This window comes from uncultured Campylobacter sp. (assembly GCF_905372745.1).
Lineage (GTDB): Bacteria > Campylobacterota > Campylobacteria > Campylobacterales > Campylobacteraceae > Campylobacter_A.
The window spans coordinates 1-57171 of record NZ_CAJPQR010000007.1; the positions used below are offsets into that span (position 1 = coordinate 1).

Sequence of the window (57171 nt, forward strand, 5' to 3'; positions counted from 1 at the left end):
AGGGCATTTATGGTGTCACGGGGGAGACTTGAACTCCCGACCTCCGGCTTATGAGACCAGCGCTCTAACCAGCTGAGCTACCGTGACGTTAAAGTTCGCAATTATATTCAACGTTTGCTTATATATTGATAAAATATTTTCATTTTTGCGCAGTAGGGCACCCAAAAGTCAAATTTTAAAATTTAAATTTGCGATTTTCGGTCACAAATTTGTCAAATTTAAATCAACAGAAATCCAAATTTGAGGCAAAAACGTCAAAAACAAAAATTTGCATTTTCAAGGTGCGGGTTTTGCCGCTCAAATTTGGAGAGTTCAAATTTGCCAAAATAGGTCAAATTTGAAACGGCAAAAGCCGAATTTACTTGATAAAATAATCTCCGTCAAAGCTAACCAGCGAGTACTTGCGCTCGCTGCCGATACTTCTAACTAGCTCGTCCACGTCCAAAAACTCAAGGCTGTCCGCACCGATAAATTTACATACTTCCTCCGGCGTTTTGTTTGCGCTTATTAGCTCCTCGAAGCTTGGAGTATCGATACCGTAGCGCTCCGGGTATTTTAGCTCGGGGCAGGCGACTTTGAAATGTATCTCTCTCGCGCCCGCGTGACGTAGTAGCTCAACGATCTTTTTAGAAGTCGTGCCGCGTACGATGCTATCGTCCACGACGACTACGCTTTTGCCCTTGAGCAGGCTTGCCATCGGGTTTAGCTTGAGTTTAACTTTGAGATTGCGCATCTCTTGCGTCGGCTCGATAAAAGTGCGTCCGACGTAGTGGTTGCGCACGATAGCTAGCTCAAACGGTATCCCGCTAGCGTTTGCGTAGCCTAGCGCCGCCGGTACGCCGCTATCAGGTACCGGCACGACGAAGTCCGCGTCGATCTTGCTTTTTTTAGCTAGCGTTTCGCCCATTTTTTTGCGTACTTCGTAGACGCTTTTGCCCTCGATTACGCTATCTGGGCGCGCGAAATAGATATACTCAAACGCGCAAACCCTAGGCTTGGCTTCAAAAAGGCGCACGCTCTCAAACTCGCTTTTGCCCTGCTCAAAAACCAGCATCTCGCCGGGTTCCACGTCGCGGATAAAGGTCGCGCCCACCAAATCAAACGCGCACGTCTCGCTAGCTACGATGTAGCCGCCGTCTTTTAGGCGCCCCAGCGAGAGCGGTCTCACGCCCCAACGGTCGCGGATGGCGAAAATTTTGTGGCGCGACTGGATGAGTAGGCAGTAGGCGCCTTTGATCTGTTTTAGCGCCGCTATGATGCGGTCTTGTAGATGTTCGCTGCGACTTCTAGCGATGAGATGCACGATGTTTTCGGTATCCATATTGCTCTGAAATATCGCGCCTTCGGCGATTAGCGCGTTGCGGACTTCGTCTTTGTTTACGAGGTTGCCGTTGTGCACGATAGAGACTTGGCCTAGCGAGTAGTTCGCGGCGATGGGCTGGGCATCGGCGGCGGAGTTTTTGCCTGCGGTGGCATAGCGGTTGTGGCCGATCGCCATATCGCCTTTTAAACTCTCGAGGTTCGTCTTGTCAAAGACTTCGGTAACTAGCCCGCGGCCTTTGACGGTTTCTATACGGCCGTTTTCGCATGCGCTGATGCCGCTTGCTTCCTGGCCTCGGTGTTGCATGGCAAATAGCGCATAATATGCCGTTTTTGCCGCATCTTTAGAATTAATCACTCCAACTATCGCACACATTTTTTTCCTTTTTTAGGGGTGTTATTTTTTGTCTTATACTTCGTTAAAATTTAAATTTCAAGCTCGGCAGACTTTATGTCTAGCTTACGCTTAAAATTTAAATTTCGCCTCGCCTAAGTCAAAAATATCGCCGCCGATTTTCTGTAATTTTCAAGAAAATATTAAAATTTAACATAAAAAATAAGGCGAAATATCGCGAGATGAATTTGAAAGTTGCGCAGAAAATTTGGGCGAGGCTAGACGTGCGGTCTGCCGCAAGCCCGAATTTTCAAGCTCTTTCAAAGGCGCTCGCGAGATAAGCCGTTATCGTTACAGCCCAAGGCAGTCATCTATCCCGTACAGCCCGCTCTCTCGCCCCGCCACCCAAATAGCCGCCTTTATCGCGCCTTTGGCAAAGGTCGCGCGGCTAGTTGCGGTGTGATTTAGCTCGATAAACTCGCCGTCGTTGTAAAATCCGACCGTATGCCTGCCCACGACGTCGCCGCCTCGCACCGCTAGGATAGCGATCTCGTCCTTGCTGCGAGCTCCGACTAGCCCGTCTCTACCGGTCACCAAAACGTCTTTTAGATTTAAACCTCTAGCCGCCGCTACGCGCTCGCCCAAAGTTAGCGCCGTGCCGCTTGGAGCGTCTTTTTTGTGTTTGTGGTGCTGCTCGACGATCTCGGCGTCAAATTCGCGCAAAGCCTTTGACGCAAGCGCCGCCAATCGGTTTAAAACCGCGACGCCAAGGCTCATGTTGGTGGCGTAAAGTATCGGCATCGCCGCGCTTGCTAGCTTTAGCAGGTTCGCGCCGTCCTCGCCAAGACCCGTCGTGCCGATGACTAGCGGTTTTGGATCGGTGCGGGCGTAGTTTAGTAGGTTTATCGCGCCATCTTTGATCGTAAAGTCGATAACGACGTCGCAGTTTGCGAAAAGCTCGTCAAATTTATCCGTGAGGATGACGCCCTGTGGCAATGCAAAGTCAAGCGGCTCTATCGTATAAGCCGCGCTAAGCTTTGCGCCAGGCTCGTTTTTTAGGCACTCTATGATCATGCGTCCCATTTTGCCGCTTGCGCCGTGGATTCCTATTTTTACCAAAATTTATCCTTTAAAATTTGGCCTAAATTTAGCATAAATTTCATAAAAAATAAATTTAGCACGGCTGCCGTCTTCGCCGCGCGCGGGCAAAAATATTAAAAATCGCGCTATATAATCGGCTTTTTAAATTTAAAGGACGACGATGAGGAAAATTTTATTTTTATTTCTAGCCGTTTTTGCGGCGAGCGTTTTGGCTAAACAAGCACCGATAGCGCAGGCGGCTAAAACGCAGCAGACGGATGCAAATTTGAGCGCGTCAAATTTGACGGCAAAAGATAAAACCGCGCAAAAGCTAAATTTGACCCAAGACCCCGCCATTATTAGCGGCGAGCTAGCAAACGGCCTAAAATACTACGTCAAAGAGAACAAGCAGCCCGCGAATTCGGCCTATTTTTACCTAGTCGTAAACATCGGCTCGACCGACGAGCGCGAAAACGAGCTGGGACTTGCGCACTTTACCGAGCACATGGCCTTTAACGGCAGCCGCGAGTTTAGCAAAAACGAGCTGGTCAAAAAGCTAGAGAGTCTCGGAGTGGCATTTGGCGCGGATCTAAACGCGCAGACTAGCTACGATCAGACGAGCTATCTGCTAGAAATCCACGTAAACGAGCAAAATTTAAAGGACGTTTTCCGCGTCTTTCGCGACTGGATCGACGGCGTGAGCTTTGACGCGGCCGAGCTGGATAAAGAGCGGGGCATCATCGTCGAGGAGGAGCGCGCCAGAAACACGCCCGCGTATAGATTTTACATCAAAAATCGCGTGCCCGAGCTCTACGGCGATAGCATCTACGCCAAAAGGTCGCCCATCGGCGATATGAATATCGTAAAAAACGTCGACGTAGCGACTATAAAGGGCTTTTACGGCAGGACGTATCAGCCTAGATTTATGAAATTTATCGCAGTCGGCGACTTTGATAAAAAGCGCATCGAAGAGATGATAAAGCAAAGCTTTAGCTCGGCTAAAAACACGAACGACTACGTGAGCTCGGGTAAAACTATCCCTATAAAAAGCGGCTTTAGCGTAAACAACTACGACTCGGCCGAGATCGGGCTAAACTCGCTAAATTTGATCTTCACGCAAAAGTACAAATTTGACGGCGAGATCCAAAGGCTTAGACAAAATTTGCTCGCAAACTACATCTCAGACCTGGTCGCGATGATATACGAGCAGCGAAATTTAGCCCTGCGCGGGCGATTTTACTCGCCGATCATCGAGGATCAAAACGTGCTTTACGCCTTTGAGATAAACGCCGTCGAGGATGATTTTAGCGGCGCGCTTAGCGATCTGGCGGGCGTTTTAAAGGGTGTGGAGAAATTTGGCTTTAGCGAGGCGGACTTTGAAAGCGTGAAAAAAGATTTTATAAACTCGGCTAAAAATGCCTATCTGCAAGCGGGCAACAAGCGCTCGAGCGCGGTCGCGGCAAATATCGAGGAGACGACTAGGATCGGCGGCGTGTTGCTTGGCGAAAAAGACCTGCGCGACGTTACTTTGGCGCTGCTTGAGAGCATTAGCCTTGAGGAGGTAAACGCCGAATTTAGGCGCATACTCGGTATCGACGCAAAAATCTTAAACGTAATTAGCGCCAAAGGAGCAAAGCTAAACGAGGCTAAATTTGATCAAATTTGGGCGGAGGCAAAGCCGTACGACACGCTAGCCTCAAATCAGGCAAAGAGCGAGCTTTTCGACTACGGCGCGTTAAAGCCTAAAAATTTCGTCTCAAAAAAGCATAACGAAAAGCTTGATTTTTACCTTTACGAGCTGCCAAACGGCGCGCGCGTGGCATTTAAGGAGGTAAAAACCAAAAAAGACGTCGTCTGGCTAAGCGCGGTTAGTCGCGGCGGCACGTCGAATTTGGCCAAGCCAAAGCAGGGCGCGCTAGCCGTAGAGGTCTCAAACGAGAGCGGGGCGGGGGAGTTTAGCAACTACGACCTGGCTAAAATCCTAAGCGGCAAGCAGCTAAGCTATAGCAAATTTATCGATCAGCTTTCGCAAGGATATAGCGCAAGCTCGGCTAGCGCGGACTTCGAGTGGCTTTTGCGCGCGCTGTTTTTGGAGTTTAGCGAGCCTAGATTTGACGAAAACGCGCTAAAAAAGACGAAAATCAACGAGCTTGAAAAGCTGGAAAAAACCAAAAATCTGCCCGAGCGCAAATTTCGCGACGAATTTGCGAGGTTTTTCTACGAAAACAACCCGCGAACGAACCCGCTCGAGGCCGCGGATATAAACGAACTGCAGATGAACGACGTAAAAAAGATAGTGAAGGAGAAATTTACCAACGCGGCGTCGTATGATTTTATTGTGGTCGGCGATCTAAATTTGACTGCGGCCGAGCCGTTTTTGCAAAAATATCTGGCAAATTTACCCGCACGCGCGCAGCGTGAAAACTTTGTCGATGACGGCGTGAGGACGATTTCTGGCGAGCGGGAGTTTAAGCGAAGCTACCAAACCACGCAGCGAAGCGACGCCGCGATGATAATAAAAAACGAAAACGTGAAGTATTCGCGCCCGGAGTTACTGCGCGTAAATGCCCTATCTGCGGTGCTTTCGATGATGCTGCGTGAGGACGTGCGCGAGGACCGCGGGCAGGTTTACGGCCTGGGCGTGCATATGAATCTCGCAAAATACCCGTACGAAAGCTTCACCGCGCATTTTGGCTTTACGGCGGCGCCTGATAACGTAAATGCCGTGCTGGGCGAGATAAAATCAAATGTCGCCGAGCTAAAAGGCGGCGCGGACGTCAAACGCTATCTGCAAAATTTCAAAAAATCAGCCCTCGTAAAAATGCGCCAATCCTACATTCAGGGCGAGTTTTGGACGCGCGCGCTCATGCGCGAGCTGGTTTTTGGCGATGAGGTTTTGAGCCTGGACGAGTACGAAAAGACGGTAAATGCGCTCACCGAGCAGGACGTGAAAGACGCGGCGAAGCTCTATCTGGACGAGAAAAACGTCGTGATAAGCGTAAATAACCCCGCCGTGGCGAAGTAAATTAAGCCTCGGCGGTAAATTTGATTTGCTGCCCAGGCGACGAGCGCAAATTTGGCTTTAGATTCGGCTGGGAGCTGTTAAATTTAAAATTTGACGGGCAAATTTACAGACGGTCTCGTCAAATTTCGTCCGCTTAAATTTTAAATTTGTGCCGCTGCGAGCTCAAATTTCATTCGGCCGAATTTATATTTTGGCTTCGTCTTCACGCCGAGATTATTTTACCTCAAATTTGAGCTTGGGCTAGATTTACTTCGGTTGCCATCTACGTAAATCACCTATATTTGCTTTCAACTATATTTTTTATTTCATCAGAAGTTAGTTTCTTGTATGGCTTTATTACATATTCGGTTGCGTTGTTTTCAAATACTACCTTATCTTTTTTGTCGGAAAACAAGATGTCTTGCATTGCATCCGCTTTTTCATACTCGTTTGCCCAAGCCATAAAAGTCCTTACGTCGCTAAAGGTAGAATTTTTCTCCGAGCAGTATTTTTGTAACACATTTCTTGTTAAATTTTCATATTTCAAATAATGTGTTCCATTATTGTGTATTGCATATGCAAACAAAATACTAAGCACATATCTATCGTAGCACTCCCCATATGCATCCTTTAGTTGCTCCTTAGTCGGGGGATTTGGTAGGTCGTATTTTATAAAGACGTCAAGCATTGGTTTGTAGTCTTCGTAGTCATCTAGGATAGCCCAGCCGCTTAGCTGTAACGGCCTATTTTTCTCTTCGTCTTTTATGCCCTGTAGTCCGCTTCCCATTTTAAATTCTTTAGGTTTATACCCCTTGCTTAGCATTAGTTCTGCCATTTGTGGTAGGTTTTTTGAAACTACGTATTTAAACGGCTCAACTTTATCTTTCGTGCATCTCTCGACGCAGGTCGGATTATTTATGTCGGTATCGGGATATTTTGGATCGACTTTATAGTTTATTGTTATGTTGTTGTCGTCTATCGTGAGCGTTGATATCCATTCGTAGCTATCTTTTGAGTCGAGTATAAAATAAGCCACATACTCCACCTCTTCAAATTTAACCCCTTTTTCTAGTAGTATTTTGGCGGTATCAACGGAGTTTAACATAATGGCATAAGCCATAGGAGACAAGCCGAATCTATCTTTAGCCCTTATATCGGCTCCTAAATTTATCAAAGCCTTAGAGGTATTTACGTCGTTTCTAAAAGAGCTGTACATCAGCGGAGTTCTTTTGTCTCTCATGCCAACGTCTACGCTTAGGTTGTTATCTTTTATAAATTTAACTACGAAATCGGTATCTTTTCTATCAAGAGCGGCTCTTAAAGGTACTAGCGTAGCGTTTTTCTCCTCATCGCAAACGATATCTGCGCACCTAAAACCAAAGTCGTCTATCTCCTCTTGCGTTACGTATTTAGCTAGCTCGGAGTTTGGATCTATTTTAGTATCGGGAGTGACGGTGAAACCAGTCGGCATAGAGCTCGAACCAAATTTACCAAATTTAACTCCTAAAAAAGAAAGATAAAATAGGATAGCGGTAAAGGCGGCGAGGGTGAATAGAAATTTAAAAAAGCTTTGCAAATTCGATCCTTTTGCTTATGATTAAATTTACGAAATCTTAGCTAAAGGGCGGTTAAATTTGAGTGAATTTGGGGGTGGTAAATTTGAAAAATGCGGTGAAATTTAAATCAAGGCAAATTTGACTAAATTTAAAAGGACGAAACAAAACTCGGTAAATTTGGGAAAATTTGAAGTAAAAAGAGGAAATTTAGCCGAAAAGCTCGGCTAAATTTGATAAATCTTAGTGTAAGCTCTCGATATAGCTAAGCGCGCTAAGTGCCGCTACAGCACCGTCTCCTGCGGCTACGATGACTTGTTTTGGCGCGTCTTTTCTGATGTCGCCCGCGGCAAATAGCCCATGCACGTTAGTTTGCATTTTTAGATCGACGCTAACCTGGCCGCCTGCCTCCATATCGCACAAAAACTCGCCGTTTTCTTGGCGAAGGACGTCGTTGTTTACGTTAAGTCCGACGAATACGAAAACGCCCGGCACTTTTAGATCGCGCTCGCCATCTTTCGTGTTTATGATTAGACCTGCGAGGCCTGCTTTGTCGCCGTAGGCCTGCTTGATCGTGGCGCTCGTGATAAACTCGATTTTGGCGTTAGCGCGAGCCTTTTCTAGCGTGACGGGCGCTGCACGAAACTCGTCTCTGCGGTGGATGATGTAGACGCGCGAGCAGATGTTGGCTAGATATAGGGCCTCCTCGATCGCCGTGTCGCCGCCGCCTAGAACCGCGACTTCTTTGTTTTTATAGAAAAATCCGTCGCAGGTCGCGCAGGTGCTCACGCCTCTGCCGAAAAACTCGTCCTCGCCCGCAAAGCCCGCGCGGCGCGGAGTAGAGCCGGTGGCTACGATGACTGCTTTGGCCTGCTCTTCTTTGCCGCCTTCAAGCTTGACCGTGAAGCTGCCGTCTGAATTTTTTATCACGCGCTCAACGCCCGCCATCTCGTGCTTTAGGCCAAAATGCGTGCACTGCGCGACCCACGTACTCATGAAGTCGATGCCGCTCTCGCCCGGCGCTTTTTGGCCCGGATAGTTTTCTATCTCGGAGCTGCTCGTAATCTGGCCGCCGGGCATTCCTTTTTCAAACATTACGACGTTTTTTAGCCCGCCGCGAGTGGCGTAAAGTCCCGCGCTAAGTCCGGCGGGACCGCCTCCGATGATTGCTAAATCTAACATATTTTTTCCTTTAAATTTTATTTATTTTCGAATCTTGTTTATAAACGCCGCCCTTTTGCGCCTTTAGCTCCACGCTTGCGGGCAAAGCCGTGATATTTAGGACGTGCATCAGCTTTAAAATCGTATTTATATCCGAAGCGACGAAATTTATATTTCCCTCGCTGGGCGCGCGTTTTTGGAGTAAATCCACGGCGACGATTTTTAAATCCTTGCTTGAAGTTTTTAAAATTTCCTTCCAATCTGATTGGTTGGAGCTAAAAACCACGAGTAAAAATTTATCGTCTTGCGGTGCGAAAATTTGAGCCTGCTCATAAAAAATCAGCTCGTTAAAATTTACGAATTTATACTGCGAAAATCTGTAATTATTGTAAGCAAATACGCCTGCTACCAGCGCTGCACCGATAAAGGACGCAAAAACGGAGGTAAGAGGAAGCAGGCTTCCTCCTCGTCTAAAAACCATTAAAGAAGCGAATTTATCTTATCGGATAGGACTTGCTTTGATTGCGCGCCTACTAGCTGATCGACTAGCTCTCCGTTTTTGAAAAACAAAATCGTAGGGATCGAGCGGATGCCGAATTCTACGGCTAGGTCTTGCACCTCGTCGGTGTTTACTTTGCAAATTTTAGCTTTGCCCTCAAACTCCTCAGCTAGCTCGTCGATGACCGGAGCAAGCATACGGCAAGGTCCGCACCAAGGCGCCCAAAAATCTACTAGCGCAACGCCCTCTTTGACGACGTCGAAATTCGCAGTCGTTAGTTCTATGTATTTTCCCATTTTATTCTCCTTTTTAAAGATAGTCGTAATTATACACGAAAGTATTTAAATTTTAGCTAAATAAGAATTTTTACAAACTAATATTTTCTATCCACTTTATCTCGCTCTTTTTTATCGCGATCAAATCGACCTGAAAATCGGCGTTAGCGCCGTTTTGCAACAGATAAAAATCGATAGTTTTTAAAATTTTATTAAATTTAGCGGGCGTGAGGCGATACTCTGCCTCGTAGTCGCCCTGCGTAGCTTTGATTTCGACGAAGCGCAAGATGCCGTCTTTTTTAGCGATGACGTCGATCTCGCCGAATTTAGAGCTAAAATTTCTAGCGAGTATCTCGCAGCCGTTTTTTAGCAAAAACTCGCAAGCCAGATCCTCCGAACTCTTGCCGAAAAGATACGCCCTAAGCCCCAAATTTTACTCTTCTATCCTCATCATAAAAGGCTTTTCTTTTACGAACTCTTGCTCTTGCAAAATTTCCATAGTGCGCCTCACGTCCTTTTCCACGCTCGCGTGCGTCGTGAAAAATAGCGTCGCATACGGACTTTCGTCCTTCGGTTTTTGCAGCAGGCTATCGATGGAGAGGTTGTTTTCACTCATTAAATTCGTGATTTTAGCCAGCACGCCGACTTTGTCCTCGACTCTAAGCCTAAAATAATACTTCGTGCAAATTTCGCTCGGATCTAAAAGCTCAAGCGCATTTAGCTCAAAGGGCGCCTTGTAGCCTAGCATCGGGGATTTGCCGTCTCTGGCGATGTCGATCAAGTCGCTGATGATCGAGCTTGCCGTCGCCGGACCGCCAGCGCCCGGACCGTAAAACATCGTCTCTCCGACCGCGTCTCCCACTACGCTCACGGCATTTGTTACGCCGTCTGTTTTAGCTATCATTTTATCTTTAGGTACTAGCGCCGGATGTACGCGCAGCTCGACCTTGTCGCCGGTTTTTTTGGCGATGGCGAGCAGTTTAATCACGTACTCGAAATCGTTGGCGAAAAAGATATCCTCGGGCGTGATGCCTTCGATGCCTTCTATTAGGATGTCTTCGGGGTTGCCGTGCACGCCGTATGCGATGCTAGCTAGGATCAGTAGCTTGTGCGCCGCGTCAAAGCCCCCGACGTCAAAGGTCGGATCGGCCTCGGCGTAGCCTAGCTCCTGGGCTTTTTTTAGCGCGTCCGCGAAATTTGATCCCTTGCTCATCATCGAGGTTAAGATGTAGTTGCTCGTGCCGTTTAAAATCCCATTGATGCTTAGGATGTGGTTGGCACTAAGGCCCTCGCGAAGAGCTCTGATGATAGGTATGCCGCCCGCGACGCTAGCCTCGAAGCCAAACGGCGTGTTTTGCGCCAAATTTTGCAAGGCGTAGCGGTGATAGGCTAGTAGCGCTTTGTTTGCCGTTACGACGGCTTTTTTGCGCTCTAAAATTTTGCTAACGACCCTAAAAGGCTCCTCGACGCCGCCCATAAGCTCGACGAAAACATCGATATCCTCGCGCTCTAGGACGCTATCTATATCGTCCGTGAGAGGGATGGCGACGTCTCTTTTTTTGCTTAAATTTCTAACGACGCCGATAACCGGAACTATCTCTTCGCCGCATCTTGCCGCGATTAGTTTTTTGTTTTGGAGTAAAATTTTAGCTACGGCTTCTCCGACCGTGCCGACGCCTAAAATGGCTATATTCATGCAAATTCTTTCAGATATTTTTTGACGTTTCGCGCCGCTTGGCGGATACGGTTTTCGTTCTCGATAAGAGCAAGGCGCACATAGTCATTGCCGCCTTCGCCAAAGCCGATACCGGGGCTCACCGCGACGCTTGCTTTAGTAAGCAGCTGTTTAGAAAACTCGAGGCTGCCGATGTTTCCGACTTGCGGCGGGATTTTTGCCCAGATAAACATACTCGAGCTTGGCTTATGCATCTCCCAGCCGGCGCTTGCAAAGGCTTCTAGCATCACGTCGCGACGTTTTTCGTAAATTTGACGGATGTCCTCGACGCAGCTTTGATCGCCGTCTAGCGCGACGGTTGCTGAGACTTGTATCGGGGTAAACATGCCGTAATCGACCCATGATTTTATCTTTTTAAGAGCGGCGCAAAGGCGCTTGTTTCCGCATAAAAATCCGACGCGCCAGCCGGCCATATTGTAGCTTTTTGATAGCGTGTAGCACTCGACGGCGACGTCTTTTGCGCCTTCTACTTCAAAGATGCTCGGCGTCTTATAGCCGTCAAACGTGAGGTCTGCGTAGGCGATGTCCGAGATCACGTAAAAGCGCTCTTGCTTGCTCATCGCGACTAGCCGCTCGTAGAAGCTCTTTTGCACGGTTACGGTAGTTGGATTGTGCGGGAAATTTACGACGACGTATTTAGGTCTCGGCGAGCTTGAGCGAATAGTGTGAAGCAGGTCTTCGAAAAATTTATTTTCGTCAAGCTCGAATTTATCGTTGTATTTTAGCGGCATCTTCGCCACGCTACCGCCGGCAAACAAAAACGCCTGAGTGTGTATAGGGTATGCGGGATCCGGTACTACGGCTACGTCGCCCGGATTTACTATCGCTTGGGCTAGATGCACGAAGCCCTCTTTGCTGCCCATAACGGCAACGGCCTCGGTATCTGGGTCTAAATTTACGCCGTATTTGCGCTTATACCAGTTGCAGATGGCTAGACGGAGTTTGTAGATGCCAGCGCTCGCCGAGTAGCCGTGGGTTTTGTCTTTTTGCGCGCTTTCGCAGAGTTTATCGACGATGTGCTGAGGTGTGCGACCCTCCGGGTTTCCCATGGAAAAGTCGATGATATCCTCGCCTGCTCGGCGTGCGGCCATTTTTATAGCGTTTACCTCGGCAAATACGTAGTTTGGAAGCCTTTCAATCGTATTAAATCTAATCTCGTCAAACATAAATTTTTCCTTATTCTAGGTAGATTTTGAGCCCTCGTTTGATATTTTCTAGACTGACCGCATCATCGATCATTAGATATTTTGCGTTTTGCGGAAAGGAAACCTTTAGGCTATTTATAGCCTTGTCGCTTCGTTTTTCCTCGAGTAAATTTAAATTTTTATCCAAAATTCTCACGATAGCCGACCAGCGATCCTCCCCGTCTGCGCCTATGGCGGCGACTTTTGCGCCGCTAACGTCGATGAGATAGGGCTCAAGCGGTTTTGAGAGCTGAACCTGCTGCGAAAACGGTACCGGGGTTTGATTGATCGACGAATTTGACGCGTCGATGACGTACTCGTAGGATAGCTCGCCGGCCCTGTTTATATCTGTTATTTCGGTGCCGCTTTCTTTAAAGGCAGAGTATAGCGAGCCTGGATCAGGGATAAATTTAGTATCTACGGTTACTCCCCAAGTCGCACCGCCGGCACTAGAAAATTCGCTCGTTAAGATGTCGTTATAGCCTAGTCCGTTTAGGGCGTCTTTGGCGATTTTAATGAGAAGCAACGGATTGTTTTGACGCGAGATAAATTTGATATTTACTTTTACGTTTTGCTTGTAGGATAGGCGTAGGAGCGAATTTGACTTTAAAACGTTTGAAATTTTGGCGATGTCGGGCTTGCCGTTTGCGTTTAGATATGCCGAGCCGTCGCCAAAGAGCTGGGTCGATTTTGCGCTATTTTGACCGAGCAATCCGCCTGCTATATCCGCCACGCTGCCCGCAAAACAAAAGACCGCGCTAAGGACTAAAAGTTGGAGCTTTTTTACCATGATTTGCCTTTGTTAAGCGCTACGAATTCATCAAATGAAAGCGGAGTTACCTTATCTTTTTCGACTAGAAAGCGCTTTGGGTTGTCGCCGCTAAATTTGATATTTTGCTCGCCGATTTCTAAATTTACCTCGCCGTGGCCGGTAACGACGAGCTGCTTTTTACCTATCTCGATAGTGACTGGATTTGAAGCATTTAGCGAGCGTTTTTTATTGTCGTCCAGGTTTATCACCCCAAGCCATACTTTTTTACGAGGGACGACTTTTATCTCGCTAAGCCCGTTTAATTCGTATATATCGCCGGTTTTAGGCGTAGATGAAACGGTAGCGGTTATATTTTGCTCGGTTTTATTTGACATCTCGGTAGGTTGCAAATTTTGACCTGTATTTTGCTCTATAGGTTTTGGCTGCGCGACCGTCGCGACGGTTACGTTTATCTCGGGTAGAGGTTGAGCGGCGTTAGGTATAGCTAAATTTGAGACGTTTTCTTCGCTATTGCTAAGCTCGTCTTGCGCCTTTGTAGAGGGAGAGGACGACACGCTGACCGTGATATTTGCGTCTTTGATGGAGTCTAAATTTTTAGTCGCCTGTTGCACTACGTTTGTATCGGAGTAAGTCACGCTTTTGTTTTTGTCCTCAAAGAAACTCGAGAGGTCGCCGATGTATTTTTGGGGCTCAAAAAAGTAAATCAAAGCGCCTATCGCGCAAATAGCGATGATGCCGCCCAGCATACCGCCGTAAGAGGATTTTTCGCTTGCGGTATAGGCCGGAATTTTAGGCGATATGGTTATAGTTTTATGCTTTAACTCGCTCTCGTGCTCGGCCATAAACGTCTCGTATTCTCGCATCCACGACGTAAAGTCGATATCAAGCTCGCGCTCCAGAATTTTAACAAAACCCTTGACGTTAAAACGTGCCAACTTTTCAAAATTTTTATCGGCGATGTAGCCTAGATATTCTGCCTCGATGTGCGTTCTTCTGGCGACCTCGCTAAGCCCTAATTCTTTTAGCAAACTTATGTCATTCATTTATAATCCTATCGCAAAGTATGGCAAACGCAGCCGAGACGTTTAGGCTGTCCCAGTCGTTTTTCATTTTTATTCCTACTATTTCGTCGCTTTTGGCAAGGACTTTTTTATGCAAGCCTTCGCCCTCGCTGCCCATCACGAGCGCGACTTTTTGGTTAAATTTGACCTCGTGAGCGTTTTTGCCGCCGCTTGCCGTGGCGTAAATTTTAAAACCGACCTGTTTTAGCTCGTTTAGCAAGCTAAGGCCGTCTTCTACAAGAGCGATGTTTGCCTCGTAAGCCGCTGCGCTACTAGCTCGCAGGATGCCTTCCATCGCTAAATTTTTAGCGACGACGACGATGCCTCCGCAGCCGAGTGCATGCGCCGTTCTGACGATGGCGCCGATGTTTCCGACATCGCTAAGTCCGTATAAAACCGCTATAAAATTTTGTTTTTTTATCTCGTCGATACTCTTAAACTCAAACTCTTCGACCTCGGCTAAAAAACCTTGGTGATTGCCGCCGCGCGCGAGAGCTTGAGCTTTTTGGTTATCTACGCGTTTTATCGGCGCGCCGATGCCTACGATCTGCGAAAATAGCGTCTTGTCGCACTCTTTGGCGAGATAGACTGTTTTGACGTTTTTTTTATAGTTTTTTATGATGTGCAAAAATAGCTGTTTACCGTATATTATCATCGCCTGATAATAGCTAAAAATCGGTAAAATTTAGCTAAATTTTTAGATAATTTCGCCCTTTGCTAAGTCCGTATGCGATTTTAGCGAGCAAGTTCGGAGTAAATTTCTTTAGCGCTTTTGCCCGTAATTTTTGCTAGGAGTTTGGCCTTGGCTTTAGGCGAAATTTCAAGTTCTAAAATATCGTTTTGAGTGATTTTTTCTGAGGTAAAATTTGGATTTTTTTGCACTACGACGCACCACTCACCGCTTAGATTCGACTCTTGTAGCTTTTTTGCCAGATTGTTTGCCGCGGCTCTAAATTTTGTTTCAAATTTTTTCGTCGCCTCTTTTATGGCAAAAATTTCTCTATCCGGCTCAAGCTTGGCAAAGTCTAAAATGAGCGAAAGTATACGTTTTGGGCTTTCGTAGATGACTACGGGAAACGGCGAATTTAGCGCATTTTGCACCGCTGCGGCTCGCTCTTTGCCGTTGTTTGGCAAAAATCCTAGAAAGCAAAATTCTTTTTCGCAAAGACCGCTTGCGACGACGGCTAAGAGTGCGGCATTTGATCCGCTCAGCACTTCGTATGCGATGTCGTTTTTTATCGCGAAATTTACGAGCGCGGCTCCAGGATCGCTGATGCCCGGCATTCCCGCATCGCTTAAAAACGCAACGTTTTTATCAAAAATCTCAAGCTTGATTTTGGATAAAATTTCATCTTCGTTATGCGTGTGTAGCGGGATAAAATTTTGGATGTTTATATTTGCGTCAAAACGCGTATTTAGCAGGTTTATGAGAGATTTTGCGACTCTGGTATCTTCGCAAAAGAGTATCTCGCATTCGCGCAAAACGCTCAAAGCGCGAAGCGAGATATCGCTTAAATTTCCTATCGGCGTAGGAACGAAATATAGCAAAGGATTATTTTAAGTTATATTTTTTCTTAAATTTATCGACGCGGCCCGCGCTATCTACGATCTTTTCACTGCCCGTAAAAAACGGATGGCACTCTGAGCAGATATCTACTCTGATCTCGCTTTTGTTTGACTTCGTAGTGAAGGTGTTGCCGCAAGCGCAAGTTACTTTGCACTCAACAAATTCTGGATGAATTTCTTTTTTCATCATTTTATCCTTTTATCGGTCTGATTTTTTAATTTTTATTTAAAGTAAGGCGAGATTATACAAAAAACTTCGTAAAAAATCAAATTTAAATTAAAATTTTAGCCGCTATGCCTAAAATCGCTGTTTGCGAGCGCAAAATATTTTTTGCTCTCAGTCCGTATTTTTTGGCGACCGCCTCTCGCTCGCTCCCGCTAAATCCTCCCTCGGGGCCGATCGCTAAAATTTCCTTGCCCGCGTAGCCATCTAGGTTTTCGCCTTCAAAGTCGATAAGAGCGACATTTGGGTAAAATTTGACTAATTCGTCTAAGCTTTTATAAATTTCAAATTTCATCAAATCGTTTCGTCCGCACTGCTCGCACGAGCTTATCAAAATGCGCTCTAGGCGCGAAAAATCGAGCTTAAAGTTTTTTTGCGAAAATTCGCCGTAAAAAAAGACGATTTTAGCTACGCCCATTTCGTTTAGGCTAGGCAGCGTTTTTTCGATCGTTTTTGGATCGACGACGGCCCAGGCTAGCGTTAGATCGCTATTTCGCGCTTCCACGTCGTGCGAAAATATCAAATTTAGCTCCGCACCCCTTTTGTCTAAATTTACGATTTCATAGATGTGGTTTTGTCCGTCGGTCAAATTTCGCACGTCGATGCGCTCGCCTACCTTCGCTCGCCGCGCCTTTAGGTGCAAAAACGCCTCTCCATCAAGCCTTATTTGCTCGTTTTTTGCTTCTTTTGAATATAAAAATTTCATCTCACCCCGCTTGCAATTAGTATAAAAACAAAATCGGCCGCGATTTTTAGGCGCATTTTGGCTCTAAAATCAGCAAAATTTTTAGTTTTCATCGCCTTTTTTAGCTGCTTAAACTCCATTGCTCCAAGCCCGATAAGCAGCATCCAAACAGCGATCATAACAAGAGCTTTGAGGCCCAGATAAAAGTAAAAAACGCTCATCAAAAGCAGCCCCGTAAGCATCATCGCGGCCAAAAACGAGTAGTAGGTGGGCAAAAATAGCCTGATGCGTTTAGCGTAGGCTGGCGAATTTATACCGAAATTTATCAGGCAAAAGTGCGTCGCGACTAACGCCAAAAGCGTAAAGGCAAGCCCGATATGTATAGAGCGCGCTAGCTCGTAGAGCTCTGATAGATGTTCGTTAAATTTCATTTTTCAGGCACCGGTTCCGGCGGCATATTTTCGTCGATACTCACGTTTGCGTCGCTTTGTGCGATAGGTACGTCGCTGGGGACGGTTTCGTTTAGATCTAGTTCAGGCGAGCTTTTTTCGTCCTCGCAGCCGCTAAAGATTAGAGCCGTCAGCGTCAAAATCGCAAGAATTTTCCTCATTTGCGCTAGACCTCCTTTGGATTTACTATTTTTTTGCCTAGTTTGATCTTCTCAAACAGCTCCGCGTCCTCCCACTCGACTCTCACGCCCTCGGAAAAGACGACCTCGTTTAAATTTACCTCGCCCATTTTAGCGTTATACGCATCCTCTCTGAAGCACTGCGCGTAGCCCGTATCAGTCTCGTGGACGATGATGCTGTGAAGCTTCACTTCGCGCTCGCCGTTTTGCATCTGAGTGGCTTTTAAAAGCCTATCTATCATCACGAAAAATATCCTGCAAAACTGCTCTGCAGAGGGGTTTAGCGGGATCTCTACCCAGCGCGCGGAGTGCTTTTTGAGGTCGTTTTTGTACTCGGCTTCGTCGCCGCTAAATATCGTCGTGCAGTGATCAAAGCTATCGATGATGCAGCCGATTTCGCGCTTCATCAGGCCAAAATCATACACCATCCCCGCGTTATCGAGAAAATTTGACTCAAGTAAAATTTCAGCCCTGTAAGAATGCCCGTGGATGCTCGTTTTGCAGCGTTTTGAGCTACAAAATCTAACTATGTGAGCGTTTTCAAATTTAAACATTTTTCTTATTATCATTTTAGCTCCGTTTATTAAATTTTACCGTTTCGCGCCGTAAAGATGCGGGTGATGCTGCCTAAATTTACGCTTTAAACCCCTTCTTTTGCGCCCCAAAGCCTGATATGCAGGCGATCGGAGTAGTTAAAACCGTGCGTGATCGCAAACTGCGCGACAGCTCTAGCGTTTTGTTCGAGACTTATTTTATCATAACCTTGCGGCATACAAAAGACTTCCGCGTCGCAAATCTCTAAAATACGCGAAATTTGCGCTATCGCCGAGCCGTCTTCCGCACTTTTTTTGTCAAGGACGAATTTATAAAAACTGCCCGCGGCGTTTTGCTTTATCGCTTTTAGCGCGGCGGGATTCATGCGCTTAGCTTCGCTTTCGCCGCTATTTTCGAGCTTGACGCTGACGGCAAATCGGCATTTTTTATAAATCTCAAATTTGGCAAAATCCACCTCGATCGTACCGTTTGTTTCAAAATGCGCCTCGTAGCCCTCGCTAGTCGCAAAATTTAAAAAATCTAACAAAATTTGATTTTTGTGATGTAGCAGCGGCTCGCCGCCGGTGATTACGACGATAGGTTTTTGGCGCAAATTTGCGCTCAAGCTTTGCGTTATTTTTATGAGTTCGTCCGCGCGCGAGATTTTTTGATACGAAAAATGCCCCGTAAAAACCGCGCGGATCGTGTCGCAGCCAACTAGCGTTTCACCGGTTTTGGGCGAGACGGCGCGCACTCCAAAGCCGGCGCAGTTTAGATTGCAGCCAGCAAAACGCAAAAAAATCGCCAAACGGCCGCTGCTTGCGCCTTCGCCTTGAATACTTAGGAAACTCTCGACTAGGTTTAAACTCAAATTTCGCCTTTTAATTTTAGTCGATTATAGCAAAATTTAAAGGGTAGTTTTATGGAGTTAGGTGGATTTTACGTCAAATTTGAGCGGGTTTTGCTAGAAAAACGGCGGCAAATTTATGGATAAAAATATAAAAAATCAAGCGCGGTTAAATTTGGTAAAAAGCAGGCTAAATCCACGCCAAATTTGACGTAAATTTAGCCTTGATTTCAGCCGCCCGTTTGATAAAAGGCGCGGCTTGAGGTCTCGTTTTGAGCGCCGATCGCCCATTTGTTTTCTTTGGGTTTGTTTTGCAGTACTTGGCGCAGGATCTCGCTAGCGCCTGCGATATCGCCCTTTCTTACGGCATCTTTTATGCTCATCGCATCCTCGAAGTATAGGCACGGGATGAGATGCCCCTCGGCCGTGAGGCGTATGCGGTTGCAGCTCTCGCAAAAGTCGTGTTTGTGCGGGTCGATAACGCCGAAGGTATAGCCGTCCTCTAGCTTGTAGATGCTGGCTGGACTCGTCGGGATCTTTTCGGCCGCTTCGAAGCGATATTTTTTTGCTATAAGGTCTAAAATTTCAGCCGATTTCATGCCTTTTAGCTCATCATTGGCGTGGATATTTTCCATGTATTCGATAAAGCGAATCTGACAACCCATAGAGCGCGCAAACTCTAGCAAAGAGACAATCTCATCATCGTTTACGCCTCTTAGCGCGACGGTGTTTAGCTTGACTTTTAATCCTGCCTCGAGCGCAGCGTCAAGGCCTGCTAAAACCTCGTGCAGGACGCTTTTTTGCGCGATAAATTTAGCCTTTTCGGTTTTTAAGCTATCAAGCGACATATTTATACGCTTTAAACCCGCGTTTTTGAGGGCTTTTGCGTAGTGTTTGAGCATAAAGCCGTTTGTCGTGATAGCTAGATCGACGTCCGGGCTATGCTCGTTTATCATCGCGATAAATTTGTCTAAGTCCTTGCGCAGTAGCGGTTCGCCGCCCGTGATACGGATCTTTTTTACGCCTTCGTCTAGGCAGACTTTGACAAATAAAAACAGCTCCTCAAAGCTTAGTAAATTTTCCTTCGGCTCCCAACTAAACGGAGTTTTAGGCATGCAGTATTTGCATCTAAAGTTACATCTTTGCGTGACAGAAATACGCAGATAATCAACAGTTCTTCCGTGTCCGTCTATTAACATTTTTCGCCCTTAATTTTATCAAAAAGATTTATTTTTGATTTGGTTAAAGGGCATTATAGGAAGTTAAGCTTTAAAATTTTTTAAAACTTGCGTATGAAAATAATGTTATTTTTTTATATTTCGCGCCTAGGTTTTAACATTATATCAGCTCTCGCAGTTTTAGCGTCAGCTCGACTTTGCCCACGCCCACGCACAGCTCTTTTGCGATGCTTTCTACGCTTTTGCCTTCGCTATACATCTGCACTATGCGCTTTTCGTCGTCTTCGCCGTTTGGAGCGGTTATCTTGCTAATGCTTTTTGTGCGCTCCTCAAGCGTAAAAAGTCTATCTTGTTGCTGGCTTTGGAAGCTATCTATCGAGCTTTCGATGCTTTGGAGGGTGTTTATTATCGGAGTTATTTTTTGATTTATTTTTTCGTTTAGACGCTGTTCTAGGTTGCTTTCTAGCTGCGCCGCGTCAAATTCGCCCGGTTCGCTTAGGTCTAAATTCGCAACCTGTTTTTTTACCGCGTGAAGCTCTTGGATGAGTCCTTCTATAGCTTTTTCATACCTTGAAAATTTTCTGGAAACCTCAAGGTCTTTTACGAAAACAAGTACGAAAAGTATCGTCAAAATCAGCCCGAATATCGCAAAAATCATCAAATCGCTATTCATCTTTCATCTCCTTTAGTTCTCTTATCATTGCCCGCTCTCTGGCCGTCACGTAGCCGTTGTAGTCGCTCTCGTCGCTCTCGTTTATACGCGTGATTTTGGCGGTTTTTTCATCTAGCGCTTCAAAAAATATCGCCACGTCTCGCTTCGGAAAGATAGGCATAAAAATGCGCCCGTAGTAGCCGGAGCCTTCTTTAAATTTAGCCTCTTTTATCCTAAAATTTTCAAAATTTATCCCCTCTAGCACGCTAGATTGCGCAAGCTCGAGTTTTACGAATTTCTCGTTTTTTATATAGGCGTTTAGTTCGTCAAATTTACGGTGAAGCTCAACTAGCAGCGTTAGTATCACCTGATCGCTTTCCTTCGTATCGCCCTTTGCTTTGGCGCGCTTTATCCACGCTCCCAGCGGATCGTCCTCGTTGCCGCTAAGCTTATCGAATTCGCGCAAAAACTCGCTCTCTCGCTCGCCGATTTCCTCAAAAACTATGTCTAAATTTGCCGGAACCAGTCTCATAGGCTAGCCCAAACAAAAATGAAAAAAAGTATGCCCAGATAGCCGTTTAACGTAAAAAATGCACGGTCGATCTTGCTAAAATCTCGCCTAACGATGCGGTGTTCAGCCACTAGGATACCTCCGCAAAGCAAAATGCCCACATACGCGGCCGAGCCGAGCCATCCAGCCCACGCAAAAAGCAGCCAAAAGATCACGGCCGTGGCGTGAAATATAGCCGAGATAAACATCGTAGCCTTTTCGCCGTAAACGCTAGGTATGCTAAAAAGCCCGTGCTCGCGGTCAAATTTGACATCCTGAAGCGAATAAAGCAGGTCAAATCCCGCCACCCAAAACATCACGCCAAGGCAGAGCAGCACGCTAAAAAGCGGTATCTCGCCCGTGACTGCTACGGCTCCGGCGATGGGCGCGAGACCCAGCGAGAGACCAAGGACTAGGTGCGCTAACTCGCTAAAACGCTTAAAAAGCGAATATCCGCCAAGTACGGCTAGGATCGGAAAGCTCAGCCAAAACGCAAGCTTGTTTACGAGATAGGCGACCAGCACGAAAATGACGGCGTTTGCCACGATAAAAATTTGCAAATTCGTCCTGCCGATACGCCCGTCCACGCTCGGGCGATTTGCCGTGCGCGGGTTTAGCTTGTCGATGTCCTCGTCCTTGTAGCGGTTAAAGGCCATCGCGAAATTTCGCGCCGAAACCGCGCAAAGAATGCCCGAAATAAGCAACTTCCAGCCAAACCAAGCCGTGCCGTTTACCTGCGCGCTCGCCGTTATCATTGCGGTAAATATAAAAGGCAGTGCGAAAATCGAGTGCTTAAAGACGATTAGTTCGTTAATATCTTTTAAAATATTTATAAATTTTTGCATAATCTTCCTGAAATTTTTGCTTTATTTTATCTTATAAAAGCGTAAATTGTGATAAAATTTGAGCAGATTTACGAATTTTAAGGCATTTTTATGAAAGAACTCGCCATTATCGGCACTACCGCTAGCGGAAAAACGGCGCTCGCTCTAAAACTCGCAAGCGAATTTAACGGAGTGATTTTGAGTCTTGATTCGCTTTGCGTTTATAAATTTATCGACGTCGCAAGCGCTAAACCCAGTGCGGACGAGCTAGCTTCGGTGCCGCATTTTGGGATAAATTTGCTCATGCCGGATGAACATTTTGACGTCGGGATGTTTTTTGAGGTTTATAAAACGGCTCGCGAATTTGCGCGAAAAAACGGTAAAAATTTATTTATAACCGGCGGCAGCGGATTTTATCTAAAGGCCTTGCTGTCGGGTCTAACGCCTAAATTTGAGCGCGTAGAAAGCGGCCTAAGCAATGCTCAAATTTACGAGCTCGTTTCAAGCCTCGATCCAGAGTTTGCTGCCAAATTTAGCGCAAACGACACCTACCGTCTGCAAAAGTGGTTTGATATCTACTCCTTTTTGCGCTCTAGCGGGCGAGATGATGCCGTGAGCGCGTATCTGCGCGAAAATACCCTAGCTCCCGTCGCTTCAAATTTGGCGATTTTTGAGCTTAGCTGGGATAGGGACGAGCTAAGAGGTCGTATCAAAGAGCGCACTAGAGCGATGTTTGAGCAGGGTTTGCTGGACGAAGCGCGGGAGCTGTTTGCTCGGTATCCGCAGCGACCAAAGCCGCTAAACTCGGTCGGTCTAAAAGAGTGCGGAGAGTTTTTGCGAGGCGAGATCAAAACCCAGACCGAGCTGGAGGAGCTCATCTGCACGCATACGGCGCAGCTGGCTAAGCGTCAGCGGACGTTTAATAGATCGCAGTTTAAGAGTAAATTTAGCGGCAGCGTCGGGGAGTGTGAAGAGAAAATCATAGAATTTTTAAATGGTTAAATTTGCAAATTTAGCGGCTTGTCTCGCGAGCGCTTTTCCGAGATTTCGCAAAATTTTCGCTCCGCAGGCTATATGCCTAGCGCACGCTCAATTTTGCTTCAAAACTCGAAAAATCATCTCGCGATACTTCGCCTTGACTTTTTACGCTCAAATTTGCAAATTTAACTCGAAATTTTACGCACCGAGACCCGCATCTTACGGTGCTAAAATTTAGTTTAGTCAAAATTTAGCACGCTGCGCGTTTTTTAAATTTAAGCCGCTAGCTTTAATAAAATTTGCAGTTAAATTTAGTAAAATCGGCAGAAAAATATTCAAGACATGATAGGTATAGTTTTAATAGATGTTTCTTGCTCGCAAAATAGCGGATCGTGGTTGCTATGAAATTAAAATAAAAGGCGAAGTATCGCGAGATGGATTTAAAGGTTGCGACGTAAAAATTTAGCGAAGATAAGGCATATAGTCTATCAAGCTAAATTTTTACTAGCTCGGTTAAAGACGCTCGCGAGACAAGCCGTAGAAAGGTAAAATGTTAGTTCACATCTGCTGTTCGGTCGACAGCCACTATTTTCTGCAACGCCTGCGCGCCGACCGCCCGCACGAGCGTCTCATCGGCTATTTTTACGATCCCAACATCCATCCGTACAGCGAGTTTTTGATGAGGTTTCGCGACGTAAAAAGGAGCTGCGAAAAGCTAGGCGTCGAGCTTATTTGCGGCGAGTACGAATACGAGGCGTGGCTAGAGGGCGCAAAAGGCCTTGAAAACGAGCCCGAAAAGGGCAAGCGCTGTGCGTATTGCTTTGATTTTCGCGTGGGAAATTCGGCTCAAAAAGCGCGCGAACTAGGCGAAAAATCGATCACCACGACGCTGCTGATGAGCCCGAAAAAGGACTTCTCGCAGCTAGAATCCGCGCTAAATAAGGCTGCGGGGAAATACGGCCTTGAAACATTTGCCGTGGACTACCGCGCGGGCGGCGGCACGAACGCGCAGTTTGAGCTTGCTAAAAAAGATAAACTCTATCATCAAAACTACTGCGGCTGTATTTTCGGGCTTAGCAAGCAGCGCGAGGCGCAAAAACTACCGCTTAGCGAGCTTATGAGCGAGGTTAGCGGGCGCGTGATGCCCGGAGGTATCGAGGAGCGGCTGGAGCTTTACGAAAAGGTGCGAGAGTGCGAGGCTGCGGGCGCGCCGTTTCATCTATCGCGCAAGTATTTTTTAAACTACCGCTTGCTGCGCGCCTACGTCAAATTTGGTGGCTCGGTCGTGCTGTCGTATTTTTTGCTCTACTCGCATTTTAAGCGCGAGAACGTCAAATTTAGTGTGGGCGAGGCGGCGCAAATGTGCGACGAGCTGCGAGACGGCGTGACGCTATTAAATTTGGCTAAATTTAACGAACTCTCGGGTGAAAAATTCGCTAGCGTAAACGAACTCTGCCGCCGGCCTATCGCGGTACCTCGCGAGCTGGAAATTCGCCGCGAGCTGTGCGGAGAATTTAGCCAAAATCCTATAATCGTGCTGGATGAAATTCGCGCGGGCAGATACGAAATCTACGCCAAAGACGAGCTTTATAACGATAGTCGCGAGGTTTTGGTAACGCAAATTTGAGCCAAATTTAGCGTGCTCGAGATAAAAGGCGGGCGCGAAAATTTAGCCGTTAAATTTTGCCCCGACCAAATCAATAATCTTTTTCTTAGCAAAATTTGGCTAAAATCGGCTTTAAATTTTACTCACAAGGTTTAAAGTGATCGACATCGTTGAAATCCAAAAAATACTCCCGCACAGATATCCTTTTCTGCTCATCGACCGAGTGACCGAGCTCGAGCCCGCCAAACACATCGTCGCTTATAAAAACGTAACGATCGGCGAGCCCGTGTTTCAGGGGCACTTCCCGGGTCACCCGATATATCCGGGCGTGATGATCATCGAGGGTATGGCGCAGGCCGGCGGCGTGCTCGCTTTTAAGAGCATGAGCGACGAGCATCAAGCGGGTATCGAAAATAAAGTCGTTTATTTTATGAGCATCGACGGAGCGAAATTTCGCCACCCGATACGCCCGGGCGATAGGCTCGAGTATCGCCTGGAGGTGCTAAAGCACAAAGGTAACATCTGGGTGCTAAAAGGCGAAGCCTACGTGGACGGCACGCTATCGTGCGAAGCCGAGCTAAAAGCTATGATCGTAGATAAATAAGCGAGCCAAAATGAGAAGTATCCATCCGCAAGCCGTCGTCGAGGACGGCGCGAAGATCGGCGAGGACGTAACGATCGAGGCCTACGCCTACGTCGGCAAAGACGCGGTGCTAGGCGACGGCGTACTCGTAAAACAAGGCGCTAGGATAGTGGGCGACACGCATATCGGCGAGGGCGGTAAAATTTACAGCTACGCCATCGTGGGCGATATCCCGCAGGACGTGAGCTACCGCGCTGAGGAAAATACGGGCGTTCGTATCGGTAAAAACGCGACGATCCGCGAGTTTTGCACGATAAACTCGGGCACGCACAAAGGCGACGGGATCACGCGTATCGGCGATAACGCCTTTATCATGGCCTACTGCCACGTCGCGCACGACTGCGCCGTCGGAAATAACGTCATCCTGGCAAATAACGCGACTCTAGCCGGTCACGTGGAGCTTGGCGACTACAGCGTCGTTGGCGGTATGACGCCGATACATCAGTTCGTGAGAGTCGGCGAGAGCTGCATGATCGCGGGCGCTAGCGCGCTATCTCAGGACGTCGTGCCGTTTTGCCTGGCTGAAGGCAACCGAGCTTACATCAGAAGCTTAAATTTAGTCGGTATCAGACGAAGGTTTGATAAAGACGCGGTCGAAGAGATAAACAGAGCGTATAAATTTTTATTTAGAAAAAGCGGGGATCTAAAAGCCGCGGCTAGCGAGCTTTTAGAGAGAGCGCAGATAGAGCAGGTGCGAAAAATGTGCGAATTTATCCTAAGCACCAAGCGCGGTATCCCATTAGCAAAAGGAAGAGAATAATGGCGAGAAAATGTAATTTTTGCGGCGAGACGGAGTCAAACGATAGACGCCTTTTTGCGGATTTGGACAATAAGGCTTTCATCTGCGAATACTGCGTGAATGCCGCTTATAATATGATTTGCGGCGATACGAGCCTGCAAGAATCGAGTCCTGAAAACAAAACCGACAAAGACTATACGAATTTAACTCCAAAAGAGCTAAAGGCGGTGCTAGATAACTACGTCATCGGTCAAGATAAGGCCAAAAAAGTCTTTAGCGTCGGCGTTTATAATCACTACAAAAGAATTTTTAGAAAAGGCGAGATCGAGGACGATACGGAGATCTCGAAATCAAATATCTTGCTTGTGGGCCCTACGGGTAGCGGCAAGACGCTGATGGCACAGACTCTGGCTAAATTTCTAGACGTACCTATCGCTATCTGCGACGCTACGAGCCTAACGGAAGCGGGCTACGTCGGAGAAGACGTGGAAAATATCCTGACTCGTCTTTTACAGGCCGCAGACGGCGACGTAAAGCGCGCCGAGCAGGGCATAGTTTTCGTCGATGAGATAGATAAGATCGCCAGGATGAGCGAAAATCGCTCGATCACGCGCGACGTGAGCGGCGAGGGCGTGCAGCAGGCGCTTTTAAAAATCATCGAAGGCAGCCTCGTAAATATCCCTCCAAAAGGCGGCAGAAAGCATCCTAATCAGGAATTTATCCAGATAGATACTTCAAACATCCTCTTTGTCTGCGGCGGCGCGTTTGACGGACTAGCCGACATCATCGAGCGCAGGATCGGCAAAAACGTGCTGGGATTTGGTCAAGATAAACGCTCAAAAGACGATAAGGAAAATTTGCTAGACGCGCTTGAGAGCGACGATTTGGTGCATTTTGGACTAATCCCGGAGCTAATCGGTAGGCTTCACGTGGTCGCCACGCTAAATAAAATCACGCAGGACGATATGGTGAGAATTTTAACCGAGCCTAAAAATGCGATACTAAAGCAGTACCAAAAGCTTTTCGCGATAGATAGGGCAAATTTAAAATTTGACGACGAAGCTCTAAAAGAGGTCGCAAAACTAGCCATCGAGCGAAAAACGGGAGCTAGGGGACTGCGAAGCATAATGGAAGAGGTGATGACTGATATAATGTACGAACTGCCGGAGCTTGCGGGCTACGACGTGGTGATAACAAAAGAGGTCGTAAGCGGCAAAGAAAAGCCGATTTTCGTAAAAAACAATAAAATAAGCGCATAAGGATACAGATGATTTTAGACCAGATAATAGGATTTTTTTCAAGCGATATGGGTATCGACCTAGGCACTGCAAATACGCTAGTTTTGGTAAAAGATAAGGGTATCATCATAAACGAGCCCTCCGTCGTCGCGGTACAACGCGAAAAATACGGCAAGCAAAAAATCTTAGCCGTCGGCCACGAAGCAAAAGAGATGGTAGGTAAAACTCCCGGCGATATCGAGGCGATCCGTCCGATGAGAGACGGCGTTATCGCGGATTTTGACATGACGGAAAAGATGATCCGCTATTTCATCGAAAAAACTCACCGCAGAAAGAGCTTCCTGCGCCCTCGTATCATCATCTCCGTACCTTACGGCCTAACTCAAGTCGAACGAAAAGCCGTACGCGAGAGCGCGCTAAGCGCCGGGGCTAGAGAGGTATTTTTGATAGAGGAGCCTATGGCTGCTGCTATCGGGGCAAATTTGCCGGTGCGCGAACCGCAAGGAAACCTAGTCGTCGATATCGGCGGCGGTACGACGGAGATCGGTGTAGTCTCTCTAGGCGGCCTAGTTATAAGCAAGTCTATCCGCACCGCTGGCGATAAAATCGATATGAGCATCGTAAACTACATAAAAGAAAAATACAACCTCCTAATCGGCGAGCGAGCGGGCGAGGATATCAAAATTTCCGTCGGTTCGGCGATTCAGCTTCCCGAGGAGCTTAGCATCGTAGTAAAAGGTCGCGACCAGATTAGCGGCCTACTAAGCCGCGTGGAGCTAACGAGCGAGGACGTGCGCGAGGCTATGCGCGAACCTCTAAAAGAGATCGCAGACGCCCTAAAAACCGTACTTGAGATGATGCCGCCCGATCTTGCCGGAGATATCGTAGAAAACGGCATCGTGCTAACCGGAGGCGGAGCGCTGATCCGCGGCCTTGATAAATATCTAAGCGATATCGTCAAGCTTCCCGTTTTCGTCGCGGACGATCCGTTGCTAGCCGTGGCTAGAGGCACCGGCAAGGCTCTTGAGGAGATTAAATTTTTACAACAACTCGTAAATGAAGAGTAAAATTTTATTCGTCGCTCTCATCGGCGCGCTGGTATTTTTTTCGCTTGATAGAGGCGCGCTTATCTCGGGATACGTCGTAAATTTAAACAGCCGCGTAGTCGCCGCCTACGACGACGCGGTCAAATTTGTAAAAGACGGCGTAAACGAGCATTTTAGGCAGCGCGAGGAGATAAAGCAGCTTCGCGCTCAAAACGCCGAACTGGAAAAATCGGCAGCTTTGCTTTCAAGCTTCGCAAAGGAGCTAAACGAAATTTTGGTCGATAAAAACTCGACCGCCTACGAGCCTAGAGTCCAGCTCGTGCGGGCGCTAAGCTACGTAAATATAAGCGACTACAACAAGGTCTGGCTGGATAAATTTAGCGGCTACGACGAGTCTAAAATTTACGGGCTGATTTACCAAGGTAAGAGCGCGGGTATCGTCGTGAGTAAGGACGGCAACCCTATGGCCTTGCTGCAAAACGATCCAAAAAGTATATTCGCCGTTTCAATCGGCGAGGAAAAAATCCCGGGCATCGCGCACGGGAGTAAAGACGGAATAACGGTGAAATTTATCCCCCAGTGGCTCAGCCCAAAGGAGGGCGACGAGGTCGTCACGAGCGGGCTTGACGGGATATTTTTTAGCGGGATTTCAGTGGGCAAGGTCACGGGCGTGATCCAAGAGAGCTTATATAAAAGCGCGGCCGTAAAGCCCTACGTAAGCATAACCATCCCCTCATATCTATACGTCGTAACAAAGGAAAAATAATGCCAAAAAGAACCGACATCAACACCGTTTTACTCATCGGCAGCGGCCCTATCGTCATCGGGCAGGCGTGCGAATTCGACTACAGCGGTACGCAAGCCGCAAAGACGCTAAAGCAGCTGGGCTACCGAGTCGTACTCATTAACTCAAACCCGGCTACCATCATGACCGATCCAGATTTCGCCGACGCTACCTACGTCGAGCCGATAACCAAAGAGAGTATCAAGCGCATAATAGATAAGGAAAAAGTCGATGCCATACTGCCTACGATGGGCGGCCAGGTAGCGCTAAACGTCGCTATGCAACTATACGAAGCTGACATGCTAGGCGGCGTCAAATTTCTAGGCGCGAACCCCCAAGCTATCAAAAAGGGCGAGGATAGGCAGGAGTTTAAAAAGGTGATGCAAAAGATCGGCATGGATCTGCCGCAAAGCCAGTACGCCTACGACATGGACGAGGCGCTAGCCGCAGCCGCAAACATCGGCTTTCCGCTCATCATCCGCGCTAGCTATACCCTAGGCGGCGCAGGCAGCGGCGTGGCGTATAATATCGACGAATTTAAAGAACTAGCCCAAACGGGCCTAGATGCCAGCCCGATACATGAAATTTTGGTCGAGGAGAGCTTGCTAGGCTGGAAAGAGTACGAGATGGAGGTCATCCGCGACCGCAACGACAACTGTATCATCGTCTGCTCGATCGAAAACCTCGATCCGATGGGCGTGCATACGGGCGATAGTATCACGGTTGCGCCGGCTCTTACGCTCACCGACAAAGAGTATCAGGCGATGCGCGACGCGAGTTTTAAAATTTTACGCGAGATCGGCGTGGATACGGGCGGCAGCAATGTGCAGTTTGCTATAAATCCAAAAACCGGCCGCATGATCGTGATCGAGATGAACCCGCGCGTGAGCCGTAGCTCTGCGCTCGCCTCAAAGGCCACGGGCTACCCGATCGCCAAGGTCGCGACGCTGCTAGCCGTGGGCTTTAGCCTGGATGAAATCAAAAACGACATCACCGGCACGCCTGCTAGCTTTGAGCCCGTCATCGATTACATCGTGACTAAGATCCCGCGCTTTACGTTTGAGAAATTCCCGGGCGCGAACCCGTATCTAGGCACCGCGATGAAGAGTGTGGGCGAGGTGATGGCGATCGGCAGGACGTTTAAGGAAAGCATCCAAAAAGCGCTTTGCTCGATGGAAAAGGATTATTACGGATTTAACTTCGTAAATTTGGAGAAAAACGCGTTAGTTTACGGCCTTAGAAACGCGAACGAAAGCCGCATTTTATATGTCGCGCAGGCGTTTCGAGACGGGTTTAGCGTGGCTGAGGTGCACGAGATGAGCAAGATCGATCCGTGGTTTTTGGATCAAATTTGGCAGATAGTTAAATTTGAAGAGCGTATCGACATGGACATCCTAAACGACGAGCCGCTACTTCGCGAAGCTAAAACGATGGGGTTTTCGGACAAGATGATCGCGCATCTGATAAATTTAAAAGACAACCTCGATCTGGGTCAAAACGATATATATTTCGCGCGCGAGAAAATGGGCATAAACCTCGAATACAACGAGGTTGATACCTGCGCGGGCGAGTTTAAGGCGCTCACGCCGTATCTTTACTCGACGACTAATATCACGAAACTGCCGCATCTTTCGTCAAATTTCGCCGAGTCAAATTTAAACGTAAATTCGGCGCAAAAAGAGAAAAAAGTGATGATCATCGGCGGCGGTCCAAACCGCATAGGCCAGGGCATAGAGTTTGACTACTGCTGCGTGCACGCCAGCTACGCGCTACGCGACATGGGCGTAAAAACCATAATGTACAACTGCAACCCAGAAACCGTCAGTACCGACTACGACACTAGCGATATTTTGTACTTTGAGCCGATCGATTTCGAGCACGTTAGAGCCGTGATCGAGCACGAAAATCCGGACGGCGTGATCGTGCATTTCGGCGGTCAGACTCCGCTAAAATTCGCCAAACGCCTAAGCATAGCGGGCGCAAAAATCATCGGCACCAGCGCTCGTACGATCGACGTCGCTGAGGATAGGAAGAAATTTAGCGAATTTATCTCTAAAATAGGCGTCAAACAGCCACGAAACGACACTGCAACAAGCGAAAAAGAGGCGCTAGAAAAGGCCGCCGCTATCGGCTATCCCGTACTCGTGCGCCCTAGCTACGTGCTGGGCGGCCGCGCGATGAGACGCGTGCATAGCGATGAGGAGCTGCGCCTATATATGAGCGAGGCGGTCAAGGTCAGTAACCACTCGCCCGTGCTAATCGATAAATTTTTACAAGACGCCGTGGAGCTTGACGTAGACGCGATCAGCGACGGCAAGGACGTCTATATCGGCGCCGTGATGCAGCACATCGAGGAGGCGGGCATCCACAGCGGCGACAGCGCGTGCATATTGCCTCCGCTAAATTTGACCGCGCAGATGATCGAAAAGGTAGAAAACCAAACTCGCGACATCGCGCTAAATTTGGGCGTCGTGGGGCTTATGAATATCCAGTTTGCCATCTACGAGGACGAGCTGTTTATAATAGAGGTAAACCCGCGCGCCAGCCGCACCGTGCCGTTTGTTAGCAAGGCGACAGGCGTGCCGATGGCGAAGGTAGCCACGCGCGTGATGTGGCAAGGGGGTTTACGCGAGGCGCTTAAATTTTACGACAACTACGACGCAGTTTACGAGGAGCGCGGCATACTCAAGCCTCGAGTGAAAAATCACGTCTGCGTCAAAGAAGCTGTATTTCCGTTTAACAAGCTCTCTGGCGCGGATCTAATCCTGGGTCCTGAGATGAAAAGTACGGGCGAGGTCATGGGCATATCAAGCGATTTTGCAAAGAGCTTTGCAAAAAGCCAGATCGCTGCGAGCAACTCGCTGCCGACAAGCGGGCTAGTCTTTTTGACTCTTGCCGACGCGGACAAAAAATACGCCGCAAATTTGGCGCGCGAGCTCATAAATCTCGGCTTTAAAATCATCGCCACGGGCGGAACGTATAAAATTTTAGAGGGCGCGGGCATAGAGAGCGAGTTCGTCTATAAGATTAGCGAAGGCCGCCCAAATGTCGAGGATAGGCTCAAAAACGGCGATATCGCGCTCGTCATCAACACCAGCGACAGCAAGTCAAACAGCGAGGACGGCAAGAAAATCAGGCAAAACATCATGCGATTTAAGATTCCGTATTTCACGACGATGTCGGCGGCCTTGGCGGCTGCTAAATCGCTAAAAAGCGTACAAGACGGCAGCGCGCTAGAAGTAAAAAGCTTGCAGGAGTATCTTGGCGAGAAGTGAGCGCATGCCGGCAAATTTAAACGTCAAATTTGCCTTTGTGCGCAGTTTTTGCGTTAAATAAAAGCTTAAATTTAGCTCTCTAATTTCACGGTTGGAATTTATTTAGATGAGATTAAATTTTACTTCTAGCGTTTTGGGCGATGCGAAATAGTAAAATTTCAGCTAAATTTTACCCAGCAAAAAGGAGCAAAAATGTTTGATTTTAAAAAAGAGTTTAAAGAGCTTTACGCGCCAAAGCAGACACCGCAAATTTTAACCGTCCCGCCTGCAAATTTCGTCTGCGTCCGCGGCGATGGCGATCCGAACGAATCAGGCGGTGCGTATCAGCGCGCGATAGAGGTGCTTTACGCCGTGAGCTACGCGCTAAAAATGAGCTACAAAACCGATTATAAGATCGATGGCTTTTTTGAGTATGTCGTGCCACCGCTAGAGGGGTTTTGGTGGCAGAGCGGCTCGGCTTGCGGCGCTGCAGACTACGCTAGAAAGAGCGATTTTAGCTGGATTAGCGCGATTAGACTGCCCGATTTTATCACGCGAGAAAATTTCGACTGGGCAGTGCAGCAGGCTACTTTGAAAAAGAAGCTAGACTGCGGCGCAGCGGAGTTTTTGAGGATAGACGAAGGTCTTTGCGCGCAAATTTTACATGTGGGTAGCTTTGACGATGAGCCGGAGAGCGTTGCTAAAATAGACGAGTTTATCTCCGCAAACGGCTATGCAAAGGACTTTGGCGAGCAAAGGACGCATCATGAAATCTACCTAAGCGACCCCAGAAAAATAGACCCGCAAAAATGCAAAACGATAATTAGACTGCCGATTAGAAAAATAGCGACGCGGTTTCTAAGTAAAGCTATAGTACTTACTCGAGACTCGCCTTTTTATTGTGCCGATTTGCAAAATAGAGTAGATTAAGAAAAATTATGTCGATTACAGCGCGTAGAGATTAAATTTAAGCGAGATTATAGAGCTTGGCGGTGTGCTACACTGCATAACGGCAGAGAAATTTGGGCGGTAAAGTTACCACCTTATTTACTATTTTGTTTTGGGGATAATTTCTTTATTAAAGTCGAATTCCCAAATTTTTGGGTCTGGCACGTCTTTTATTTCTTCTTTGCTATACCCAATAGCCTTTAGTCTTTCATTCCAAGTCCTTCTAATGCCTTCAGCAATAGGCTTAAATTCCCTTGGCGAAAACTCATCAGTTTTTGCATTATTGCACCAGTAGCAAGCCATACAACAATTCTCTTTGCTATATTCTAAATTTGGCAGCTTCCTATCTATTTCTAGCGTATATCCACGCGTATCGCTTCTTTTATTATTTAGCTTACCATTTTTGCCAAGCTCTTCGATCTGAGCTAGGCTTATACCGCAGTATGAGCAAGTTGTTTTTTCAAGCATCTTATTAAAGTCTGTTTCAGAAAATTTTCCTTTAAAATCATCTTCATATTCTTTTTCCAGTGCATCTAAAATTTCTGTAAATTCATTAGACTTTTGAACGAAATATTGTCTTTGCTCTATCAGCATGATGTTTAGCTCTTTGCCCTTATGTTTTATTTTACTTTCATTGCTATTTAGATTCAGCTGGTAGTATTTACTGCTGTATAAATTCGCCACTTCATTAATGACTTCAAAGCCCTTAAAATCTTTTTTTATAGTTTCAATATTACTCATAATGTAGTAATCATTGCATCCATTTTTATCTGAGTTGTCCCAAGAAAAAGCCTTGTCAAACAAAAATAGCTGAACTTTTGTTTTAAAGCTATCTTCCATTTTAGTTTTATATTTCTTTGTCATCTTTTCTCCTTCATCAAAAATTTTTGTCATTATACAGCGTTTTTACGACTTTGACCGCCACGAGGCAGCATAGGCGTTTGTATGCCTGTAGCTCCACTCTGCTCGAACCAAAATTTAAAATCTCATCTTGGCTGGTCCAAAATTTAAACCGCCATTTACGCTCGCCTCAAATCCTGCCAAACCCCAAATTTAACCCCAGCTTAAGCATAAGCTTGTATACTTTGGCTTTAAATTTAAGGCGGCAAATGAGATCACAGAGCGAATTTTTTGGCGTTTTCATCACTCTTCTTGGCGGCGTATTATGGGGATTTAGCAGTGTTTGCGGGCAGTATTTGTTCACGCAAAAGGGCGTTAGTGCCGACTGGCTCGTGCCCTACCGCCTAGGCCTCGCCGGGCTTGCGATGGTAGCGTATTACATCGCTCGCTCGCCGCGCCTAGCCCTCGCACCGCTAAAAGATCGCGTGCTTTTGCCGCAGCTGCTCATCTACGCGTTTTTTGGGCTTATGATGACGCAGTATTCGTACTTTTGCGGTGTCGAGCTCTCAAATGCCGCCGTCGCGACCGTAATCCAGTACTCCGCGCCCGCACTCATCCTCGCCGTCGTTTGCTTTTTAGAACGACGCGTGCCTAAAAAGGTCGAGCTCATCGCGCTCATTTTCGCGGTGCTGGGCGTCGTGCTGCTCGCCACCCACGGCGATCTGGGATCGCTGGTTATCAGCGCGGAGGCGCTGGTTTGGTGCCTCATTAGCGCGCTTGGCGTCGTGATTTATAGTCTCATCCCAACGAAGCTAAATCAAAAATACCCCGTCGCGCTAAATTTAGGCTGGGGCATGGTCATCGGCGGCGGCGCGCTCGCGCTTTACACGCGGGTTTGGCAGCTAAGTGGCGTGAGCGACGCGCAGGGCTTTGCGGCGCTTGCCGCAGTAGTGGTACTTGGCACGATATGTGCGTTTAGTTTTTACATGACGGGACTAAAGATAATAGGCGCGAGCAGGGCGAGCATGATCGCGTGCATCGAGCCGGTGAGCGCCGCGGCGTTTGCCTATTTTTGGCTGGGGACGGAGTTTGTGTTTCTTGATTTTGCGGGCTTTACACTCATTATCTCGTGCATATTTTTGCTGGCTAAAGATAGGAAAAAGGCGTAAAATTTAACGCGGCAAGGCGTAATCGCGTTAAATTTAATCAAATCATAAGCGCATCCTTTTTGTAAAGAAGAAAAAGCTCGAAGAAGCAATTTTTGCAAGCGAGGCGGCTCGGGTGCGATTAAAACTAGGCTTGGCTTAAGTTTTAGATAAAATTAGGCGCTGATTTGCGACGTTTTTATGCGCCTGTTCCCGGCAAAAAATCGTAGCAAAATTTGCGGTAAGTCGGGCGCGAGCGGCGTTTAAGACATTAATTTCGGAGAAAAATATGATTTATTTGGCGCAGACCGATACGACGGCGGGATTTTTGAGTAAGGATTTTCGCGAGATAAACGCGTTAAAACGCCGAGCGGCGGGCAAGCCCTGCCTCATAACGACGGCAAAGCTTAGCGAGCTAAAAAATCTCGCTCGCGTGCCTGCTAAATTTCAAAATTTAGTACGCCGTGCTAGAAAAACGACGTTTTTATATCCGAACGCTAAGGCCGTGCGCGTCGTAAAAGAGTGCGCCCACGAGGAGTTTTTGAGGCAATTTGACTGGCTTTACTCCAGTAGCGCAAATTTAAACGGGAAAAATTTCGACGAAGCATGGGCGAGAGCGGCGGCTGACGAGGTCGTAGATCAAAATTTCAGCCAAAACGCAAGCTCGAAAATCTATAAAATTTCAAAAACGAACTTAAAGCGCATAAGGTAGCTATCTGCTTGATAGCGTAGAGCGCGCGGGCGTGCTGCCCGAGCATAGAAATTTGGCTTATAGCGCGGCATTATTTTGCAAACGAGCGGACGATTTTAGCTTGGAAAAATTGGCAAAATTAAAGCACAAGCCTATCAATCGGCCGAATTTAGCCTAGCCGTGCGCCTTTATGTGGTTAAATAAATCTTAAAATTTAGCGCGTCTAATACGCAAAATTTATTTTATCTCGCATTCATGGGTTGATTTATCAGGCTTACGATCTTTTTAGACTTATCTTATAAAGATAAATGCGGCGCTTTTACGTCGCCGCCGTTTTGCATACGGTTTTAGGTGATATTAAAATACTTAACTTACAGCTAGTTTGCATCCATGGGCGCAAACGCAAAACGATCGCCGTGCCAAAGGGAGCATTTAGCCGTTTTGCAAGCAAGCGGCGATTTGCGGCTAGTAAATTTTCTTGAAATACCGTAGTACGCTTGGCGCATAGCCCTTTTATCGCCTCAAAATATTTTTATAAATTTAGTAAATTTGGGATTTATTTTTGCGTTGCGCTTTTGCATAAATTTAAGCAGATGGCTTTCGCGTTTATACTAAGACGGCGCATTTTAGCTTATTTAGCAGAGTCGCAAACGTATAAATTTTCTAAGTCGGCCAAGATAGTATTAGCAGCAAATTTACCTGGATAAATACGGAAAATGCGGCGAAGTAAGTAAAGGCGCGGGTCTTTTGAGGCACGTAAATGCGGCGCCTAATTTTGCCCGCGATTATTTTTTGGCTTTAGCCGCGGTCTGTTTTTTATCCTGGTTTGTCTGCACGGGTTGCTTTTGCGTAGCATTTGCAGCCGCTGCGATAGACTCGGGCGTAGTTGCCGTCTGCGGCGCGGTTAAATTTTCATCCGGTTTTAAAAATCCTTCTTCCACCATCAGCTCGACTGCCGCCCTAAATGTCGGTAGGGCGCTTTGGGCGCCGAAGTAATAATAAGGCTTTTTGGGTTCTCTGGTCAAAACGCCGATGGTATAGGAGTTGCCGCGAGAGTCGTTAACAAAGCCGAAAAACGATCCGTTGTAGGTATTGCCGTAGCCGCCCGTCGTCGCGATGTGTGCGGTTCCGGTTTTGCCGCCGATTTCTAGTCCTTCTATCTTGGCTCTTTTGCCCGTACCGATTTCTACGGTTTTTATGAGTATGCGTTTCATTCGCTCCGCGGCTTCTGCGGAAAGCACGGTGACGGGTTTGGGGTCGTTTACTACGTAGAATTTGCCGTCTTTATAAAGCGAGTCTACGACCTTTGGCGTCACCATTACGCCTTTATTATTAAACACGTTATACGCCTTTAAAAGCTGGATAAAAGTAGCTTGCAAGCCGTATCCGTAGCTGATCGTGGCTTTATAAATTTGAGAATTTAGCTTGGCTACGGGCGGCATATTTCCGACTTGCTCGTAGGGCATATCGATACCTGTTTTTTGCGTGAAGCCAAAGCTTTGTAGTCCTGAGTAAATTTGAGCTCCGTCTAAGCGCTGGACTATTTGTATCATGCCGATATTTGAGCTATATACGATGATGTCCTCGGCCGTAAGGAAAGGCTCAGGGTGAGTGTCTTTTATCGTGCGTTTTCCTAGCTGATAGACGCCGTTATATGTATTTATACGCTCTAGCGGATTGATCTTGTCGTTTGCCAAAAGGACGGCGAATATAAACGGCTTAAAAACCGACCCGACCTCGTACGCATACTCCGTAGCGGATGAATTTAAAAATTTATAATCTTGTTTTCTGATATTTGAAGGATCGTATCGCGACGTACTGGCAAACGCTAGCAAGCCGCCGGTTTTTGAGTCCATGACGCCCACGATTATCTCTTTTGCGTTTAGAAATTCCTTCTTTTCGTCGATGATTTGCTCGAGTCTAGTTTGAAATTTGAGCGAAGCATTTAGTATGACGTCGTAGCCGTCTACGCGATTAGCTAAATTTGAATCACTGGTTAAGATAATGTTGTTTCCGATGTCTTTTGGGCCTAGCAGCTTGGCGTCTTGTATCGGCGAGATATAGTACTCGTAGGCTTTTTCTATGCCTTTTACGCCTTGAGTTTTCGTTATGCCGTCTTTTTCTATCTTCTTTACGTAACCTATCATCGGCGTGAGCGCGTTTGCGGCTACGTATTGCCTACTTTCCCCGCTTTCCACGATATTCATATCGCGCAGCACGGCTACGCCCGTATTTGGGTCTTCGTAAGAGATAAAAATTTTCTTTTTGTACAGTTTTCTGGATAGTTCTTGCAGATACGCCGCGCCTCTAGCGTCGATTTTATAGGATAGCGTTACTGCGCCCTTTGCTTGGTCTATGATTTTTCTAACGGCTTTTTCATCGTCGCCGCTATAGATGCAGTAGAGTCTTATAAACAAATCTTTTTTATCGGGATCGATATTTCTAACGTCTAGCGTGACTTTGTATAGCTTTTGAGAGCCGGTCACGCTAAAGCCGTCTTTAGTTATGATGTTTCCGCGAAGAGCGGTATTTATTTCGCTGGTTTCAAGTTTAGGTAGGCGTCTTTCGATATTCGAGCGATAAAAAACAACCGCTAAAAATATACCGATAAGCCCTAAAATCAGCAGGAAAAGGCCGATAGTTTCAGATTTTCGCCGATTCAAGGTTTAAATTTGCGTTCTTGAGATTTCTTTATACGCGCTTAGAGCCTTATTGCGGATCTCTAGCATCAGCTTCATCGATGTGTCGGCCTTGCCGATAGCGATAGCGGCTTGATGCAGATCTTTTACCTCGCCAGTTGCTAGGTCGGCGATGGCTTTGTCTGCGTTGATTTGTATCTCGTTTAGCTCTTTTAACGAGCTATCTAGTACGTCGCCGAAATTTAGCTCGCCCTTTTGGTTTTGCAGAGTATTTGCTTCTTTTTTTTCAAACGGCGAAGCGACCGAGCCGATTTTATCTATATTCGTCATAAAATTTAACCTTGTAATAATTCTAACGCGCTTTGAGCGATCGTTTTAGCCGACTGAAATGCCGAAACGTTTGCCTGATAGGCGCGCGTGGCTTCGATCAGATCCGCCATTTCGATGACGGGATTGATGTTTGGGTATGCTACGTAGCCCCTCGCGTCGGCGTCGGGGTGAGACGGATCGTATTTTAGCTTAAAATCCTTGTCGTCGCGCACTATCTTGTCAACTACGACGCTCATTATAGCAGGTTTTGCGTCTTTTGTATAGAATTTATCGTCTAGCGGATTTTCGTATTCGAGCAAGTTGTGTTTTTTTGCCACTTCGTCGTTTAGCACGCTATCAAAATCAACCGCCTTAAATATCACCTCGCGGCGTCTATACGGGCCGCCTTCCGCCGTTCGCACTGTGTTTGCGTTGGCGATGTTGGAGCTGATGACGTTCATCCTAAAGCGCTGGGCGCTTAGTCCGTATCCGCTGATATCAAAGTCGCTTAAATAATTACTCATAATTTATCCTTAAATTTTGCTACTAGCGTCGATCACGTTTTTAAATATCTGGCCGCTTTGTCTCATGGCGCGGTCAAGCGCGGTTACCATTATCGCATTTTTGCTAAGCTCGGTCGTTTCGACGTCCAGATCGACGGTGTTTGCGTCGTTTCGAGCCATGTGTCCGTCGCGTAAAAATATCGTCGCCCCGTTTGACGCCGGAAAATCCACGCGAGGAAAGTGTGCATCGTCCGTTTGCGCGAGTTTTAAAATTTTATTTTCGTCTTTGCCGTGGATTTCTTGCGCCGTTTGCGACAAGGCCGCTTCAAACGCGATGTCGCGGGCTTTGTAAAAAGGCGTGTCGATGTTTGCTATGTTGCTAGAAATCATCTGCTGGCGTAAATTTCTGCTTGCCAGCGCGCTTTCTACGAGCGGTTTTGATTTTGAAGTTTGGATACCTGCGAACATTTTCTTGCCTTTTTCTTTAAATTTTACGAGATAATAAGCAAAAGACGTTCCAAATTTAGGGTAAATTTTTAAATTCACCAAACCCGCTAGGCTGGTTTTTTAGCTCGTTAAATTTAGCTAAAAACTCGCTTCGCTTCATCGCTTTTGCACCCATAAATTTTAGATGTTCGTTCATGGCCTGGCAGTCGATGAGAAAATCAAACGGCTCTAAAGCTCGGCAAAGCGCGATGAGAGCGACTTTTGACGCGCCAGTTTTTAAGCTGATCATACTTTCGCCGCAAAAGACCTTGCCAAAAATTTGTCCATAAAGCCCGCCCGCTAGCTCGCCGTCCTCGTAAACCTCCACGCTGTGCGAGATGCCCAGACGATGTAAATTTACGTAGGCGCTCACGATGTCTCCCGATAGCCACGTGGGTCCCTTTTTTTCGCGCTCGCTTTTGCAGATTTTTAGAAAATTTTCAAAGTCGTAATCAAGCCGCACTTCAAATTTTTTAAGTGCGGGTTTTATGCTTTTTTGCACGCGCACCTCGCTTGGAACTAGCACCGCACGCGGATCTGGCGACCACCAGTATATGGGCTCGCCGGGCAAAAACCACGGGAAAATGCCTTTGTCGTAAGCTTGCAAAAGGGCCTGCGCGCTTAGATCGCCGCCGACGGCCAAAGGCGAGTTTGCAGGGGCGTTTGCGGGGTCTGGAAAGTTATAAATTTTTTCCAAATTTGACCCCGCGTCCGCTTATTTTAGAGTTTCAAATTTAAGCGCCAGCTCGCCGTTTTTTAGCGCAATATTTGCTACGCCGCCGTTTTTTAGCACGCCGAAAAGTATCTCGTCGCTAAGCTTGGTCGAGATCTCGTCTTGAACTAGGCGTTTTAGATTTCTGGCGCCGAATTCTTTACTATAGCCCTTTTGCCAGAGGTATTTTTTGGCTTCGGCGGAGGCTTTTATGACGACTTTTTTCTCGGCGAGGCTTGAGTTTATCTCGTTGATGATCTTTTGCGCGATGAGGCTTAGCGCGTCCTCGCTAAGGTCGTTAAAATGCACGATTTTATCGATGCGGTTGCGAAACTCGGGGCTAAAAAATCCTTTTACCGCCGAGTCCGCTTTACTGCTTTCATCCTTGCTAAAGCCCAGCGTCGGCACCTCTTTTGAGCCCAAATTTGAGCTCATTATGATGACGGCGTTGCGAAAATCGCTCTTTGCGCCCGTGTTGTCCGTGAGGCTCGCGCCGTCAAAAATTTGCAAAAAGACGTTTATCATCTCGTCGCTGGCCTTTTCAATCTCGTCAAATAAAATCACGCTATAGGGGTGCTTTTTAACGGCGTTTGTGAGTATGCCGCCCTCTTCAAACCCGACATATCCCGGAGGCGCGCCGATGAGACGCGAGACGCTGTGTTTTTCCATGTATTCGCTCATATCAAACCGCTCGAAATGCACGCCCAAATTTCGCGCTAGAGCCGCGCTTAGCTCGCTTTTGCCCACGCCGCTCGAGCCCGTAAATAAAAACACTCCCACAGGCGCGTTTGGTTGCTTTAGCCCCGCATACGAGCGCTTGATCGCCGCTACTAGCGTATCTACGGCCTCGTCTTGGCCGAAAATTTCGGACTTCAGTCTTTGGGCTAGGTTTTTTAAATTTGCCGCGGCGTCCGATTTTAGATTGGTATCGGGGATATTTGCCATCTTGCTCAAAACCGCGATTAGATCGGACATTTTTACGGTTTTGCTTCTGTTTTGTAGGGCTAAAGCCGCGCCGACCTCGTCGATGAGATCAATGGCGCTATCTGGCAAAAATCTATCGTTTAGGTATTTTTTGGCTAGCTCCACGCTTTTTGCTAAAATTTCGTCGCTAAATTTGACGCCGTGAAAGCTCTCGTATTTGGCGCGAAGCCCTTTTAGAATCTCGACGCTCTCGTCCGCACTAGGCTCTACGACGTCGATTTTAGCAAATCTGCGCGAGAGGGCTTTTTCTTTTTCAAAAAAGCTGCGATACTCCGCGTACGTCGTCGCTCCAATGCAGCGAAGAGAGCCGTTTGCGAGAGCTGGTTTTAGTAAATTTGACATATCAAGCCCGCCGCCGTTTGTGGCTCCCGCGCCCACAATCGTGTGGATCTCGTCGATAAAAACTATCGCTTCCTCCTGCTCGGCCACCTCGTCCATCACGTCTTTTAGGCGTTTTTCAAAGTCGCCGCGGTATTTCGTGCCTGCTATCATCGCGCCGATGTCTAGTGCGAAAATTTGCGCCTGTTTTAGCCGTTGCGGCACTTCGCCGCTTGCTATTTTTAGCACTAGGCCCTCGACTACGGCTGTTTTGCCAACGCCCGCTTCGCCTACTAGGATAGGATTATTTTTCTTGCGGCGGCTTAGTGTTTGCATTAGCCTTGCTAGCTCGTTTTCTCGCCCGATGATCGGGTCTATTTTACCCTCGGCGGCCAGTTTGGTTAAATTTGACGAGTATTTGGCGAGGTTTTGGAAGTTTTTAGCCCGAGCCTGCTTGTCGTCTTTTGCGGGGTGTTTGATCTTTTGCGGATCGACGTCGTAAAATTCTAAAATTTTAGCTCCGTACGTGTCGCCTTTGGCTGCGATTTTAAAGAGCAAATCCCTGATACCGACGTTTTTATCTTTTAGTTCAGCGTTTAGCTCTTTAAAAATTTGCTCCAAAAGCACCGTCATGCGCGGCTGTTTGTGGTGCGGGACTTGCTCGTTGGTTTGCAAAAGATAGTTTTTTAGATCGCTTTTTAGTCCTTCGACGTCGGTGAGTCCGGCCTCTACTAGGATATCTCTAGTCTCTTCGTTTAAATTTACCAGCACGAAAAGCACGTGCTCGCTGGTTAGATACTCGTGAAAATTCGAGTAGGCAAACTGCCCGGCCTTTTCCAAAAGATAGCTTAAATCCGAGTCAAACATCATTTCCTCCTCTTTGCGCCTTTTGCGCGCCCGTTTTTGCGGGCTATTCTTCCTCGACGACGGCCTTTAGCGGATAGCCCGCTGCGGCTGCGGCTTTTAGCGTTTGGTTTTGTTTGGTTTGGGCGATCTCTTTAGTATAGACGCCCGCCACCCCGTTGCCTTCGTTGTGGATTTTTAGCATCACGGCTATCGCACTTTGCATATCGCGGTTAAAAATTTCTACCAGCACGCTCACAACAAAATCCATACTCGTAACGTCGTCGTTTAACAAAATAACCTTAAATTTACGCTGAAATTCCGGTTTTTCCTTTAGCGCGACGTCTCGCTCCCGCCCGGTGGCGGTTTTAGCGGGCATTTTTTATTCTCTCAAAATCTTTCGTCATCGCGTCTAGATGGATGCCGCCTAGATAGTATTTCACGCCGAATTTCCCGCTATCTACGTCGGTTAGCTCCTGATATACGCCGCCTTTTAGCACCATTTTTATCGGCACGCTCTCAAGCCGCTCGTATTTTATATCCTCTAAAATTTGCGCCGAAAGCTTGTCGTTTGTCTTTATATCGTTTGAGATAAAGTAAAAGGCGTTGTATTTTTGCGCGAAATTTTCCACGACGTACTCGTTCGTGACGTTTTCAAAGTGCGTGAGTGCTACGATCGTAAAGTCGTTTAGATTATCGATCTGAAATTTGGTGAGATCTGGCGCTTCTTTTTGACACGGCGGACAAAACGTGCCGAATATATCAAACATCAAAATTTTATCTTCCTCGCCCTTGATAACAAAGCCGCCCTCGACGCGCTTTAGCGTGAGGTCTTTGCCAAATACGCTCTTTAGCGCGATCTCCTCGCCCGTTTTATAGCCCTCTATCTTTACTGGAGCCTTCGCCGTCTCGTCCTCTCCGCAGCCTGCTAGAAATATCGCGCAGGCCAAAGCCGCAAAAATCGCCTTTATGGTTTTTTTCATATTATTTTCCTTGTTTTGATCTTAGTTCGGTTATGCTTTCGCCGCCAAATCCGTAGTCGTCGGTGCTAACTTCCTCTATCACGACGACGGTTCTGCTCGCGTCGCGCTTTAACGTATCGCCTAGCAGCTTTGTCACGCCTGCTATGAGCGCGCGCTTTTGCTCGGCGCTTACGACCTCTTTTTCTTTTGTGATTTTTATATTTACGTAGGGCATCGGTTTTCCTTAAGCGTATTTTTTCATGGCCGCACGCGCTTCTTTGTCGGCTTCTTTGCGTTTTATCGTCTCGCGCTTATCGTGCAAATTTTTACCTTTTGCCAGCGCGAGGCGCGCCTTTACGATGTTTTTATCGTTTAGATGGAGCGCTAAAACCACTAGCGTGAGGCCCTCTTGCGTGACTTGACCGAAAATTTTATCTATCTGCTTGCGGTGCATCAGTAGCTTTCTCGGAGCCCTTTCGTCCGGGCGAAACGCCGAGTGCGTCGTGTTTAGGTGGCTGATGTGCGCGTTGAGCAAAAACAGCTCGCCCTTTATCACGCGCGCGAAGCTATCTTTTAGATTTGCTCGGCCCGCCCGCAGAGCCTTTACCTCGCTGCCCTTTAGCACGATGCCCGCCTCAAAGGTCTCGATGATGCTAAAGTCAAACAGCGCCTTTTTATTTTTAGCTAAATCCTTACCCATTTTTTACCTTTTATTTTAAGAAAAACACGCTCGCGCCGCTGCCGCTTAGGAAAAAATCCTTAAATTTATCCATCTGCGGATAAATTTTAAAACACGGCGCAAAAAGATCGTTTAGTTTGCGATTTTCGTATTGCTCCAGCAGCTGCACCGTCGTCATCTCGCGCATTTTTGCCGCCAAATTTACGTCGATGCTATCCATAAAATTTGCCCTAAATTCGCCGTAAACCGCGGGCGTCGAGCAAAATACGTCAGGCGTTAAAATTTCAATCTCCGGCACCTCGTCGTTAAATTCGCTTATTATCTCGCCGATACCGCTAACGTTTGCCGCGTCAAATCCGCTAGCGAAAAATGCCACGTCCGCTCCGATATTTGCGCCTATTTTCATCAAATTTTCGCGCGTTAGTTTTAAATTTAACTCCTCGTTCGCCATCTTTAAAAACGTAGCCGCGTTTGAGCTGCCTCCGCCAAGGCCCGCGCCTAGCGGGATTTGCTTTTTTATCACGATTTTATGCGAGGCGAAAAACTCATTTAGCTCGTTTTTAAAGCCCGCTTTTTCAAGTTCAAATTTAGCCTTTAAAACGATATTATTTTCGATATTTTCGTTATCGCACTCAAGCGCAAAGCCGCTTGATTTTTCAAAGAAAATTTCGTCGTAAATCTCGCGCCGCAAAACGAAGCGAGAGACGATCTCGTGGTAGTTGCCGCGAGTGCCGACGATCTTTAAAAAGGAGTTGATTTTCGAGTAGCTTTTCATTATTTTACGATTTTATCGCTCAGCTCTTTTAGGCTCGCTTCGCCCGCGCCGTTTAGGGCCTGTTTGTTTTCCGCCGCTACGTCTTCTACTAGCTCAGAGCGCAGGATCATCATATTTTTAGGCGCGTCGATGCCGATTTTTACGCCGCCTTTTGAGATGCCTACGACCGTGATTTTGATATCGTTTCCCAGCATTATGCTTTCGTCTTCTTTTCTTGCGAGTATTAGCATTTTTCGACCTTATTTAGTTTATATGTTACGGTTTCGTCTTTGATTTCAATGATACTAAAAAAATCATCAAAGTTTATTAAATATAGCCCTTCGGCGCCAAATTTTAGCTTTTCTACGCTCAGCTTTTTGCCCAGCATTACGTCTGCGGGGTCGCCAAGATATTCGTTTCGCGGTAGCGAAATATAATCAAGCGGATTTAAAAATCGCTCGTTTTCATAAACGAATTTACCCTCGCTAACGCGTTTTAGCGCGCTTAGAGTGGCTCTCGCGCCAAGCTTTTGGGCTAAAATTTGAGCGTACGAGCGCACGTACGAGCCCTCGCTAACGCTAATGCGAAAGCTCAAAAACGGATGCATATATGCCCTCAAATTTACGTCAAAAACGCTCATCGTTTGGCTTTTTAGCTCAAACTCCTCGCCCGCTCTTGCTAGCTCATATGCGCGCTTGCCGTCCACGTGCTTGGCGCTAAATTTGGGCGGTACGTAGGCGATCTCGCCCTTTAGCTCGGCTAGCGCCGCTTTTACGTCCGCTAAATTTAACGGCTGGCAAAGCGCGATATCCTCGATGTTTTCGTTATCTAGGCTAGCGCTCGTCGCACCCAGCCACATCGTCGCTTTGTAGATTTTGGGCGTTTTATCTATGTAGTTAAAAAGCCGCGTGTGATTGCCTAGAGCTACGATTAGGCAGCCGCCGGCAAAGGGGTCTAGCGTGCCCGAAAAGCCAGCTTTTTTGACGCCGTATTTGCGCTTTAGCCTGCTTAAAAAATGATTCGAGCTTATGCCTGCCGGCTTATTTGCGACAAAAAGCGCGTTCATTTAAATTTGACCTTTGAAGCCTGCGTTAAATTTACAGCATTTTTTAAATTTGATCCGCAAGCGTCAAATTCGGCTGCATAAATTTGATCAAATTTGACGTCGCATTTGCTCGGTAGAGTCTCAAATTTACTCATTTTCATACCGCTTTTTCGACGAAGCTAGACATTATCTCGCGGCTGATTCCGCCGAAATTTATCGTTAGCTTTAGCTCTTTTTTGATCTTCGTTACCGCCGTCACGCGCCCGATACCGAAAATTTTATGCTTGACGAGGTCGCCTTTTTTGTATTCGCCGGCGGTTTGCGTTTGCGTCTGGATGATGAGGCTACCGCTGCAAACGCCTGCTTCGCTTAAAAATCTGCTCTTTTCCAGTCTCGTTCGCTGGCCTTTATAAAAGCGCGAATTTACAAAGCTTAGCGTTAAGGTTTTTTTGGCGCGGGTGATGGCGACGTAGGCTAGGCGTCGCTCCTCCTCGATGTCGCTGCCGTCGCCCAGTAGTGGGAAGAACCCTTCCTCAAGCCCGATCACGAAAAGATGCTCGAACTCAAGCCCTTTGCTGGCGTGGATACTCATGATCGAGATTGCCTCGCCGCCGATGTTGTCTTGCTCGCTTTGTAGCGCGATCTCGTTTAAAAACTCCTCTATAGAAAAGCTTGGATTTTGCTTGATTTGATCCTTGATCGTAGCGTAAAACTCGTCGATGTTCGCCACGCGCTCGGAGCCGTCTGGCAAGCTCTCGTAGTATTTTTTGATGCCGAATTTGGCTTCTAGTTTATCCACTAGCTCATAGGGCGAGTCGCACTCTTTTAGCTCTCTTAAATTTGCCGCAAATTCGCCAAGGCTTGAGACGATCTTTTTGCTTAGATCTTTGTCGTTTTCGTCTAGGCTAGATATCGCTTCAAATAGCGAAAATTTATGCTCGAAGGCGATTTTTTCGATCTTTGCGAGGCTTACTTTGCCAAGGCCGCGTTTTGGGCGGTTGATGACGCGCTTTAGCGAGAAGTCGTCGTTCTCGTTTGCGACCAGTCTTAGGTAGCTGATGACGTCCTTGACCTCGGCGCGCTCGTAGAATTTAACTCCGCCGACCATTTTGTACGGGATTTTTTCTTTGGTTAGGCCCTCTTCGAGCGAGCGAGAGAGGGCGTTTATGCGGTACAATATCGCGATATCGCTAGCCTGCGCGCCGCTATCAAGCAGCTTTTTGATGCGTTTGGCTACCTTTAGACTCTCCATCGTTTCGTCGTCTGATTCCATTAGCGCGACGTCTTCGCCGCCCTCTTTGGTGCTTTTTAGCTCCTTGCCGAGGCGGTTTCTGTTATGGTCGATGAGCTCGTTTGCCGCGCGTAAAATTTGACTCGTCGAGCGGTAGTTTTGCTCTAGCCTTATAACCTTGACGTCTTTAAACTGGTCTTTAAAATTTAATATATTTTCGATTTTTGCGCCGCGCCAGCCGTAGATACTCTGATCATCATCGCCCACGACAGCGATATTTTCGTGCGTGCAGCAGAGTTTGCGCAGGAGCTTGTACTGTAAGTCGTTGGTGTCTTGATACTCGTCTACCATCACGTAGGCGTAGCGTTGTGAAATTTCTCGCGCTAGAGCTTCGTCCTCGTCTAAAATTTTATAGCTAAGGCAGAGCAGGTCGTCAAAATCCACGAGGTTGTTCGCCGCCAAATACTCCTCGTAAAGCTTGTAGATGTTTGCTAGCTTTGCGTGGTAGCCGTCTTTGAAATTTTGTCCGTTTGCAAACATGCCGCCGTGATTTAGCACCTCTTCTACGCTTAAAAGCGAGTTTTTAAAATTTGAGATTTCGTTAGCTAAAACCGAGGTCGCGATGTCGCCTTCAAAGCCTTTTAAGATGCGCTTTTTATCGTCCGTGTCGATGATGACGAAGTTGTTTTTGCGCTTTAAGCGGTCGATGTAAAATTTCAAAAACAAAAGCCCGAATTTGTGAAAAGTGCAAAGTAGCGGTGTGAAATTTTTACCGGCGGCGCCTAGCATATTTAGCGCGCGGGCTCGCATTTCGCTTGCGGCTTTGTTGGTGAAGGTTAGCGTTAGGGTGTTTGACGGCGGGATGCCTAGTTCGCTTATGAGATAGGCTAGGCGAGTAGTGATGGTTTTGGTTTTACCGCTGCCGGCTCCGGCTAAAATCAGCATCGCTCCGTCCGTATGCGAGGCGGCCTCGCGCTGGCTTTCGTTTAGGTCGTCTAGTAGATCGGACATTAAATTTCCTGCTTTTTCGTTTTAAGATTATTAAATTCTAACAAAATAAGCTTAAAAATCGCCGTTGTTATAAATTCGGGTCAGATTAAGAGCGTTTTCAGATATAAATCAATACAATATTAAAAAGATGATTTTATAAGCTGATATAATAATAAGGAGTCTGATGTGATCAATGACTTTAGTAAATTTTATACCTTTATGGAGATAGTTAAGGAGCGTAGTTTTTCAAAGGCTTCAAGAGCGCTTGGTATCTCGCAGCCTGCAGTTACTCTGCAGATGAAAAAGCTTGAAGAGGCGCTACAAACCACGCTAATAATGCGCAAGAAAAACGGCATCGTCCTAACTCGCGAGGGCGAGAAATTTTACAAACTCTGTACTCAGTTTGAAAGCGCGATGTTTCGTTTTAAAGACGAGCTAGCGCGCATAAAAACGGACAAAGCGCCGCTAGTAATCGCCACCACGCAGCTTATCGCCGAGGCGGTCATATCGATGCTGCTGGATAAAATCTCTCAAAGCGTAGGCAGCGAGCTGGATATCAGGATAAAAGAGCAAAGCGAACTCATAAACTATCTAAAAGACCGCCGCAGCGACATCGCTATCATCCTAGAGCAGTCGCTTGATAGCAGCTTGCTCGTTAAAAAGCTATTTGACTACGAGCTGATTTTGGTTTCCAATAAAAAAATCGCCGAAAGCGTGAAGCCCGAGGAGCTGGTTAAATTTAAATTTATCAAAGACAGAACCAGAAACTACCTTGACGATATTTTGCAAAAGTACGGTATAGACGCGAATGCGCTTGACGTGGCGTATTCGCTAGACGGCTCGATAATGGTTTGCCGCGCGATGATATCAAACGACGCCGATACTTACGTGGCGTTTTTGCCGAGATTTTTGATCGAGGATAAACTAAGAGAAGCAAAGCTTTTTGAGATAAATATCGCTAAATTTAAGCTGACTCGCTCGGTCTATGCCGCCGCACTAAAAGAAAATGAGGAAACGCTGCAAAAATTTCTAAAGATCAAGACGAGCTTTAATTTTTAAACCTCTTTTGATTTAGCCTCTACGCCGCATAAATTTAAAATGCTCTAGCGCAAATTTACGCAAAGAGCTAGTCTTGGCTTAATCTCAAATTTTAAACCGAGTCGCTAAAAAATAAGTAAGAATAAAAGCAAGCAGACGGGTAAAAGCCCGTCCGAATAAGAATGCGGCTTAAAACGTAAATTCCCAGTTTAGCCTGAAATTTCTACCGGCTGAGTAGAAGCGGTTGATGCCTAGCCCCGTGGTTCTATCGATCATATTCATAGTGCCAAAAGGCCTGATAGAGCGCGCGGCGTCCCAAGTGATGTATTTTTCGTTAGTTAGGTTATAAACGCCTAGCCTAAACGTCAAATTTTTAATCGGGCGCACGTAGGTTACGACGTCTACTAGCGTGTAGGCGTTACTTCGCCATTTTGAATGGCTGTTTGTATTGTATGGATTGCCGTACGGGTCGGTATCTAGGCGCCAGAACATATTATAGGTGTCTTTTTCTTTTTTGGATGCGACGCTAGTGACGTAGATGTCGGCGCCGAATTTATCCGCAGCGCTTGCGTAGCCTAGAGCGTAGATCGCAGTAGTCGGCTGGATGGCGTTCATCGGAACTTTACCGTCGTTATCCGTTTGTACTCTGCCTTTTTGCAGCGTTAGTTTGTAGCTAGCGTGAAAGCCCTCTAGCGCGTCTGAAATTTGACCAAAATGAAGCATAGAGTTTATCTCAAGACCGCGCACGGTAGCCTTGCTGCGGTTTACGTTACCGTATAGCGCAAAAGGTATAGTGTTGCCGCCGCCGCCCGTGGCATAGCTTTTGGTACCAAGCGAGATTAGATCTATAAAGTTATCGTATTTGGTCTCAAAAAAGCTAGTAGTTATAAAGCTTTTTCCCTCGTGCAGCGTCAATGCAAGCTCTTTTGTCTTAGCTATTTCAGGTTTTAGATCCGGATTTGGCTGGACGGTAAAATCAGGATGCTTAAACGCCAAATATAGCTCGTCCGAAGTGGGCGCTCTAAAGCCTTTGGAGTATTTTAGCTGTATCCTAAAGTAATCCAGCGGATCGATATCGGCTCCTATAGCATAAGAGCTATTAGTAAATTTTTTATCCCTAGCGATGTATTTTATATTTGCCAGCGCGTTATTAGGCGCTTCTTGTTTCCATGCGTCGTGGGCTATTTTCCACTCGCTTCTATCTGCATAGTCCCACCATTTTGGCTCCGGGCTAGGATTATACGGTACGAAAAGACCTAACACCATATCGTCCGGGATTTTAGGCGTAGAGCCCGGGACGTAGTTTGGTTTATATTTTATCTTGTCGTAGCGGTAGCCTAAATTTATCCCCAGCCAGTCGTTTACGCGCATATCGTCGTTTAGATACAAAGCGCCTTCTTTTGTTTTAACCGGGATTAAAAAAGACGTTAGCGGCTCGGTTCTAGGGCAAAGCGCGTAAAGTAGCGTTAGCGGCGCATTTTCGCACGTATAGGGCGTACCCGAAAAATCCGTGCCTAGCGTCTTAGGCGCCCACCACCGGCTGCTCGTAGCGTCGTAGCCTTGCTTGTTCGTCATGGATTTTTCGGTTTTAGCAAAGCTTAGTCCGTATGCGATATCGTGCTCTACGTCGCCCGTTTTGGCGTATTTGCTAAAGTCTAGGTTAAACTGCTTGGTGTTCGTATCCAGATCGCGCTCTTTCCAGTCGCGGCTTAAGTAGCCCTTGCCGTATGGAGTGATGAGATATCCGCTTTCTGAGCTTTGCTTAAAGGTCTTGCCCGTGCTTGCGTCGGTATAGCTTTTATCTAGTGGAACGGTTGATTTGACGTACTGGTCGGTGGCGTAGTCGTATTTTAGCACGTCGATATTTGGCTGAGAGCAGTCAAATACCGAGCAGTCTAGCCAAGTGTTGCTTACGTTTTGATTGATGCTAAATTTATTCTGATCATGGACGGCTCCTTGGCTATCTACGAGTCTGTTTACCCACGTTAGTCCGCCGTACTGGGGATCGACCTCCTGTGTTCGTTGCAAAGTTACTTCGCCGCCGTACTTATCGACAACCTTGTTGTTTTTAACCTGAAGTCCGATAGGATTTGAAATTTCAGCGCAGTTTTCTCCTGCTTGGCAGTGTTCCTCGGTTCTGGCACGGGATTTGATTTTTTGGTTGGAGTATGTAAATTTCATCGTATCCCACAACGGAGTTTCGCTAAAATTTTCATAGGCAAAAGCGCGATTTTTCCTATCCATCATATCGTCGTTGTATCTTAGACCGGTATCTATGATCTCGTCCCTGTTGCTAGAAAGCGTAAGCGTGTATGATAGGTCTTTGCCTTGAGATCGGTTTTTGTAGGTATCTGACATAAAGGTAAATCTATGCTCCTCGTGAGGCTGGAAGCCTAGCTTGATGAGGCTGCTCGTTTTTTTGATATAGTACGGGTCGGCTTTTTCTCTGGTTCTACCTAGTACGTTATCGTCATAGTCTTTGTAGCCGTAGTTTTCCGTTTCGTGATGTCTGCGCTTGGTTTGTACGGCCATGATGTCAAACCACTTAAACCTACCGGCTAAGGTATGCGAGTGCATGGTTTGATTATCGGCTGTGTTGTAGCCGCCCTTGTAGCCGTAAAAATAGTCCTTATCTAGCAAAAGATCCCTTGCGTCTTTTGTTTCAAACATCACGGAGCCGCCAAGAGAGCCAGAGCCCGTACGAACGGAATCTGCGCCTTTTGAAATAGTGGCTTGTTTTAGCGTTTCAAACTCTACGCCGTTGCGGGTGTTGTTAAAGTTTCCGTATCCTTCAAATAGCTCCTTAAAGCCTTGCGAGCTTAGCGTTTGGGCTTGATGTAGGCCGTCTACGGTGATAGCCACGCGGTTTTCTTCCACGCCTCTTATCGCGTAGCCGCTTTGGCCAAAACGCCCGGCCTCCACCGTCGTTACGCCCGTTTCGTATCGCACTAGGTCTTTATTGTCAGAGACCTGTGTTTTGGTTAGTTCTTTGTAGCTTTTTACGTTTTGGCCGACCTTTTTTTGCAGCGGATCGCTTTGCGCCTCCGCTTCGCCGCTAACCGTTACTTCTTTTAGCTCGACTTCGGCTTCTTTTGCGTTTAAATTCGACAAAAGAAGCAAAGCGGCAAGAGAGAATTTAAGACGGTTCATTTTCTATCCTTATTAACGATAATTTTGATATTCATTTGCTATAAAATGCGAAATGATAATAAATATTCGTTTATAGTTTGATTAAAAAAATGGAATTTAGTTTAAAAATTACAAGTTAATTTTTGATATTAAGAAATAAGAAGATCGTTACTAGCAAAATCGCTGCAATTAAGATAGCGTTTTGCTCAAGTAAATTTAGTAAATTTAAGACAAAATCCGCGTCCGTCAAAATGCATACGCAAAGCACAGTGAGCGCTATAAAACCGCCTATTTGGGCAAAACTAATATCGCCTGACTTGAATGAAGGAAAAGCGTATAAAAGTAAACCTATAAAAAATAGCGCGAGCAAAACGGCGGATAAAATTTTGCTCACTTTTTAAATAAATCTTTATTGTTCGGGTTTGACATTAGCGCCGACATTGATTTTTCGAGCTGGCTTTTTTGAGTTTTATATACGGAAAAATTTACTAAAATCGGGCTATTTTCTACTAAAATTTGAACGATAGCTCCAAGCGGAAAGCTAACGACGCTGGCGAAATTTTCCTTACCGAAGCCGGCCTCGAAGCTCAGCTCCTCCGGCGTGAGTTTGGCGCTGCTAAAAGTATAGCCCGCAAGCGTAAAGACGATAACGGGAGCCGTAAAAGTGCTGCTAATACACTCTGGCAGCTCGGGGTCAAATTTGACTAGATCAAGGTTAGCCATCGCAGAAAAGGAGCGGTCGTTTTTTAGCAGATACTCTATGCACTCAAAAACGTGTTCCTTCATCATCGCCGAAAATTTCTCGTCGTCTAAAATCTCATCAAGCATTTTTCCTCCTTTTGTGCCTTTTTAAATTTTGCCGTCTGTTGCGGCGCCGAATTTGACCTTAAATTAACGCAAAATTTAGCGTCAAATTCGCAGCCGTCCGGGCTCTCAAATTTAGTTAAATTTGCTCCCGCTACGCTTCTTTGCAAAACTCCTCCACTAGCTTTCTAACCTCGTTTATACCGATTTGCCAAAATGCCGCGTCCTCGATATCAAAACCGAACATCCCGACCAGCTCTTTTGGCGAGCACGAACCGCCTGCGCTTAAAAACTCGGTGTAAATTTGCACGAAATTTTCGCATTTGCCGCTTTTATAAAGCCCAAAAATCGCCAAAACCAAAAGCTGCGCGTACGAGTAGGCATAGCAGTAAAACGGCGTGTGGATGAAGTGCGGGATGTAGCTCCACCAAATTTTGTAGTAGTCGTTTATCGTGACGCTTCGTCCGAACATCTTTGCGCTTTCTTCGAGCCAAATTTTATTTAGCTCATCAGCACTTATCTCGCCCTCGTGCGCGTGAACTCGGCGCTCAAAGGTCGTGAAATTTATCTGGCGGTAGAGCGTGGCGAAGATATCCTCGATCTTGCCGGCGAGTAGGGCGGTTTTTTCTCTGCCTTTTAGCGTGCTTTTGACGTGATCAAAAACCAGCATCTCGCAAAAGACCGATGCTGTTTCTGCCGTAGTTAGTGGCGTGTCGGCGTTTAGAAATCCGACGTTTTCATAGGCTAGATTTTGATGCGCGGCGTGACCTAGCTCGTGCGCTAGTGTGAAAAGATCCCGCCTCTCGTCGGTGTGGTTTAAAAGCACGTATGGGTGGGCTTTTGCTACGCCTGACTGTGAAAAGGCACCGCCTCGTTTATTTTCGGCCGGATAGACGTCGATCCAGCCCTCTTTAAATGCGCGAGCGGCTATCTCGCCGAATTTCGGGCTAAATTTAGAAAAAGTCTCAAGTACGATTTTTTTGCACTCTTCAAATTTATAAAGGCTCTTACTCTCGCCCAGCGGCGCGTATCTATCGTAGTCGTAGAGCTTTTTAAAGCCTAAAATTTTGCGCTTTTTCTCGTAAAATTTGATCGGTAGATCAAAGCTCGTCTCGGCGGCCTTGATCAGCGCGTCCACGCTGGCTTTGGTCGTTTGGTTTGAAAAATGTCGCGGACTTTCTGGTAGATCAAATTTTCGCAGCTCGCAGCTAGTTTTTAGGCTGGTTTTTATCATATTATAGATGTAGCTAAGCAGATGCTGCTGCGGCGCTAGACCGCCCGAGAGGCTCTTTGCGGCCGCTTTTCGTTCGGCTCGGTCGGGACTGTGAAGTTTTGACAAAATCTCCTCTTCGCCTAACATTTTGCCTTTAAATTTAAACTTAAGCGCGCTTAGCGTCTCGTCAAAAAGCCGCGAGAAGCCTTCCGCGCCCGTGTTTGCCGTACGGAGTAAAATTTGCTCCTCTTTTAGGCTTAGCTGGTGAGCTTTTTCTTTTGCGATACTATCTAGATAGTAGCCAAGTCTCGCGCTTTTAGCGATGATTTTGTTTTGCCTGGCTTCGTCAAATTCGTTAAATTTAAGCTCGAAAAAGAGCAGATGATTTTGCGCTTTTGAGCTAAGCTCGTCAAATTTGGCGTAAAACGCGCCCTTTGAGGTGTCTTTTGAAAAGACCAGGCTCACATAAATTTGCACGCGAGCGATGTTTTCTAGTAAATTTTCATACTCGCTAAGCGCGTTTAAAAATTCCCCGTCGCTTAAATTTAAAAATTTATCCGAATATTTTGCTTCAAATTTTTCGCACTCGTTTTGTAGCGAAAGAGCCGAAGTCTCCAGCTCTTTTTCGTTTTTAAAAAGCGGGGTCAAGTCCCAAACGTTCATTTTCGCGACCTTAAATTTACTCTGACGTTTCAGACGCTACGGCTGTGAAAAGTACGTCAGAGGCGCTATTTACGGCTGTTTCTACCGAGTCTTGGATCACGCCGATGATAAATCCTACGCCGACAACTTGCATGGCAATGTCGTTACCGATGCCAAATAGCGCGCAAGCAAGCGGCACTAGCAGTAGCGAACCGCCAGCGACTCCGGAAGCCCCGCACGCGCCAAGAGCCGAGATAAAGCAAAGCAGTAACGCGTCGCCAAAATCAACGGTGATAGAGGGGATCGAGTTTACCGCCGCAAGTGCCAAAACGCCGATAGTTACGGCTGCACCGCCCATATTTATAGTAGCTCCCAGCGGGATCGAGATCGAGTAGAGCTCCTCTTTTAGTCCTAGCTTTTTGCAAAGCGCCATATTTACGGGGATGTTTGCCGCCGAGCTACGGGTGAAAAACGCCGTAACCGCGCTCTCTCTCACGCAAGTCATAACAAGCGGATAAGGATTTTTCTTGGTTAGGACAAACACTATCGCAGGATAAACGACGAAAGAAACGAAAGCCATGGAGCCTACTAGAACGAGGATTAGTTTTAGATAGCCAGCAAGCGCGTCAAAGCCTGTACTATGGATACTAATGGTAACTAGACCAAAGATACCAAACGGCGCGAGACGGATGATAAATCTAACGATTTTAGTCACGCCGTCGCTAACGTCTTGGAATACTTTTTTAGTCTCGGCGGTGCAAAATCTCATCGCTATACCGCCGCCCACAGCCCAGGTAATGATGCCGATGTAGTTGCCGCTTGATAGCGCGGTGATAGGGTTTTGAACCATTTTAAAGATGAGGTCTTTTAGCACCTCTACGATGCCTTGCGGAGCGCTCATATCGGCGCTTTGCACGCCTTTTAGCATAAGCTCCGTAGGAAAAAGAAAACTAGCGACCACGGCGACCACGGCGGCTAAAAACGTACCTACTAGATATAGTCCGACTACTTTTTGCATACCTTTAGCGTGGCCGAATTCTTTTACTATGATAGAGGCCGCCACTAGTACGAAAACCAGGATAGGCGCGATGGCTTTAAGCGCTCCGACGAAGAGATCGCCCAAAACGGCGATAGAATTTGCCACCGAATTTGCCGCGTCCGTTAGCCCTTTTTTGGCCGCGGCTAGCTGCGCCGTATCGGTTACGCCGTCTGCTATGAGCTTGTTAAAATCCGCCGATTGACTATGCGTCCAAAAGCCTATCGCCGCTCCCAGTAGGATGCCGATTAGAATTTGAACGATCAAATTTCCGTCGGTGTATCGTTTTGCCAGTTTGCCAAACATTCTAGTGTCCTTGCTTTAAAGTTTAATTTTAGTTTAGGATTATAGCCGAATTTACACCGAATTTACAAGCTTTGAGCGAGATTAATTTCAATTTTATTATGAAATGTTACAATTGCGAGATTAAATTTCATAAAAGGAAACGCTATGTATCTATTTACTTCAGAGGTGGTAAGTCCGGGGCATCCGGATAAATGCGCCGACATCATCGCAGATAGCATCGTCGATACGATCTTGATGCAAGACCCAAACGGCCGCGTCGCTAGCGAGGTTTTCGTCGCGGGTAAAAACATTATAATAGGCGGAGAGATAAACTCTAAGGTCAAGTTAAGCTTCAAAGACTACGAGGCGATCGTTAAAAACGCATTAGCAAAAATCGGCTACGACGGCAAGTCTAAATTTACTAAAGAGCAGTGCCTGCATCCAGACGACATCGAGATAAAAGTCTGCGTAAATCAGCAAAGTGCCGATATAAATCAAGGCGTCGACCAAGAAGGCGGCGAGATAGGCGCAGGGGATCAGGGCATAATGTTTGGCTTTGCTAGCTGCGAAGCGAACGAATATATGCCAGCAGCCATAACCTACGCCAGAATGCTTTGCGATAAGGTTTATAAATTTGCCAAAGCTAATCCCGATAAACTGGGCGTCGATATCAAAACCCAGGTCACCGTAGACTACGGCACGAAGGATAACTTTGAAAACTGCAAGCCTCAAAGTATCCATACTATCGTAGTTTCGGCTCCTTGCGTCGAGACGATGAAGATCGAGGAGCTACGCGCCCTAGTGCAAACTCTCATCGATGATGCAGGCTTGCCAAAGGGTCTTTACGATAAAAGTAAAACGCTCATCTATATCAACCCGACCGGCCGCTACGTAAATCACAGCTCGCTTCACGATAGCGGACTAACGGGTCGCAAGCTCATCGTGGATAGTTTTGGCGGATATAGCCCGATAGGCGGCGGCGCGCAAAGCAG

Annotated in this window: 58 protein-coding genes and 1 tRNA gene (1 of these 59 only partly in view); 14 read left to right on the forward strand and 45 right to left on the reverse strand. The window is 46.8% G+C overall.

What is annotated here, in order from left to right:
* Nucleotides 1-10: 10 nt before the first annotated feature.
* From QZ157_RS03100 to dapB, 3 genes are all read right to left on the reverse strand, one after another.
* A tRNA-Met gene (locus QZ157_RS03100) sits at nt 11-87 on the reverse strand.
* A 271-nt stretch (nt 88-358) separates the two neighbouring features.
* On the reverse strand, nt 359-1696 hold the full coding sequence (gene purF, locus QZ157_RS03105) for an amidophosphoribosyltransferase (RefSeq protein ID WP_295141663.1): 1338 nt from the start codon (nt 1694-1696) through the stop codon (nt 359-361).
* 309 nt (nt 1697-2005) lie between these two features.
* Nucleotides 2006-2773, reverse strand: coding sequence for a 4-hydroxy-tetrahydrodipicolinate reductase (gene dapB / locus QZ157_RS03110; protein WP_295141666.1), 768 nt, complete (start codon nt 2771-2773; stop codon nt 2006-2008).
* Nucleotides 2774-2915: 142 nt separating this feature from the next.
* On the opposite strand from dapB, the gene QZ157_RS03115 reads away from it, so the two are divergent.
* A complete protein-coding gene (locus QZ157_RS03115; RefSeq protein WP_295141669.1) occupies nt 2916-5759 on the forward strand; it encodes a M16 family metallopeptidase in 2844 nt (947 codons plus the stop codon).
* A 271-nt stretch (nt 5760-6030) separates the two neighbouring features.
* Here QZ157_RS03115 and QZ157_RS03120 read toward each other — a convergent pair whose 3' ends face one another.
* From QZ157_RS03120 to mqnP, 21 genes are all read right to left on the reverse strand, one after another.
* Nucleotides 6031-7314: an ankyrin repeat domain-containing protein gene (locus tag QZ157_RS03120; RefSeq protein WP_295141672.1), complete on the reverse strand. Its 1284-nt coding sequence runs from the start codon at nt 7312-7314 to the stop codon at nt 6031-6033.
* Between the two features lie 220 nt (nt 7315-7534).
* Nucleotides 7535-8473 (reverse strand): FAD-dependent oxidoreductase, encoded by a 939-nt coding sequence (locus QZ157_RS03125; RefSeq protein ID WP_295141675.1) that lies wholly within the window; start codon nt 8471-8473, stop codon nt 7535-7537.
* 10 nt (nt 8474-8483) lie between these two features.
* Complete coding sequence (locus QZ157_RS03130) at nt 8484-8933, reverse strand: hypothetical protein (protein WP_295141677.1); 450 nt, start codon at nt 8931-8933, stop codon at nt 8484-8486.
* Nucleotides 8933-9247 carry a thioredoxin gene (gene trxA, locus QZ157_RS03135; RefSeq protein ID WP_295141679.1) on the reverse strand — a complete coding sequence of 105 codons (315 nt, stop codon included), beginning with the start codon at nt 9245-9247 and terminating at the stop codon, nt 8933-8935. Before trxA ends, QZ157_RS03130 begins: the two co-directional genes overlap by 1 nt.
* A gap of 70 nt (nt 9248-9317) precedes the next feature.
* Nucleotides 9318-9656: a YraN family protein gene (locus tag QZ157_RS03140; protein ID WP_295141682.1), complete on the reverse strand. Its 339-nt coding sequence runs from the start codon at nt 9654-9656 to the stop codon at nt 9318-9320.
* 3 nt (nt 9657-9659) lie between these two features.
* Nucleotides 9660-10922 carry a homoserine dehydrogenase gene (locus QZ157_RS03145; RefSeq protein ID WP_295141685.1) on the reverse strand — a complete coding sequence of 421 codons (1263 nt, stop codon included), beginning with the start codon at nt 10920-10922 and terminating at the stop codon, nt 9660-9662.
* The gene (locus QZ157_RS03150) at nt 10919-12127 is read right to left on the reverse strand and encodes an LL-diaminopimelate aminotransferase (RefSeq protein WP_295141688.1); all 1209 of its coding nucleotides are present in this window, start codon (nt 12125-12127) and stop codon (nt 10919-10921) included. Before QZ157_RS03150 ends, QZ157_RS03145 begins: the two co-directional genes overlap by 4 nt.
* A 10-nt stretch (nt 12128-12137) precedes the next feature.
* Nucleotides 12138-12935, reverse strand: coding sequence for a hypothetical protein (locus tag QZ157_RS03155; RefSeq protein ID WP_295141690.1), 798 nt, complete (start codon nt 12933-12935; stop codon nt 12138-12140).
* Complete coding sequence (locus tag QZ157_RS03160) at nt 12929-13960, reverse strand: phosphatidylglycerophosphate synthase (protein WP_295141693.1); 1032 nt, start codon at nt 13958-13960, stop codon at nt 12929-12931. The genes QZ157_RS03155 and QZ157_RS03160 overlap by 7 nt, the downstream gene beginning before the upstream one ends.
* The gene (gene rlmB, locus QZ157_RS03165; protein ID WP_295141696.1) at nt 13953-14633 is read right to left on the reverse strand and encodes a 23S rRNA (guanosine(2251)-2'-O)-methyltransferase RlmB; all 681 of its coding nucleotides are present in this window, start codon (nt 14631-14633) and stop codon (nt 13953-13955) included. The genes QZ157_RS03160 and rlmB overlap by 8 nt, the downstream gene beginning before the upstream one ends.
* 80 nt (nt 14634-14713) lie before the next feature.
* Nucleotides 14714-15526, reverse strand: coding sequence for a 16S rRNA (cytidine(1402)-2'-O)-methyltransferase (gene rsmI, locus QZ157_RS03170; protein WP_295141699.1), 813 nt, complete (start codon nt 15524-15526; stop codon nt 14714-14716).
* Nucleotides 15527-15530: 4 nt separating this feature from the next.
* Complete coding sequence (gene rpmE, locus QZ157_RS03175; protein WP_009495090.1) at nt 15531-15731, reverse strand: 50S ribosomal protein L31; 201 nt, start codon at nt 15729-15731, stop codon at nt 15531-15533.
* A gap of 85 nt (nt 15732-15816) precedes the next feature.
* Nucleotides 15817-16473, reverse strand: coding sequence for a 16S rRNA (uracil(1498)-N(3))-methyltransferase (locus tag QZ157_RS03180; RefSeq protein WP_295141705.1), 657 nt, complete (start codon nt 16471-16473; stop codon nt 15817-15819).
* Nucleotides 16470-16883, reverse strand: a complete 414-nt coding sequence (locus QZ157_RS03185; RefSeq protein ID WP_295141708.1) for a hypothetical protein — start codon at nt 16881-16883, stop codon at nt 16470-16472. Before QZ157_RS03185 ends, QZ157_RS03180 begins: the two co-directional genes overlap by 4 nt.
* The gene (locus tag QZ157_RS03190) at nt 16880-17062 is read right to left on the reverse strand and encodes a hypothetical protein (RefSeq protein WP_295141711.1); all 183 of its coding nucleotides are present in this window, start codon (nt 17060-17062) and stop codon (nt 16880-16882) included. Before QZ157_RS03190 ends, QZ157_RS03185 begins: the two co-directional genes overlap by 4 nt.
* A gap of 5 nt (nt 17063-17067) precedes the next feature.
* A complete protein-coding gene (locus QZ157_RS03195; protein ID WP_295141714.1) occupies nt 17068-17649 on the reverse strand; it encodes a 6-carboxytetrahydropterin synthase in 582 nt (193 codons plus the stop codon).
* A 71-nt stretch (nt 17650-17720) separates the two neighbouring features.
* Nucleotides 17721-18485, reverse strand: a complete 765-nt coding sequence (locus QZ157_RS03200) for a 7-carboxy-7-deazaguanine synthase QueE (protein WP_295141717.1) — start codon at nt 18483-18485, stop codon at nt 17721-17723.
* Nucleotides 18486-18691: 206 nt separating this feature from the next.
* Nucleotides 18692-19660 (reverse strand): GTP 3',8-cyclase MoaA, encoded by a 969-nt coding sequence (moaA, locus tag QZ157_RS03205; protein WP_295141719.1) that lies wholly within the window; start codon nt 19658-19660, stop codon nt 18692-18694.
* Between the two features lie 139 nt (nt 19661-19799).
* Nucleotides 19800-20312, reverse strand: coding sequence for a hypothetical protein (locus QZ157_RS03210; protein ID WP_295141722.1), 513 nt, complete (start codon nt 20310-20312; stop codon nt 19800-19802).
* Complete coding sequence (locus tag QZ157_RS03215) at nt 20305-20823, reverse strand: hypothetical protein (RefSeq protein ID WP_295141725.1); 519 nt, start codon at nt 20821-20823, stop codon at nt 20305-20307. The genes QZ157_RS03210 and QZ157_RS03215 overlap by 8 nt, the downstream gene beginning before the upstream one ends.
* Nucleotides 20820-21686 carry a menaquinone biosynthesis prenyltransferase MqnP gene (gene mqnP, locus QZ157_RS03220; protein WP_295141728.1) on the reverse strand — a complete coding sequence of 289 codons (867 nt, stop codon included), beginning with the start codon at nt 21684-21686 and terminating at the stop codon, nt 20820-20822. Before mqnP ends, QZ157_RS03215 begins: the two co-directional genes overlap by 4 nt.
* Nucleotides 21687-21776: 90 nt before the next feature.
* Between mqnP and miaA the strand changes: the two genes are divergently transcribed.
* From miaA to QZ157_RS03265, 9 genes are all read left to right on the forward strand, one after another.
* Complete coding sequence (miaA, locus tag QZ157_RS03225) at nt 21777-22667, forward strand: tRNA (adenosine(37)-N6)-dimethylallyltransferase MiaA (protein WP_295141731.1); 891 nt, start codon at nt 21777-21779, stop codon at nt 22665-22667.
* Between the two features lie 526 nt (nt 22668-23193).
* Complete coding sequence (locus QZ157_RS03230) at nt 23194-24270, forward strand: epoxyqueuosine reductase QueH (protein WP_295141734.1); 1077 nt, start codon at nt 23194-23196, stop codon at nt 24268-24270.
* Between the two features lie 136 nt (nt 24271-24406).
* A complete protein-coding gene (fabZ, locus tag QZ157_RS03235) occupies nt 24407-24853 on the forward strand; it encodes a 3-hydroxyacyl-ACP dehydratase FabZ (protein WP_009495110.1) in 447 nt (148 codons plus the stop codon).
* 10 nt (nt 24854-24863) lie between these two features.
* Nucleotides 24864-25652 (forward strand): acyl-ACP--UDP-N-acetylglucosamine O-acyltransferase, encoded by a 789-nt coding sequence (lpxA, locus tag QZ157_RS03240; protein WP_295141737.1) that lies wholly within the window; start codon nt 24864-24866, stop codon nt 25650-25652.
* Entirely contained in the window at nt 25652-26890 is a 1239-nt protein-coding gene (gene clpX, locus QZ157_RS03245) for an ATP-dependent Clp protease ATP-binding subunit ClpX (RefSeq protein ID WP_295141739.1), read from the forward strand. The genes lpxA and clpX overlap by 1 nt, the downstream gene beginning before the upstream one ends.
* A gap of 8 nt (nt 26891-26898) precedes the next feature.
* The gene (locus tag QZ157_RS03250) at nt 26899-27936 is read left to right on the forward strand and encodes a rod shape-determining protein (protein WP_122863225.1); all 1038 of its coding nucleotides are present in this window, start codon (nt 26899-26901) and stop codon (nt 27934-27936) included.
* Nucleotides 27926-28681: a rod shape-determining protein MreC gene (gene mreC, locus QZ157_RS03255; RefSeq protein ID WP_295141745.1), complete on the forward strand. Its 756-nt coding sequence runs from the start codon at nt 27926-27928 to the stop codon at nt 28679-28681. The genes QZ157_RS03250 and mreC overlap by 11 nt, the downstream gene beginning before the upstream one ends.
* Entirely contained in the window at nt 28681-31974 is a 3294-nt protein-coding gene (carB, locus tag QZ157_RS03260; protein WP_295141748.1) for a carbamoyl-phosphate synthase large subunit, read from the forward strand. The genes mreC and carB overlap by 1 nt, the downstream gene beginning before the upstream one ends.
* A 192-nt stretch (nt 31975-32166) precedes the next feature.
* Nucleotides 32167-32883, forward strand: coding sequence for a GyrI-like domain-containing protein (locus QZ157_RS03265; RefSeq protein WP_295141751.1), 717 nt, complete (start codon nt 32167-32169; stop codon nt 32881-32883).
* A gap of 120 nt (nt 32884-33003) precedes the next feature.
* Here the strand turns inward: QZ157_RS03265 and QZ157_RS03270 are convergent, their stop codons facing one another.
* Complete coding sequence (locus QZ157_RS03270; protein ID WP_295141754.1) at nt 33004-33765, reverse strand: hypothetical protein; 762 nt, start codon at nt 33763-33765, stop codon at nt 33004-33006.
* A gap of 245 nt (nt 33766-34010) precedes the next feature.
* Between QZ157_RS03270 and QZ157_RS03275 the strand changes: the two genes are divergently transcribed.
* Both QZ157_RS03275 and QZ157_RS03280 read left to right on the forward strand, forming a co-directional pair.
* The gene (locus QZ157_RS03275) at nt 34011-34910 is read left to right on the forward strand and encodes a DMT family transporter (RefSeq protein ID WP_295141756.1); all 900 of its coding nucleotides are present in this window, start codon (nt 34011-34013) and stop codon (nt 34908-34910) included.
* A 265-nt stretch (nt 34911-35175) separates the two neighbouring features.
* Entirely contained in the window at nt 35176-35598 is a 423-nt protein-coding gene (locus QZ157_RS03280; RefSeq protein WP_295141761.1) for a Sua5 YciO YrdC YwlC family protein, read from the forward strand.
* 764 nt (nt 35599-36362) lie between these two features.
* On the opposite strand, the gene QZ157_RS03285 is transcribed toward QZ157_RS03280, so the two are convergent.
* Genes QZ157_RS03285 through QZ157_RS03355 form a run of 15 tightly spaced genes read right to left on the reverse strand, consistent with a single transcriptional unit; the run spans nt 36363 to nt 48053 of the window.
* Nucleotides 36363-38240 (reverse strand): penicillin-binding protein 2, encoded by a 1878-nt coding sequence (locus tag QZ157_RS03285; protein ID WP_295141764.1) that lies wholly within the window; start codon nt 38238-38240, stop codon nt 36363-36365.
* A gap of 3 nt (nt 38241-38243) precedes the next feature.
* Entirely contained in the window at nt 38244-38546 is a 303-nt protein-coding gene (gene fliE, locus QZ157_RS03290; protein ID WP_122873639.1) for a flagellar hook-basal body complex protein FliE, read from the reverse strand.
* 5 nt (nt 38547-38551) lie between these two features.
* Entirely contained in the window at nt 38552-39049 is a 498-nt protein-coding gene (gene flgC / locus QZ157_RS03295; protein WP_002946576.1) for a flagellar basal body rod protein FlgC, read from the reverse strand.
* A gap of 9 nt (nt 39050-39058) precedes the next feature.
* Complete coding sequence (flgB, locus tag QZ157_RS03300; protein ID WP_295141771.1) at nt 39059-39496, reverse strand: flagellar basal body rod protein FlgB; 438 nt, start codon at nt 39494-39496, stop codon at nt 39059-39061.
* A 55-nt stretch (nt 39497-39551) separates the two neighbouring features.
* Nucleotides 39552-40211 (reverse strand): leucyl/phenylalanyl-tRNA--protein transferase, encoded by a 660-nt coding sequence (aat, locus tag QZ157_RS03305; RefSeq protein WP_295141774.1) that lies wholly within the window; start codon nt 40209-40211, stop codon nt 39552-39554.
* Nucleotides 40212-40229: 18 nt separating this feature from the next.
* Complete coding sequence (locus QZ157_RS03310; protein WP_295141861.1) at nt 40230-42395, reverse strand: AAA family ATPase; 2166 nt, start codon at nt 42393-42395, stop codon at nt 40230-40232.
* A gap of 43 nt (nt 42396-42438) precedes the next feature.
* Nucleotides 42439-42750 carry an ATP-dependent Clp protease adaptor ClpS gene (locus tag QZ157_RS03315; protein WP_295141776.1) on the reverse strand — a complete coding sequence of 104 codons (312 nt, stop codon included), beginning with the start codon at nt 42748-42750 and terminating at the stop codon, nt 42439-42441.
* The gene (locus tag QZ157_RS03320) at nt 42740-43354 is read right to left on the reverse strand and encodes a TlpA family protein disulfide reductase (protein ID WP_295141779.1); all 615 of its coding nucleotides are present in this window, start codon (nt 43352-43354) and stop codon (nt 42740-42742) included. The genes QZ157_RS03315 and QZ157_RS03320 overlap by 11 nt, the downstream gene beginning before the upstream one ends.
* 1 nt (nt 43355) lies before the next feature.
* Entirely contained in the window at nt 43356-43568 is a 213-nt protein-coding gene (locus QZ157_RS03325; RefSeq protein WP_004320381.1) for a 4-oxalocrotonate tautomerase family protein, read from the reverse strand.
* A 9-nt stretch (nt 43569-43577) separates the two neighbouring features.
* Nucleotides 43578-44033, reverse strand: a complete 456-nt coding sequence (gene smpB, locus QZ157_RS03330) for an SsrA-binding protein SmpB (protein ID WP_295141786.1) — start codon at nt 44031-44033, stop codon at nt 43578-43580.
* Nucleotides 44034-44043: 10 nt separating this feature from the next.
* On the reverse strand, nt 44044-44787 hold the full coding sequence (locus tag QZ157_RS03335) for a 4-(cytidine 5'-diphospho)-2-C-methyl-D-erythritol kinase (protein WP_295141789.1): 744 nt from the start codon (nt 44785-44787) through the stop codon (nt 44044-44046).
* Nucleotides 44787-45017: a carbon storage regulator CsrA gene (gene csrA, locus QZ157_RS03340; protein WP_002946591.1), complete on the reverse strand. Its 231-nt coding sequence runs from the start codon at nt 45015-45017 to the stop codon at nt 44787-44789. Before csrA ends, QZ157_RS03335 begins: the two co-directional genes overlap by 1 nt.
* Complete coding sequence (truB, locus tag QZ157_RS03345; protein ID WP_295141793.1) at nt 45011-45832, reverse strand: tRNA pseudouridine(55) synthase TruB; 822 nt, start codon at nt 45830-45832, stop codon at nt 45011-45013. Before truB ends, csrA begins: the two co-directional genes overlap by 7 nt.
* Nucleotides 45829-45966, reverse strand: a complete 138-nt coding sequence (locus QZ157_RS03350) for a hypothetical protein (protein WP_295141796.1) — start codon at nt 45964-45966, stop codon at nt 45829-45831. Before QZ157_RS03350 ends, truB begins: the two co-directional genes overlap by 4 nt.
* A gap of 2 nt (nt 45967-45968) precedes the next feature.
* Nucleotides 45969-48053, reverse strand: coding sequence for a UvrD-helicase domain-containing protein (locus QZ157_RS03355; RefSeq protein ID WP_295141799.1), 2085 nt, complete (start codon nt 48051-48053; stop codon nt 45969-45971).
* A gap of 165 nt (nt 48054-48218) precedes the next feature.
* Between QZ157_RS03355 and QZ157_RS03360 the strand changes: the two genes are divergently transcribed.
* A complete protein-coding gene (locus tag QZ157_RS03360; RefSeq protein WP_295141802.1) occupies nt 48219-49091 on the forward strand; it encodes a LysR family transcriptional regulator in 873 nt (290 codons plus the stop codon).
* A 168-nt stretch (nt 49092-49259) separates the two neighbouring features.
* On the opposite strand, the gene QZ157_RS03365 is transcribed toward QZ157_RS03360, so the two are convergent.
* The 5 genes from QZ157_RS03365 to sstT all read right to left on the reverse strand — a co-directional run bounded on the left by QZ157_RS03365 (nt 49260) and on the right by sstT (nt 56200).
* Complete coding sequence (locus tag QZ157_RS03365; RefSeq protein ID WP_295141805.1) at nt 49260-52220, reverse strand: TonB-dependent hemoglobin/transferrin/lactoferrin family receptor; 2961 nt, start codon at nt 52218-52220, stop codon at nt 49260-49262.
* 369 nt (nt 52221-52589) lie between these two features.
* Nucleotides 52590-53027, reverse strand: a complete 438-nt coding sequence (locus QZ157_RS03370; RefSeq protein ID WP_295141807.1) for a hypothetical protein — start codon at nt 53025-53027, stop codon at nt 52590-52592.
* Entirely contained in the window at nt 53009-53173 is a 165-nt protein-coding gene (locus tag QZ157_RS03375) for a hypothetical protein (RefSeq protein ID WP_295141809.1), read from the reverse strand. The genes QZ157_RS03370 and QZ157_RS03375 overlap by 19 nt, the downstream gene beginning before the upstream one ends.
* Nucleotides 53158-54879, reverse strand: coding sequence for a M3 family oligoendopeptidase (locus tag QZ157_RS03380; RefSeq protein ID WP_295141812.1), 1722 nt, complete (start codon nt 54877-54879; stop codon nt 53158-53160). The genes QZ157_RS03375 and QZ157_RS03380 overlap by 16 nt, the downstream gene beginning before the upstream one ends.
* A 16-nt stretch (nt 54880-54895) precedes the next feature.
* A complete protein-coding gene (sstT, locus tag QZ157_RS03385) occupies nt 54896-56200 on the reverse strand; it encodes a serine/threonine transporter SstT (RefSeq protein WP_295141813.1) in 1305 nt (434 codons plus the stop codon).
* 144 nt (nt 56201-56344) lie between these two features.
* On the opposite strand from sstT, the gene metK reads away from it, so the two are divergent.
* Nucleotides 56345-57171 carry the 5' portion of a methionine adenosyltransferase gene (gene metK, locus QZ157_RS03390; RefSeq protein WP_295141816.1) on the forward strand. It continues 376 nt past the right edge of the window, so only the first 827 of its 1203 coding nucleotides appear in the window; the start codon lies at nt 56345-56347; the stop codon falls past the right edge of the window.

Bases quoted from the DNA above. Each gene is read 5' to 3' on its own strand.
- purF (WP_295141663.1), bottom strand. From the start codon at position 1,696: ATGTGTGCGATAGTTGGAGTGATTAATTCTAAAGATGCGGCAAAAACG.
- QZ157_RS03115 (WP_295141669.1), top strand. From the start codon at position 2,916: ATGAGGAAAATTTTATTTTTATTTCTAGCCGTTTTTGCGGCGAGCGTT.
- QZ157_RS03125 (WP_295141675.1), bottom strand. From the start codon at position 8,473: ATGTTAGATTTAGCAATCATCGGAGGCGGTCCCGCCGGACTTAGCGCG.
- QZ157_RS03130 (WP_295141677.1), bottom strand. From the start codon at position 8,933: ATGGTTTTTAGACGAGGAGGAAGCCTGCTTCCTCTTACCTCCGTTTTT.
- trxA (WP_295141679.1), bottom strand. From the start codon at position 9,247: ATGGGAAAATACATAGAACTAACGACTGCGAATTTCGACGTCGTCAAA.
- QZ157_RS03145 (WP_295141685.1), bottom strand. From the start codon at position 10,922: ATGAATATAGCCATTTTAGGCGTCGGCACGGTCGGAGAAGCCGTAGCT.
- QZ157_RS03150 (WP_295141688.1), bottom strand. From the start codon at position 12,127: ATGTTTGACGAGATTAGATTTAATACGATTGAAAGGCTTCCAAACTAC.
- QZ157_RS03155 (WP_295141690.1), bottom strand. From the start codon at position 12,935: ATGGTAAAAAAGCTCCAACTTTTAGTCCTTAGCGCGGTCTTTTGTTTT.
- QZ157_RS03160 (WP_295141693.1), bottom strand. From the start codon at position 13,960: ATGAATGACATAAGTTTGCTAAAAGAATTAGGGCTTAGCGAGGTCGCC.
- rlmB (WP_295141696.1), bottom strand. From the start codon at position 14,633: ATGATAATATACGGTAAACAGCTATTTTTGCACATCATAAAAAACTAT.
- rpmE (WP_009495090.1), bottom strand. From the start codon at position 15,731: ATGAAAAAAGAAATTCATCCAGAATTTGTTGAGTGCAAAGTAACTTGC.
- QZ157_RS03180 (WP_295141705.1), bottom strand. From the start codon at position 16,473: ATGAAATTTTTATATTCAAAAGAAGCAAAAAACGAGCAAATAAGGCTT.
- QZ157_RS03185 (WP_295141708.1), bottom strand. From the start codon at position 16,883: ATGAAATTTAACGAACATCTATCAGAGCTCTACGAGCTAGCGCGCTCT.
- QZ157_RS03190 (WP_295141711.1), bottom strand. From the start codon at position 17,062: ATGAGGAAAATTCTTGCGATTTTGACGCTGACGGCTCTAATCTTTAGC.
- QZ157_RS03195 (WP_295141714.1), bottom strand. From the start codon at position 17,649: ATGATAATAAGAAAAATGTTTAAATTTGAAAACGCTCACATAGTTAGA.
- moaA (WP_295141719.1), bottom strand. From the start codon at position 19,660: ATGTTAATAGACGGACACGGAAGAACTGTTGATTATCTGCGTATTTCT.
- QZ157_RS03210 (WP_295141722.1), bottom strand. From the start codon at position 20,312: ATGAATAGCGATTTGATGATTTTTGCGATATTCGGGCTGATTTTGACG.
- QZ157_RS03215 (WP_295141725.1), bottom strand. From the start codon at position 20,823: ATGAGACTGGTTCCGGCAAATTTAGACATAGTTTTTGAGGAAATCGGC.
- mqnP (WP_295141728.1), bottom strand. From the start codon at position 21,686: ATGCAAAAATTTATAAATATTTTAAAAGATATTAACGAACTAATCGTC.
- miaA (WP_295141731.1), top strand. From the start codon at position 21,777: ATGAAAGAACTCGCCATTATCGGCACTACCGCTAGCGGAAAAACGGCG.
- QZ157_RS03230 (WP_295141734.1), top strand. From the start codon at position 23,194: ATGTTAGTTCACATCTGCTGTTCGGTCGACAGCCACTATTTTCTGCAA.
- lpxA (WP_295141737.1), top strand. From the start codon at position 24,864: ATGAGAAGTATCCATCCGCAAGCCGTCGTCGAGGACGGCGCGAAGATC.
- clpX (WP_295141739.1), top strand. From the start codon at position 25,652: ATGGCGAGAAAATGTAATTTTTGCGGCGAGACGGAGTCAAACGATAGA.
- QZ157_RS03250 (WP_122863225.1), top strand. From the start codon at position 26,899: ATGATTTTAGACCAGATAATAGGATTTTTTTCAAGCGATATGGGTATC.
- mreC (WP_295141745.1), top strand. From the start codon at position 27,926: ATGAAGAGTAAAATTTTATTCGTCGCTCTCATCGGCGCGCTGGTATTT.
- carB (WP_295141748.1), top strand. From the start codon at position 28,681: ATGCCAAAAAGAACCGACATCAACACCGTTTTACTCATCGGCAGCGGC.
- QZ157_RS03265 (WP_295141751.1), top strand. From the start codon at position 32,167: ATGTTTGATTTTAAAAAAGAGTTTAAAGAGCTTTACGCGCCAAAGCAG.
- QZ157_RS03270 (WP_295141754.1), bottom strand. From the start codon at position 33,765: ATGACAAAGAAATATAAAACTAAAATGGAAGATAGCTTTAAAACAAAA.
- QZ157_RS03275 (WP_295141756.1), top strand. From the start codon at position 34,011: ATGAGATCACAGAGCGAATTTTTTGGCGTTTTCATCACTCTTCTTGGC.
- QZ157_RS03280 (WP_295141761.1), top strand. From the start codon at position 35,176: ATGATTTATTTGGCGCAGACCGATACGACGGCGGGATTTTTGAGTAAG.
- fliE (WP_122873639.1), bottom strand. From the start codon at position 38,546: ATGACGAATATAGATAAAATCGGCTCGGTCGCTTCGCCGTTTGAAAAA.
- flgC (WP_002946576.1), bottom strand. From the start codon at position 39,049: ATGAGTAATTATTTAAGCGACTTTGATATCAGCGGATACGGACTAAGC.
- flgB (WP_295141771.1), bottom strand. From the start codon at position 39,496: ATGTTCGCAGGTATCCAAACTTCAAAATCAAAACCGCTCGTAGAAAGC.
- QZ157_RS03310 (WP_295141861.1), bottom strand. From the start codon at position 42,395: ATGTTTGACTCGGATTTAAGCTATCTTTTGGAAAAGGCCGGGCAGTTT.
- QZ157_RS03315 (WP_295141776.1), bottom strand. From the start codon at position 42,750: ATGCCCGCTAAAACCGCCACCGGGCGGGAGCGAGACGTCGCGCTAAAG.
- QZ157_RS03320 (WP_295141779.1), bottom strand. From the start codon at position 43,354: ATGAAAAAAACCATAAAGGCGATTTTTGCGGCTTTGGCCTGCGCGATA.
- QZ157_RS03325 (WP_004320381.1), bottom strand. From the start codon at position 43,568: ATGCCCTACGTAAATATAAAAATCACAAAAGAAAAAGAGGTCGTAAGC.
- smpB (WP_295141786.1), bottom strand. From the start codon at position 44,033: ATGGGTAAGGATTTAGCTAAAAATAAAAAGGCGCTGTTTGACTTTAGC.
- QZ157_RS03335 (WP_295141789.1), bottom strand. From the start codon at position 44,787: ATGAAAAGCTACTCGAAAATCAACTCCTTTTTAAAGATCGTCGGCACT.
- csrA (WP_002946591.1), bottom strand. From the start codon at position 45,017: ATGCTAATACTCGCAAGAAAAGAAGACGAAAGCATAATGCTGGGAAAC.
- truB (WP_295141793.1), bottom strand. From the start codon at position 45,832: ATGAACGCGCTTTTTGTCGCAAATAAGCCGGCAGGCATAAGCTCGAAT.
- QZ157_RS03350 (WP_295141796.1), bottom strand. From the start codon at position 45,966: ATGAGTAAATTTGAGACTCTACCGAGCAAATGCGACGTCAAATTTGAT.
- QZ157_RS03355 (WP_295141799.1), bottom strand. From the start codon at position 48,053: ATGTCCGATCTACTAGACGACCTAAACGAAAGCCAGCGCGAGGCCGCC.
- QZ157_RS03365 (WP_295141805.1), bottom strand. From the start codon at position 52,220: ATGAACCGTCTTAAATTCTCTCTTGCCGCTTTGCTTCTTTTGTCGAAT.
- QZ157_RS03370 (WP_295141807.1), bottom strand. From the start codon at position 53,027: ATGCTTGATGAGATTTTAGACGACGAGAAATTTTCGGCGATGATGAAG.
- QZ157_RS03380 (WP_295141812.1), bottom strand. From the start codon at position 54,879: ATGAACGTTTGGGACTTGACCCCGCTTTTTAAAAACGAAAAAGAGCTG.
- sstT (WP_295141813.1), bottom strand. From the start codon at position 56,200: ATGTTTGGCAAACTGGCAAAACGATACACCGACGGAAATTTGATCGTT.